This is a genomic window from Candidatus Nitrospira neuquenensis (assembly GCF_979578155.1).
In genome coordinates this window covers 1-56,856 of sequence record NZ_CEFZDU010000004.1, presented here as the reverse complement: position 1 = coordinate 56,856, position 56,856 = coordinate 1, and the positions used below count along the sequence as shown (strand labels likewise).

The following is a 56,856-nucleotide window of genomic DNA, read 5'->3' as shown; positions in this document are numbered from 1 at the left end:
AGCACGCCGACCAGCATGAGCAACACGGCCACGGTTCGCATACCTCGTCTCTCCTTAGATGGGCGGCGGCCGATCGGCCGCCGCCCGCAGGACCCGATAAGGGAGGCAGGCCGGCCAGCCTACCGGGTCCCGATTCGCCGCTCGGAGCCGCCAGGTCCCTCCACGTGCACGCCCGCAGCGCGAAGGACTCCTCATGCCGGTGCACGACATCCCTCGCAGACCGCCTCCCGCCTTCTCCCCGGTTGATCCCCACAGCGCCTGATCACTTCATGGGCTCGGCCGTGCAGAACCACTCCACCCCCATCTTCGTCCCTTTCACACCCTTGACCGCGCCGAGGAGTGCGTCAACGTTCACCCTGCCGTCGTGGTCGACGAGGCATGCCCCTTGAGGCTCCTGAGGTCCACCCCCTTGACTCCCTTGACCTTCATCAACGGCTCGGTCAGCTCCCCCTCGATCCACCCAGACCTTGCAGCCCCACCCCATCGCCAGCGCCCGTTCGACGGCACCCGCCGACTGCTCCGGCTCCTCGGCGCCAGACCGGTACCGAACCAGCACGGTCCCGTGTTGGTTAACCTGCCACACCGAGGTGAACTGCCGCCCGCAATGAGCGAGACAACAACGCGGCTCGCGATCACGAGGGGCGCGGCCTGCTCGACGAGCGCAGGATGAGACGTTGTTCAGACCGAGGCGGTGGCGAAGAGAAGCGGCGGGGCGCGGGAGCGAAGCCGGGCGACGGTGCGAGCGAACAAGAGACAGGAGGCGACGACGCGGAGCCCGACGGCGACCAACGAGAAGGAGACCTCCGGAACCGATGGGGCCAGTCCTGGCTCAGAACTGGCCTGGCAGGCCCAGGCGCAGAGAGCCGAGTGGCCGGCGGGGATCGGATGGTTATGCCCGGCGGAGAAAGGCGCGCCGTGGCCGGCCGAGCACGCAAGGGCCAGGACGGCGAGGCCCAGATAGGCCCCCGCCACCAAGCCGATGATCAGTGGCAGCGTCCGTTTCATCCTCTCGACCGGCTGGCGACTCCGAAGGCAGCAAGAAACCCCATGGCAGCCCGACTCGGACCACTGTACATGGGGCACACCGGTCCGGTCTACCGATGGCTGCCCACCGCTGCTACGGACGGCCCAGCGGAATTCCCGAGGAGTCGGGCCCCGCCGGGCCGGCCCGCCCGACAGGCCGCGGTCCCCATGCAGCAATCCGCCGGGATTCGACGAGGTCCAGGACCGACCGGCGGAACACGCGCAGACTGCTCCGGCCGATCTTGGTCGCCTCCAGCCGGCCCTCCTCGATCCAGCGATAGATGGTCCAGCGGCTGACATTCAGCAATTCGGCGGCTTCCGTCACTCGGAGCAAAGGCCCCATCAGAACTTCCACTCCACCCCCGCGAACCCGCTCAGGCCCCAGGAGGGGTTGGCGTAGCGCAGGAAGGGGTCGTTGACGACCACGGCCCCGGCGTAGGTCTTGTTCGTCAGGTTCCGGCCCTCGGCGAAGAACCGGAGCTTCTCGTTCACGTCCCAGCCGGCCTTCGCGTGCATGACGTAGTAGGCCGGCGCCTTCGCCGTGTTGAGGTAATTGACGTAAGTGCCCTCCGGCACCCATTCGAAGTTGGGCGCCACCCACCAGCCCTTGGGGTGGTCGTAGCGGATCTCCCCGGCGAGGCTGTACTGGGGCATGCCCGCGACCCAGTTGCCGCTCGCCGCGATCAACTGGAGAGGGCCGCCGGCCGTCGTGGCCGCGAAGACGTCCTGCGTGAACACGAACCGCGACCAGGTGAACATGGCCCGCGTCGTGATCTGGTCGTTGTCCCGGCCCGGCCCCTTGGCGAAGATGCCCCGGCCGGCCACCATCGCCCCGCCCATCTCGATTCCCGTGTGGCGGGTGTTGTTCGCGTTCATGAACGTGTTGCTGTTGTTGACGATGTTCGTGAGGATCTCCTTCCGCATTTCCAGGTCATAGACCGTGAAGTCCCACTGGTAGCGGCCGTCCGCCGTCTTGCCCCGGTGCCCCAGCTCGAACTGCCAGGCCCATTGCGCGTCCAGGTTCAGGAAGCCGGTGTTCGCCGTCCCGTTGGGGTTGAAGGCCGAGGTCAGCTCCACGTTGATCGGCGCCTCGTAGGCCTGGCTCGCGTTGAAGTAGAGCTGCGAGGTCGGGGTCGTCCGGTACACGATCCCGAACTTGGGGTTGATCCGGTTGAAGTGGGCCAGGGGGTTCTGCGTGCTCGTCAAGGTGGAGGGTGCGTTCTGCGTGGGAGCGCCCACCGGGCTGTAGTTTTGCAGGACGCCCTGCCGACCCATGTAGTCCCAGCGCCCGCCAACGAGGATGGTCAGGTCCTCGTGGATATCCAGGGCGTTCTCCAGGTAGGTGCCGAAATAGGTGCTGCGCAGGAAGGCGTTCTGCGTCAGGGCGCCGTTGCTGCCGTTGATGTTCACGAACCGGCGCTGGTGCTGGTTCTCGTAGCGGGACTGCTGGCCGATGACGAAGCTGTTGTTCATCCCGAACAGGCGATTCCGGTTGTTGTACCGGACCTCGCCGCCGACGTTGGCGTTTTCCTGCCGGATCACCTGGAAAATGGGATGGTTCAGGTACTGGTACTGGTAGTAGGGGATCAGCTCGATGAACTGGTTGGCCCCCATCTCGTAGCGGTAGGCCATGCCGATGCGCTCCAGGGCGTAGTACCGCCCGTACTTGCAGGCCTCGTTGTTCAGGTTGCAGGAGAAGAAGGTGCCCCCGCTGGGGTTGGCGCCGGGGGTCTGACCGCCGGCCTGCCGGCGGTCGGCGAAGAGCTGTCCGGTGGTGAGCGCGCCGGGGATGCGCTCTGCGATGTTCGCCTGCAGGATGTAGAACCGCGCCTCCTGGTGCTCGCCCAGTTTCAGGCCGATGTTGGCGTTGAGGCGCTCGCGGGCCTGCTGGCTGTTGTTCTGGAAGCCGTCCATGTGGTAGCCGGACAGGCTCACGTAGTAGTCGGCCGTCGTGTTCAGGTTGCCGACCTTGAAGGGCTGGGTCACCTTGCCGCTGGAGACCTGCCCCTTGTAGAGCCCCCAGCTTCCCCCCTCGGCCCTCGCCTGGAAGAAGGAGGAGGAGTAGCCGGTCCTCGGCACGAAGTTGATCGCGCCGCCGATCGTGTCCGCCCCGAACCGGAGCGCGTTGGCCCCCTTGTAGACCTCGATCCGCTCGTAGGCCATGAGGTCGATGGACTCAAAGTCGGAGAACCCATCCGCGTCGCCGAAATAGATGCCGTTGATCAGGATGTTGAGCCCGCGGTTGTGAAAATTGTTCCGCAGCGTCGTCCCGCGGATCAGGAACTGCCCCTCGTCCGCCCCGAATCGCGACTGGAAGCGGACGCCGGGGGCGAACTGGAGGACGTCCTGCAGGTTCAGCGTGCGCGATTCCGTGATCTCCTTCTCCTCGATCATGATGGTGCTCGTGCCCCGACGCGCCATCTCGGCCTTCACGTCCTCGACGTTCTCAATCTTCTTGCCCTGGACGTCGACCGGCTCCATCGCCACCACGACATCCTCGCCCGGAGGCGTCTGCGCCCCCTCCTCAGCCGTCGCCGCCGCGCCCTCCGCGATCATCCCCGCCAGGACGAGCCACCCCAGCAGGAAGACACGGAGCCGGGGCGGCCTGACACATGGCACACCCATGGCCCCCTCCGTACCATTGTCGGTTAATCCGCAATATGACGGTGGCTTAGACGACCGGACGGAGGGGAGGGCCGCGGGTCAGGGCCGCTCCCGAGGGGCGTACCACGGGCGTGGTCGCGGCGAGGATGGCCAGCAGGAGATGAACGAGGATGAGCGGCAGGGAGAGCGTGCCGGCGATCAGCGTGCCGGCGGAGTTCGCCTGGCAGGCCCAGGCGCAGAGGGCGGAGTGCAGGGCGGTCGCGGCATGGTGATGGTGGCCCGCGTGGTCGCCCGGACAGAGGGCCGAGGCGGTCATCAGGCCGAGATAGAGGGCCAGGGCCAGGAGGCTTGCGGTGGTCCGTCCTCGTCTCACGGCGCGCCCTCCGCCAGGCTCCGGATCAGCGCCACCGCCTCGGGGCTGTCCCAGTCGCGCGGGCCCACCGCCCGTCCGATCACCCGCCCGTCCTTGCCGATCAGCACGGTGGTCGGAAGCCCCCGCACCCGGTAGGCGTCCGACACGTCCCGGTCCCGATCCAGGAGGACGGGCACGTGGAGCGCCAGGTCGTCCAGGAAGGTCCGGATCTCCTTGGGCCGGATGTCCGCGGTCACGGTCAGGAGGTCGAACCCCGTCTGGCCGAGCCGGGACCGAAGTCGGTCCAGCGACGGCATCTCTTCCTTGCAGGGCCCGCACCAAGCGGCCCAGAAATTCACCAGCACCACCTTGCCGGTCATGGCGTCCAAGCGGATGTCCCGCCCATCCAGCGTCTTGAGGGTGAACGCCGGCGCCGGCTCACCGGCGCCCGCCCGGCTCAGCTTGAGGGGAAGCAGGGGGTCGGACGCGGCGGCCCCCTCCGCGTCGAAGGAGGCAAGCAGGGCCCCGGCCAACAGGACGCAGGCCCGGAGCCGGGTCCCTCCGATATGCTGCCGCCCCTTCATGTCACCGCCCCCGCCCCGCGGCGGCCATACGGGCTTCTCCCGCCAGGCGCGCGGTCTGCACGAGGGTCTTGCGGCCGAGGAGCCCCTGCTCGGTCCAGGCCAGCACCGCCTCGCCGCTCGCACTGACGGCGACCGCCGGGCTGTGGGCCTTGCCTTCGCTGACGCGCTGCGGGCGGCTGAAGGTCTTTCCGCGGTCGCGGGAATAGCTGACCACGACCTCGCGGCGCACGGGGGACTGCTCCTCCCAGGCGACCACGACCAGTCCGTCCTGGTTCACCGCCATCTGCGGGTGGTCCGGGAAGGTCCCCTTGGAGGTGTTCAGCGCGCGCTTCGGCGAGAAGGTCTTGCCCCGATCGTCCGACCAGGCCAGGTACACGGCCGGGGTTTCATCGGCGCCCTCGGTGTACCAGACGACGTACAGCCGCCCCTCGCGATCCACCCCGAGAGACGCGGGCCGGTGCGGGCAGGCCGGAAAGGCCCAGCGGTCGTGCCCGACGATGACCGCCTCGGAGAAGGTGCGGCCTCCGTCGGTGGACCGGGCGACGACGGTTTCCCGAATGTCGCCCGCGAACACCTTCCGCCAGGCTACGTAGACCGTGCCGTCCGGCCCGGTCGCCACCGCGGTCCGGCAGCAGACGCAAGTCTCGTCGTCCACCTTCAGGTTCTTCGCGACATGACGGCCCGAGTCGGCGGAACGGGCGACGAAGGTGGCCGGCTCCTTCTTGCCCTCGCGGCCGTCGATCCAGGCCAGGTGCACCGTCCCGTCCGGAGCCACGGCGAGGTGGTCGAAGGAGTGGCCGGTCACGACCGGATCGTCGTTGACCGGCACCGGGGGGTCGAACGACCGTCCGCGATCCGTCGAACGACTCAGCTTCAGGAGGCTGGCGAAGGGCTGGCCGTCCGCCTTCGGATGGGAAGCGGACCAGGACACGAACAGCTCGCCGCCCCGCCCGAGGGCCAGGGCCGGGGCCAGGTGAAGCCCGGCCACGGGCATGTCCGCCGGGTTGACCTGCGCGGGCGTCGCCTCCGGGGCCGCGCCCCGGTCGAGCGGCAGGTAATAGAGGTTGCGGGCGCCGCCGGCCTCCTCCTGGATCCAGGCCAGGTGCACCGTGCCCCCGTCATCCACCAGCACGGAGGGCGCGGACACGGCCCTCGCCCCGTGGTCGATCGTCCGCCGCAGCTCCAGGCGCAGCAGGCCGTCGGATCCGGTCGGGTCGGCCGCCACCGCCGGCCCCCCGCACATGGCGAGCGCGAGCGCCGCCAACAGGGCACGAACCATGGGCGTCCCCCTACTTGAAGACCACCTTCGCCACGGCGGCGGCCGGCAGGTCCACCTGGCCGAAGTCCGACTCGCCCCGAAAGCTGCCGGCGATCGCGAGGGTGAACTCGCCCGTCTTGCCGTTCACCAGGGTCACGACGTAGGTCGGACCGGCCTTGTCGGCCCCCGGCTTCACGTCGATCTGCTTGATGGTCTCGAAGCGCACGTGGATGGTCGCGGTGCCCCGCTTGACGGGAAGCTGGCGCACCTCGTGGGGGACGAAGGCGGTCTCGCTCACCCGCTCCTCCCAGTAGAACACGAGGTTCTTGACCTCGGTCTCCACGTTCTGCGCATCCGTCACGACCGCGGTGAACTGCCTCTCGCCCTTGTGCTGCGCCAGGGCCCCCTCGCCCACCGCCCCCCAGAACCAGAGGAACGTGCCGAGCGCCGCGACCAGCACGGCCACCCGCAGTCCTCCCTCACCACGTCCTTCACGAACCCCGCATCCCGCCATCTTCGTCGCCCCCCTCCGGTCTCCACCACGGCTTGGCCCGCGCCGGCGTCGCCGCGACGCCGGCGCGCCCTTCACCGATCCAGCCGGTAATTGATCGGCACCTGCACGACGACCTGCGGTCGTCCCAACGGATGCTTGAGCTTCAAGGGGCACGCCTGCCGGATGATCTCCAGCGCATCGCGATCCAGCACCTCGTGGCCCGAGCTCTCCACCACGTCCAATGCCTTGAGATGTCCCTCGTCGTTGATCACCACCCGGAGGACGACGCGGCCCTCCATCCGCTTCACCCGCGCCTCATGCGGGTATCGCTTCAGCTCATGGACCCTGTGCCAGAGCGACTCGGCCAGCCAGCCGTAGTCCGCCTTGGGCGTCGGGCGAGCCATGGCCACCCGATCGCCGGCCGGCGCCGGCTCCGCCGCCGGCGTGGCCGGGGAGGGGCTCGGCGCGACGGCCGGTCGCTCCTGCGGCGCCGGCGACACCGGCGCGGCCGCCCTCTCGACCACCGGCTTCGTCACGGGCACCGGCTCGGCATGCCGGACCGGCGCCGCGGAAGCCACGACCGGGGGCGCCGGGGCCGTGACGGGCTGGGGGATCTCCACCGGCTTGGGAGCGGGTGCGGCCTGGGGCGCGGCGGCCGGGGCGGGTTTCGCCGCCTCGACCGGTTGGACGGACGCCTCGTGGCGGGTCGGGGCCGCAACAGGCTCGGTCCGGACCGGCTGGGCCTCGTGCACCTCCGTCGCCGCGTGGCGGTGGACCGCGGCGGACTCCACCGGCCGACTCACCTCCACCCGCTGCTCCGGCTGCACGGTCGCCTGCACGAGCGGCTCGACCGCCTTGACTTCCCGGCGAACGACCTGCTCGACGGGCTTGACCGCCTCCACCGTCCGCAGCGGCTCGGCGGCCCGCACGACCGGCCGGGTTTCGGCCGGCGTCGGCGGCGGAGTCGGCGCGGGCCGCACGGGCGCCGGCTCGGCGGGCGCCGCCGCCTCCGCCTGCGTCTCCGCGGGCGGCTGCACCAGCGCGACGTTCCACCGGAAGGGCTCCGGCTGCGGCACGAGCCTCAGGTCCGAGACGAGCGCGAAGGCGGCGGAGATGGCCATCCCATGGATGAACGCCGAGACGCCCCACCCGCTCCAGTAGGGCCTGGACCCGTACACCGAATCCAAGGGCAGCCGGTTCATGACCGTTCCACCTCCAGGCTCACCTGCTTGAAGCCAAGCCCCCGCACCTGGTCCACCACGTTCACGAACCGCTCCAGCAGCGTCACGCGGTCCGCGCGGACGACCACGAGCGACTCCCGCGGGTGCGGCGCGAGGTCGGCCTTCAGGCTCTCCTCGCTGACCGGCCGCTCGTTTAAGAAGAGACGGCCGTCGCTGGTGATCGTGATGACCAGGGGCACGTCCTGCCGGTCGCCGGCCTCGCTCGCCTTCGCCAGGTCCACCGGAATCTGGCCCGTCGTGATGAAGGTGGCCGTGGTCAGGACGATGACCAGGAGCACCAGCATCACGTCCACGAGCGGAATGACGTTGATCTGGTCCAGTTCACGCTCCATGGCGCACCTTGTAGAGGGTCAACAGCTCGTTCACCCGGCGGCGCAGGACGTTGTTCAGCACCACGCAGGGAATCGCCACCAGCAGCCCGACCGCCGTGGCCTTGAGCGCGAGGCTCAGCCCCACCATGATCGTGCTCACCGCCATGGTCCCCGAGGTCCCCATCGTGTGGAACGTCAGCATGATCCCCAGCACCGTCCCCAGCAGGCCGATATAGGGCGCGTTCGCCGCGACCGTTCCGATCACGACGAGCCGCTTGGTCAGCGCGATCTCGAACAGCTGCGGGCTGGTGAACTGCGCCATGTCCACGCGGCGGTAGAAGGCCCACCGCTCCGCCGCCACCGCGACCGCCCAGAGGCTGAGGGCGAGCAGCAGCCCGATCACCCCGTAATCCACGAGTACCTTCACACCTTCCATGACTTCTTCCCCCACTCCTTAACTGTCCCAAGACCTATTCCCCGGCTCCGGGAACCCGGCCCCTCTGCAGGGGGCGCGAGGCCGCGAGGCCTCCCGCGACGCCTAGGCCCCGAGGCGGCCGGCCTCAGACGATCCCGGGCCGAGGAGGAGAACGGGAGCAGCGGGGAGACGACAGGACGATCGGCAGGGGATGAGCCGGAGCGAGCTCGGCCGCCGACACGACCACGAACCGCCGGGGCGAGCTGTCCTCCAAGGCCTCCAGCGATTCGCCCGCCACGTGGAACCAGGCGCAGGCGGCCGGGGCATGGGCCGTCGCCTCGTGGCGCAGATGCTCCATGGCGTGACCCACGGCCTGCAGGGACACGAAGACCTGCAGCAGCGCGAAGCAGCCGGCGAGGCACCACGCCGTCATCGAGCGCCCGATGGGAGTCATGGTGATCGAAGGGCCGCCGTCCGCGGCGCCGACTGGCCCTGGATGCGGCCGACGACTTCCTGGATCTTCTCCTCGGTCAGCAGACCGCCCTTAATGTACTCCTGCACCACGCCTTTTTCATCCACAAACACGCTCACTGGAAGGCCGTAGACGCCGTACTGGTTGGCTACCCGATTGTCCCGGTCCAGGAGCACCGTGAACGTATGGCGGTACGCCTGAATGTGCTCCCGGACCTTGGCCTCGTCCTCGAGCTCGTTGACGGCCAGGACGACGAAGTTCCGATCCTTGAGCCGGTCGTACACGGCCTGCATGGCGGGCATCTCCGTCGTGCAGGGTTTACACCAGGTCGCCCAGAAATTCAGGAGCACGACCTTGCCCCGGTATCCGCTCAGGCTCTGCGTCCACCCCTGCAGGTCGGTCAGGGTGAACTCCGGCGCCGGCATGCCGACCACGGGTACCCGCTCCCCCATCCCCCAGAGCATCCCCTGCGTCGGCCCGAGCAGGACCAGCGCCAGTACCGCCGACCCCACCGCCCCCTTGATGATCCGTCCGTTCATGGCCCGACCCTCCCGTGGCGGGGACGCGTCACGCCCCCGGAACCTGGAAGTAGTGCGTCATCCCGAAGGTGTAGCTGACGCCCTGCGCCAGGTTGTTGTTGAAGTCCTGCGCGATCGGAATCTGCGAGTAGAAGTAGAGCTGCGTACGATCCCAGACATTCACCATGAACCCCGGCGTGAAGGCCAGGAACGTGGAGCCGGTGTTCGGCACCGCCCGGTTTCGGATCGCGGGATCGAGCACGATCGGGTCGCCGGGAAAGCCGGGGCTGCCGGGCGTCTGGGACTGCAGGAGCGAGGCGCTCATGTTGCTGTGGACCATGTAGCGGTAGTTGAACTGGCCGGTCAGCACGAGCCAGGGCACCGTCACCAGGTTCAGGCCCCCGTTGAGCAGGTACTCGTCGCCGAACTGGTATCCCACGTTGTTCCGGAACGTATGCCGGTAGGACGCGAACGAAAACTGATTCAACCGGTGGGGGATCAGCTCGTAGGTCTGGTAGATCGAGCCGATCAGCCCCACCTGGCCGCGGCCGAGCTGGGTCGACGCCTCCATGACGCCGCCGCCGGAGTCGAGGGCGTTCCAGGTCCCGGTGGGCAGCTCCACGCCGAACCCCGCGACGACCATGCTGCGCAGCGTCGGCAGCAGGTTGTACTTGGCGGTCAGGCGCAGGTCGCCGATCCCCGTCCGCGAGAAATCCACGTCGTTGCCCGCCCCGCCGTTCGTCTCGCCCAGGCCGTCGATATGGTGGTGGATGCGGCTCAACAACGGGAGGGTGATCTCGAAGCCGAACCGGTCCGTCACTCCGTAATTCAGGTCGAACGTCGCGGTCTGGGTGATCGTGTTGACCTCCAGATGGTGGTCCAGGATCATCTGGCGCTGGTTCTGATCCACGGCCGGAATGACGCCGGTGCTCCCCTTGGGAAGCCCCATCGGCGTGTAGGTATAGAACAGGTTCATCGTCAGCAGCCCCTTCTGCGGGATCTGCTGTTGCGAGCCGATGACGATGAAACAGGTCACGCTGCCGCAGGCGGCTTCTGCCCGAAACGGAAACGCGACCAGCCAGACGAGCGCGCACAGAAACCATCCCAGCCCCGGCCGCGGGGCCGTTCCCCGACATCTCATGGTCCCTCCCCCTTCCGAAGCCGCCGAGTCGCGGCCGGCGCGACCGGCTTCGCTCGAATCCGTCGGCGTCTGAGGTTGCCGATCCTGCCGATTCCACCGGCCCGAACCGGCGGAGCGTCGGCCTCGCCCCTCAGGCGAGCAACGCATCGCAGGGCCCGGAGCGGCAACCGCGCGTTGGAGATATTAGAGGGAGAGGGCGGGAGGCCCGCGTGAAGGGGCGACGACCCGGACGGCATCAACCCACTCGTCGCTCCGGGGAACGGAGAGGACCTCCAGCGGGGCGAGGGTGACCGGCAAGGCAACCGTCAGGCCCTCGAGCACCTGTCCGGCGGAGCAGACCCACGTACACACGGCCGTCGCGTGAGTCGCCGCCTTGTGATGGGCGTGCTCAAGCTCGTGCTGGACCAGCAGTCCGTTGGCGGCCCCGCCGACGGCCAGCAGGCAGAGCACCAAGCTGAAGGCGATGAGACGTTGCGGCTTGAGCACCATGAGCAATCGAACCCCTCGACCGGAGCGATCCTAGCCCGGTAAAACCCTCTATGTCAACCGGTTCTCCCGTGTTCCGGTTTCGTCACTTCCGGGGCCCCGCCTTCGTCGAGTGACCCGCCGTCCCCGGCGATGCTGTTGTTTCCGGGCCGGTTTACGGTATACTGCGCTGGGTCAAGGACCATCACCGGAATCCGGACCAGGCACACCGACCATGCTCGTTCGTCTCCTCAACATCCTCTTCGGCAGCAAAAACGATCGGGAAATCAAGAAAATCAGACCCCTGGTCGAGCAGATCGGCGCCCTGGAGCCGTCGCTCGTCGGCCTGACCGACGCCCAGCTTACGGAGAAATCGGAGGGCTTCCGCAAGCGACTGGCCGAGGGGGAGCCGCTGGATGACCTCCTCCCCGAGGCCTTCGCCGTTTGCCGGGAGGTGTCCAAGCGCCGCCTCGGCATGCGCCACTTCGACGTCCAGCTCCTCGGCGGCATCGTCCTGCACAGGGGCCGCATCGCCGAGATGAAGACCGGCGAGGGCAAGACCCTCGTCGCCACGCTGCCGCTGTACCTGAACGCGCTGACCGGCAAGGGCGCCCACCTGGTCACGGTCAACGACTACCTGGCCAAGCGCGACGCCCAGTGGATGGGGCCGCTCTACCATGCGCTCGGCCTCTCGGTCGGCGTGATCCAGCACGACGCCTCGTTCCTGTTCGACCCGGCCTACGACGCCGCCGACAAGCGGCTCCAGCACCTGCGGCCCTGCACGAGGCAGGAGGCCTACCGGGCGGACATCACCTACGGGACCAACAACGAGTTCGGGTTCGACTACCTGCGCGACAACCTCATCGTCACCGACATCGGCCAGTGCGTCCAGCGCGAGCTGCACTACGCGATCGTGGACGAGGTGGACAGCATCCTGATCGACGAGGCGCGCACGCCGCTCATCATCTCGGGCCCGACGAACGAGTCCACGGACCTCTATTACCGGATCAACGCGATCATCCCCTCGCTCAAGCGCGACCGGGACTACACGATCGAGGAGAAGACCAAGACCGCCGCGCTGACCGAGGAGGGCAACGCCCGTGTCGAGAAGCTGCTGGGCGTGGACAACCTCTACGACCTCGCCCACATGAACCTGGTCCACCACGTCATCAAGGCGCTGCAGGCCCACGCGCTGTACCGGCGGGACGTGGACTACGTCGTCAAGGACGGCGAGGTCATCATCGTGGACGAGTTCACCGGCCGGCTCATGCCGGGGCGGCGGTGGAGCGACGGCCTGCACCAGGCCGTGGAGGCGAAGGAAGGCGTCAAGATCGCCAACGAGAACCAGACCCTCGCCTCGATCACCTTCCAGAATTACTTCCGGATGTACCGGAAGCTGGCCGGCATGACCGGCACGGCGGACACCGAGGCCGGCGAGTTCGCCAAGATCTACAACCTCGACGTCAACGTCATCCCGACCAACCGCCCGATGATCCGGAAGGACTTCGCGGACGTCGTCTACCGGACCGAGCGGGAGAAGTTCGACGCCATCGTCGAGGAGATCAAGGACTGCTACGAGCGCGGCCAGCCGGTCCTGGTCGGCACGATCTCGATCGAGAAGTCCGAGCGCCTGTCGGGCCACCTGAGCCGCCACGGCGTCAAGCACCACGTCCTGAACGCCAAGTACCACGAGAAGGAGGCGGAGGTCATCGCCCAGGCCGGCCGCAAGGGCGCGGTCACGATCGCCACCAACATGGCCGGCCGCGGCACGGACATTCTCTTGGGCGGCAACCCGGACTTCCTGTTCAAGCGGGTCCTCTACCAGGACGAGGCGGGTACGTTGACCGAGGAACAGAAGAGGAAGATCTTCGACGAGATCAAGGCCGACTGCGACGCGAACAAGCGCGAGGTTCTGGAGCTGGGCGGCCTGCACATCCTCGGCACGGAGCGGCACGAGAGCCGCCGCATCGACAACCAGCTCCGCGGCCGGGCCGGGCGCCAGGGCGACCCCGGCTCTTCCCGCTTCTACCTCTCGCTCGAAGACGACCTCATGCGCATCTTCGCCTCCGAGCGCGTCTCGCAGCTCATGCTCAAGCTCGGCATGGAGGAGGGGGTGCCCATCGAGCACGGCATGGTCACCCGCGCCATCGCCAACGCGCAGAAGAAGGTCGAGGCCCACAACTTCGAGATCCGAAAGCAGCTCCTCGAGTACGACGACGTGATGAACAAGCAGCGCGAGGTGATCTACCAGCACCGCCGCGCCATCCTCACGGGCGAGGACCTCTCCGAGGAAATTCAGGGGATGATGGCCGACTTGGTGGACGCGCTCGTGACCGTGTACTGCCCGGCGGACCAGTACCCCGAGGAGTGGGACACGCCGGGGATGATCGAGGCGCTGCAGACCCAGTTCGGGCCGGAGCTCCTGGCGATCGAGCCGGTGACCGCCGAGGACCTCCGCAACCTCGGCCGGGACGCGCTCCGCGAGGACCTGCTGGACCGCGTGAAGCGCCTCTACCGCCGCAAGGAGGAGGAGCTGGGCGCCGACCTTCTCCGGTACCTGGAGAAGGCCGTGCTGCTCCAGGTCATCGACCACCACTGGAAGGACCACCTGCTGGCCATGGACCAGCTCCGCGACGGAATCGGGCTGCGCGGCTACGGCCAGAAGGACCCGCTGATCGAGTACAAGCGGGAGGGGTTCGACCTGTTCGCGGCCATGATGGAGCGGATCAAGGCCGACGCCGTGGACCGGCTCTTCCGCGTCCAGGCCGTCCGCGGCGAAGCCCCGCCCCCGACGGTGCAGCCCCCGCCGGCCGTCCGCATCAGCCTCAACCGCGGCGAAGAGCCGGCCGCCCCGCAGGCCGCCCACCGCCCCCAGGACAAGGTCGGCCGCAACGATCCCTGCCCCTGCGGCTCCGGCAAGAAGTACAAGAAGTGCCACGGGCGGTAAGCCCGCACCCGCCGGGCAATGGGGCGCTCACCGCAGCCTGGCCCGCTTCAGCGGCGCGTTCATCCCCTGCGGGCGCACGCGCCATCGAGACGGACCGCCCTCCTGCCCCCTTCCGCGGGCAGAATCCTCTCCAGGACGATGTCGTGCTCCCGCCCGCCTGGCCGCGCCGAGGCGTGCGGCCAGGCCCCTTTCAGCCGCGAATCCGCCTGCCTGTGCGGACACGCAGACAGGCGATTGCAGCAGAAGCGTTCATGAATCATGCGGGCTAGCGCCCGCCTCCGCTCGGATCCACGTCGTCCGGCAGGCATTCGTAGCGCAGGCCCTTCATGACCGGTCGCCCGCCCCGGCCCTTCTCGGTGTAGAAGACCGCCTCGCCCCCTTTGTCCACGCTCGCGCCGAGGGGCGCCAGCGCGTTGAGCAGGGCCTGGACCTGCTCGCGCAGCTTCCGCTCGCAGGCCGCTTCGGAGTCGGCCGTGGAGAGCCTGCTCCACATCCCGGTCATCCGGCGGCCGTCCACGCTCTCGGAGGCATAGACCCACAGCGTCCACGCGACGGCCACGCCGAGCAGGGACGCCAGCGGTTGCCGGGCCGCGCCCATCGGCTCTCCCTTTACGGCTCCTCCGGCAGGGCGATCGGTCCAGCCCACTCGCCCTTGGCCAGCGCCACCTCCTGGAAGCCGCCGTCCGGCCACTGGAAGTAGCCCGCCTCGTCCACCTGGACGATGAGGGGGTCGGCCTCGGCGGCCTCGCCGCGATACCAGTACCATCCGGCTTTCAAGGGTTTTTCGGCGGTCCACGCAAGCGTACCCATGGCCGTGCGCCTCCCGTTCCAATCGACTCCTGGCCTATCCGCCTCCTCTCCGTCAAGGAAAAAAATCGGCCGGCGGCGCCGGCCCGGCCGATCGTGCCGATCTATCGGTCTTTTCAAGGTCTTTCGGCTTGACTTGCCGCGGGAGCGGAGGCTAATGTAACTCCTCTTTTGCCCGGGTCGGGCGGCCATGAGGGCCTCCGGGACGGAGCAATGTGCGGTGTGGAGGTCGCCCCGTGACCATCGGCCACCCGGATCTCGTCCGCGCCATCATGGAGGAAATTCGCTCGACCGGGCCGATCCCCTTCGTCCGTTTCATGGAGCTGGCCCTCTACCACCCGCAGTACGGGTATTACATGCGCGCGCCCGAGGATCCCGCGGGTGAGCGGATCGGCCGGCAGGGCGACTTCTACACGAGTTCCGACGTGCATCCCATCCTGGGTCGGGCGATCGCGCGCCAGATCCGGCAGGTGGATGAGCGTCTCGGCCATCCCGATCCCTTCACGCTCGTGGAGATGGGGCCGGGCAAGGGCCTGCTGGCCCGGGACATCCTGGCCGACTGCGAGGCGCAGGCCCCGTCCTTTTCCCGCAGGCTCCGCTACCTCCTGATCGAGCGCAGCCCCGCCATGCGCGCCGAACAGCAAGCCGCGCTCGCGCCCTGGCTCGACCGGCCGGGCGCCGCGGCCTGGGTCGAGGGGCTGGAGGCGCTGGGGACCGGCGGCATCGTCGGGGCCCTCCTCTCCAACGAGCTGGTGGACGCCTTCCCCGTGCATCGGGTCGTCGTCCAGGGCGGAACCCTGCGAGAAATCTACGTGGATGCCAGGGACGGCCGCTTCCTGGAGCGGGTCGGCCCGCTCTCCACGCCGGGGCTCTTAGAGTTGTGGCGGCGAGTCGCCGATACGGACAGGGGGCCGCTCGACGGCCACCGGGCGGAGCTCAACTTGGCCGCGCTCGACTGGATGAAGGAGGTCGGCCGCGTCCTGGGCCGCGGCATCGTCCTGACGATCGACTACGGCCACACGGCGCAGGACCTCTACGGCCCCGAGCGCCGCCGCGGCACCCTGCTCTGCTACCACGCCCAGACGGTCAACGAGGATCCCTATTCCCGCGTGGGGCTCCAGGACATCACGGCGCACGTGGACTTCAGCAGCCTCGCCGAGGCCGGGGAGTCGGCGGGCCTCGCCGTGGCGGGCTTCACCAACCAGATGAGCTTCTTGATGGGCCTGGGCGTCGAGCGGATGCTGGAGGCGCTGGAGCCGGAGTCCCCGGAGTATCGATCCGCCGTGCACCTCCTGCGACCGGACGGCATGGGCCGCACGTTCAAGGTCCTGGTCCAGCAGCGCGGGCTCGATGGGGCGGCGCTCGACGGGCTCCGGTACAAGCCGTTTTTCGGGACCGCGCTGGCGGCGAGGGCATAGATGTCGAGCGACCTCGTTCCCTTGAACTACCTGCCGATCCTCCTCTTCATCGCCGTCGCGCTCGGCTTCGGCGCGGTGTCGCTGCTCGCGGGCTGGGTCGTGCGGCCGAGCCGCCCGTACAAGGCGAAGCTCCGGCCCTACGAGAGCGGGAGCCCCCTATTCATGGACGCCCGCGTCCAGTTCCCGATGCGGTACTACATCATCGCGATGCTCTTCGTGATCTTCGACATCGAGATCGTGTTCCTGTTCCCCTGGGCCGTGGCCTTCCGGAAGCTCGGCCTCGTCGGCCTGGTGGAGATGGCCCTGTTCATCGGCATCCTGGTGGTGGGTTTCTGGTACGCGTGGAAAAAGGGCGCGCTGGAGTGGGACTAGCGCCGGAGGCGCGTGTTTCGTGAAGCGTATCTCGTTCTCCGATTCGGACGCTTCACGTTGCACGCTTCACGCTTCACGAGGCTTTCATGGGACTGTTCGACCGACAACTGGACGCCAACGTCGTCACGACGAACCTCGACGCGCTGGTCAACTGGGCGCGCAAGTCGGCGCTCTGGCCGATGACCTTCGGCCTGGCCTGCTGCGCCATCGAGATGATCGCGTCCGTCTCCTCTCGCTACGACATCGACCGTTTCGGCGCGGGCGTCTTCCGGGCCTCCCCCCGCCAGTCCGACCTGATGATCGTCGCCGGCACGGTCACCCGGAAGATGGCCGAGGTCATCCGCCGCATCTACGACCAGATGCCCGAGCCCCGGTACGTGATCTCGATGGGCTCCTGCGCGACCTCCGGCAACCACTACAACAGCTACAGCGTGGTCCAGGGCGTGGACCAGATCGTGCCGGTGGACGTCTACATCCCCGGCTGCCCGCCCCGGCCGGAAGCCCTGCTGGACGGGTTGCTCAAGCTGCAGGAGAAGATCCAGCGGGAGAAGGTCTTCGTGAAGTAGGCTGGAGGGGGACGTGTTGAGTTTGTCGTCCTGAGCGGTGCGTTGTCTCGTCCGACTCAACACTCGCAACTCGACGTGCACCCATTACTGAACACGCTGAAGAGCAAGTTTCCCGACGCCGTGCTGGCCGTGCACGAGGACCGGACGCGCGGCGAGCTGTCCGCGCAGGTCGCGGCCGGGCGCATCCGGGACGTCGCCGCCTTCCTGCACGACGACCCGGCCGCGGCCTTCGACCACATCACGGACATCTGCTCCGTGGACTATCCCGACGCCCCGGAGCGGTTCGAGGTGGTCTACCAGCTCCTTTCGCTGCCGCACCGGACCCGCATCCGCCTCAAGGCCCGGGTCCCGGAAGACGCCCCCGTCATCGACTCGGTCGCCGGCATCTGGCGGGGCGCCAATTTCATGGAGCGCGAGGTCTACGACCTCATGGGGATCCGGTTCACGGGCCACCCCGACCTCCGGCGCATCCTCATGCCCGAGACCTACGAGGAGGGGCACCCCCTGCGGAAGGACTTTCCCACCGAGGGCCGTGGCTGGCGGAGCCGCTTCGACTTCATCCCCCGGCTGGACGAGCCCGCCGTCGAGCGGGTGGACGTGGATGTGCCGGAGGCCGAGAAGAAAACCTATTTGGCCGACAGCGGCACCTCCGCCGCCTACCGGACCGAGGAGCTGCTCCTCAACATGGGCCCGCAGCACCCGAGCACCCACGGCGTCCTGCGCGTCGTCCTGGAGCTGGACGGCGAGCGGATCGTCAAGGCGACCCCCGACCTCGGCTATCTGCACCGCGGGGTCGAGAAGCTGGCCGAGGGGCTGGCCTACATGCAGATCATCCCCCACACCGACCGTCTCGACTACGTCTGCTCGATGACCAACAACTACGCCTACGTCCGCGCCGTCGAGAAGCTCGTGGGCGTCACCGTGCCCGAGCGGGCCGAGTACATCCGCACGATCGTCGCCGAGATGCAGCGCATCATCGGCCACCTTTTCTGGCTCGGCACCCAAGCCCTGGACATCGGCGCGATGACGGTCTTCTTCTGGACCTTCCGCGAGCGGGAGGTCCTGCTCGACCTGTTCGAGAAGCTCTGCGGTGCGCGGCTCACGCTCAACTACTTCCGGATCGGCGGCGTGGACGGCGACTTCACCCCCGACCTGGTCGCGCGGCTGAAGACCTTCCTGGACGAGTTCCCGGCCCACATCGACGAGTACAACGAGCTGCTGCAGAGCAACCGCATCTGGCTGGGACGGACCAAGGACGTCGCCGTCATCTCCGCCGAGGACGCCGTCAACTTCGGCCTCACCGGCCCCACCCTCCGCGGGTCCGGCGTGGCCTACGACGTGCGGAAGCTGGAGCCCTACGGGGTCTACGACCGGGTGGAGTGGGAGGTGCCGATCGGCAAGAACGGCGACACCTACGACCGGTACTGGATCAGGATCGAGGAGATGCGCCAGAGCGCGCGCATCATCCGGCAGTGCCTCGATCAGATGCCGCCCGGCCCCATCATCGCGGACATGCCCCAGGTGATCCCGCCGCCCAAGCAGAAGGTCATGCGGGATATGGAGAGCCTGATCCACCACTTCATCATCTTCACGCAGGGCTTCAAGCCGCCCAAGGCCGAAACCTACTGCGCGACCGAGGCCCCGAAGGGGGAGTTGGGCTTCTTCATCGTCAGCGACGGCAGCCCGCGGCCCTACCGGCTGAAGATCCGCGCCCCCTCGTTCGTCCACATGGGCGCCTTCGACCACATGGCCCGCGGCTACCTGATCTCGGACATCATCACGATCTTCGGCACCTACGACATCGTGATGGGGGAATGCGACCGATAGGCGTGAGACGTGAACCGTTCAAGGTGGCTCCGTAGACATCCCCCGACCGTTCACGTTGCACCGTTCACGTTGCGCCGGAGACCGAAGACGGGGCCGTCGTGTTGAGAGAGAAATACCAAACGGAAATAGACGACATCCTGAGCCGCTATCCCGTGAAGCGATCGGCCATGCTGCCCCTGCTCTCCCTGGCGCAGCGGGAGGAGGGCTACGTCAGCGAGGCGGCGATGAAGGAGATCGCCGCCATCCTGCGGCTCACGCCGCCCCAGGTCTACGAGGTCGTGACCTTCTACACCATGCTCCGGCTCAAGCCGGCGGGGAAGTTCCACCTCCAGGTCTGCAAGTCGCTCATGTGCGCGCTGGTCGGCTCGGACGCGCTGCTGGGATGGCTGAAGGCGCGGCTGGGCATCGGCCCGGGCGAAACCACGAAGGACGGGCTCTTCACCCTCAGCACGGTGGAGTGCCTCGCCTCCTGCGGCACCGGCCCGATGATGCAGGTCAACGAGGACTACTACGAGCGGATCACCGAGGAGAAGCTGGACCGGATCCTGGCCGACCTGAAGCGGGACGGGACCTCGCCCTTGAAGAGCGGGCCGTTCATCCTGCCGGAAACGGTGAACGGGACGGGGTAACGGGTGAGGGGCGGAAGAGCCGGGGCCGGCGGCGTTTCGCCGCCCGCCTCAGGGAAACGACGACCATGCCGCGCTACGAACCGATCTTGACGAAAAACATGCTGACGCCGGGCTACACCGGCTCGCTGGCCGACTACGAGCGCGCGGGCGGGTACCAGGCCCTGCGCAAGGTCCTGGGCAAGGTCGCGCCCGCCGAGGTGACCGAGATCGTCAAGAAGTCCGGCCTGCGCGGGCGGGGCGGCGCAGGCTTTCCCACCGGCGTGAAATGGGGCTTCCTCCCCAAGGACCACCGGGGCCCCACGTACCTCTGCTGCAACGCGGACGAGAGCGAGCCCGGCACCTTCAAGGACCGCCAGCTCATCGAGCGCGACCCGCACCAATTGCTGGAGGGCATCCTGCTCGCCGCCTATGCCATCGGCGCCGAGACTTCCTACATCTACATCAGGGGCGAGTTCGCGCTCGGCGCGCGGATCCTGGAGCAGGCCCTGGCCGACGCCCGGCGGGCCGGTTACGTCGGCGCGAACATCCTGGGCACCGGCGTGCGCGCCGACATCTGGGTGCACCGGGGCGCCGGCGCCTACATCTGCGGGGAGGAGACGGCCTTGCTGGAATCGCTGGAGGGCAAGCGCGGGCTGCCGCGGGTCAAGCCGCCCTTTCCGGCGACCCACGGCCTCTACAACCAGCCGACCGTCGTGAACAACGTCGAGACCCTGGCCAACCTGCCCCACATCATCACCCGGGGGCCGGAGTGGTTCGCCGCGATCGGCTCGCCCCCCAAGAGCACGGGCACCCGGATCTTCTGCGTGAGCGGGCACGTGAAGCGGCCGGGCAACTACGAGGTCCCGATGGGCGTGACCTTCCGCGAGCTGATCTTCGAGCACGCGGGCGGCATGCGGTCGGACAAGCCGCTCAAGGCGATCATCCCCGGCGGCGCCTCCGCGGCCTTCTTCACCGCCGAGCACCTGGACGTGAAGCTGGACTTCGAGTCGGTGGCCCAGGCGGGCTCGATGCTCGGATCGGGCGGCGTGACCGTGATGGAAGAGGGCACCAGCATGGTCTGGGCCGCGCTGCGGTTGATGGAGTTCTTCTACCACGAGTCCTGCGGCAAGTGCAGTCCCTGCCGCGAGGGCAGCTCCTGGCTCGTGCAGACGCTGCGCCGCATCCTGGCCAAGCGGGGGCGCAAGGAGGACCTTGAAACCCTGGTCGATCTGTGCCAGAACATTGCCGGCCGCACCGTCTGCGCCTTCGGCGACGCCGAGGTCGCGCCGGTCATGAGCACGCTGAAGCACTGGCGGTCCGAGTACGAGGCGCTGATCCGCGAGGCGGAGGCCCTGGGCCTCGCCGGCGCGCCCGAGCTCGTGATGCCGGCCAGACATTGAAGGCCGTCAAGCGCAAGGGGTGAGGGGGCAGGCGTCGAAGCTCGGGACACTCGGGGGTTCGCTTCACGCCTCACGGAAACCATGCCGACGACCGTTGACACCATCCGCCTGACGATCGACGGGCAGACGATCGCCGTCCCGAAGGGCACGCTCGTCATCGAGGCGGCGCGCCAGGCCGGCGTGATGGTGCCGCATTTCTGCTATCACCCGAAGCTCAAGCCCGACGCCAACTGCCGCATGTGCCTGGTGGAGATCGAGAAGGTGCCCAAGCTCCAGACCGCCTGCAGCACCCCGGTCGCCGAGGGCATGGTCGTCCGTACCGCCACGACGGTCGTCACCCAGGCGCACAAGTCGGTCCTCGAGTTCATCCTCGCCAACCACCCGCTGGACTGTCCGGTCTGCGACCAGGGCGGCCGCTGCGACCTCCAGGACTTCTCGCACCAGTACACCCCCACCACCAGCCGTTTCATCGAGGTCAAGCGCGTCTTCCCGAAGGAGTACTTCAGCCCGCTGATCGAGACCCAGATGAACCGCTGCGTCCAGTGCCTGCGCTGCGTCCGGTACTGCGACGAGGTGATGGACGTCAAGGCGCTCGCGCCCTCCGGCCGCGGCACCATGACCGAGATCAAGCACTTCGCCGCCCACGAGCTGGACTGCGAGTTCTGCGGCGGCTGCGTGCAGATCTGCCCCGTGGGCGCCATCACCAGCCGGCTCTCCATGTACGAGTACCGCCCCTGGATGCTCAAGCGCGCGGACAGCCTCTGCGCCTACTGCGGGGACGGCTGCCGCATCACGATCCAGACCAAGTTCAACGAGCCGGTCGAGGTCATGTCCGCCCACGGCGCGGGCCGCAACAACGGCGACCTCTGCGCCCGCGGCTTCTTCGGCTACCATGCGGTCACCAACCCCGAGCGCCTGCGCACGCCCCTCGTCCGCCGGAACGGCGCGCTCGTCGAGGCCACGTGGGAGGAGGCGCTGGAGCACGTCGCCGCCGAGCTCACGCGGATCAAGATGGCGCACGGGTCGGACGCGATCGCCGGGCTGATCTCCTCCCGCTGCACGAACGAGGACCTCTACGTCTTCCAGAAGGTCCTCCGGCTCGCGCTGGGCACGAACAGGCTCGACAGCGGCGCCCGTTACGGCCAGGTGAACGCGGTCCGCGCGCTGCGCCGCGTCCAGGGCACGCATCGCTGGACCGTGACCTTCGAGGACCTCGTGGCCGCCGATTGCCTGCTCCTCGTCGGCACGAACATCACCGAGACCAACCCGATCGCCGGCCTCAAAGTGAAGGAGGCCGTCAAGAAGCGCGGCGCGACGCTCGTGACGATCGAGGCCCTGGAGCCCGCCATCGGCACGATCAGCAACATCGCCACCCTCTCCGCGCACCACTTCGGCATGAAACCGGACCGCATCGGCCACGCCGTCCTGGGGCTCATCAAGGCGACGGTCGAGGAGGGGCTCGTGGACGCGGCCCTCTCGCCGCGCGCGCCGGGGTACGTGACGGCCGTCGCCGAGGCCGTCGCCGCGGTCGGCTGGCCGGAGATCGAATCGGCGACGGGAGGGGGCCGCGCGGCGATCGCGGCGGCCGCCCGCGCCTTCGCCGGCGCGAGCCGCGCGGTCATCGTCGTCGGCCAGGGCGTCCTGCGGCAGCCGGGGGGGTACGGCACCTGCGTCACCCTGCTGGACCTGCTCCTGCTCACGGGCCGGCACGGCCGGCCCGGTTGCGGGCTGGCGCCCCTGGCCGAGGAGAACAACGACCAGGGCGCGGTCGAGATGGGCGCCCTGCCGGAGTTCCTCCCCGGCCCGGCCGACCGGACGGACCGGACGGCCGCCGAGCGGCTCGCCTCCCTGTGGAAGGAGGAGCTGCCCCAGGGCGCGGGCCGCCCCCTCCTGGACATCCTGGAAGAAGCGCGGGCCGGCCGGGTCAAGGCCCTGCTGGTCGTGGGGGAAAACCCCGCGGGCTCGCTCCCGCCCTCCTCCGGCGTCCGGGAGGCGCTCCGGAACCTGGACCTGCTCGTCTGCCAGGAGCTGTTCCCGACCGAGACCGCCGCGCTGGCCCATGTCGTGCTGCCGGCCTGTTCCTTCGCGGAGAAGGACGGCACCTTCACGAACGAAGAAGGCCATGTCCAGGCGATCCGGCAGGCCATCGAGCCGATCGGCGAGAGCCGGCCGGACTGGGAGATCCTCTCGGCCCTGTCCGTCCTCCTCGGCTATCCGATCGAATACGGCGACGCGCGGGAGATCCTCAAGGAAATCCGCACGCTCATCCCCGGCTACGGCCTCCTCGGCCCGGCGCCGACCCCGCTGCGCCCCGATCAGGCCGCGGTGGACCGGTATCTGACGGAGGGCTTCCGGGAGGACCTGGCCGCCCGCTACCGCCCGGCGAAACCGGCGGAGCCGCAGCCCGGCCACCTGATGCTGGTAGCCGCGCAGAGCCTGTTCCACTCGGGCAAGTTCTCGACCCGCGCCAAGGGCCTGCTGCAGGTCCAGGCGGCCGGCGCCCTGAGCCTCAACCCGGTGGACGCCGAGCGGCTCGGGCTCGCCGAGGGCCGGCCCGCGCGGCTCTCGAACGCACGGGGGACGCTGACCGCGCCGGTGAAGCTCTCGGAGCGCGTGCCGGCGGGCCTGGCGGTGTTTCCCGAGCATTTCGACGGGGAGGCGCTGGCGCTGTTCGAGGTCTCCGCCGACCCGCGGACCGGCGTGCCCTATTACAAGACCGCCTGGGTGAAGGTGGAGCGGGCGTAACACGACGCCATTCGGCACAGCCGCCACCCCGGACGGCGTGAATCCGGGGATGGCTCCGGATAGCGTCGACCCGGGGTCCGGAGTCTGTCATTCCGGCGAACGCCGGAATCCAGAATGAGACCTGGGCCCCGGCCTTCGCCGGGGTGACAACCGTTCGCCGGACCGACGAGGCTGAACGCCGACGGCGCTATTCGCGTGGAGGGGACCGTGACTGAAGTGGGAGTGAGGCTGGCCCTGTCGCTCGCCCAGATTGCCGCCGTGATGGGCGTGGTGATGCTGACCGTGATGATCCTGACCCTGGCGGAGCGCAAGGTGCTCGGCTGGATGCAGGACCGCATGGGCCCGATGGAAGTCGGCCCCTACGGCATCCTGCAGCCGATCGCCGACGGGCTCAAGCTCTTCTTCAAGGAGGACATCGTCCCCGCGGGGGCCAACAAGTTCCTCTTCAGCCTCGCGCCGATCCTCGCGCTGGTCCCGGCGCTCATCGGCTTCGCGGTCATCCCCTTCGGCCCGGCGATCCGCGTCGAGCTGTTCGGCGTCACCTTCACGCCCTTCGTCATCAGCGACATCAACATCGGCATCCTGTACATCCTGGCCTTCGCCTCGATCGGCGCCTACGGCGTGATCCTGGGCGGCTGGGCCTCCAACAGCAAGTACTCGCTCCTGGGCGGGCTGCGGTCCGCGGCGCAGGTCATCAGCTACGAGCTGAACATCGGGCTCGCCATCGTCGGCGTGCTGCTCCTGGCCGGTTCCCTGAGCCTCGTGAAGATCACCGAGGCCCAGAGCGGGTGGTTCTGGAACTGGTTCGCCTTCGCCCCGCCCTTCCCGCAGATCTTCGCCTTCGTGGTGTACGTGATCTCGGCGGTGGCCGAGACCAACCGCGTGCCCTTCGACCTGCCCGAGGCAGAGAGCGAGCTGGTGGCCGGGTTCTTCACCGAGTACAGCGGGATGCGGTTCGCCTTCTTCTTCATCGCGGAGTACGCGAACATGATCATGGTGTCCTGCCTGGCCGCCGCCCTGTTCCTGGGCGGCTGGAACGCCCCGGCCCCCTTCCTACAGTTCAACGGGTCGCTGGCGCACCTGGCCTGGCTGTCGGGCATCTTCTGGTTCACGATCAAGGTGTATTTCTTCCTGTTCCTGTTCTTCTGGCTGCGCGCGACGCTGCCGCGGCTGCGGTACGATCAGCTCATGCGGTTCGGCTGGAAGGTGCTGCTCCCGATCGCGCTGGGGAACATCCTGATCACCGCGATCGCGGCGTACCTGTTCCCGCGATGAGGCATCGCCGATTGATTCAGTGACGGATTCGTCGTTGCCGATGGGGACGCATGCTTCTTTCGATGACTCCTTGATGCAATGATCCAATGAGACCCTTTCACCTCAAGGCCTGGCTCAAGACCATCACCTTCTACGAGATCCTCGTGGGCATGAAGGCCACGCTCGGCCACCTGCTGCGCTACCGGCCGATCACGCTCCAGTATCCGCACGAGAAGCGCACGCTGCCCGACGGCTACCGGGGCATGCTGGCCCTCCTGCGGTACGACGACGGGACCGAGAAGTGCGTCGGCTGCGACCTCTGCGAGGCCGCCTGCCCCTCGCGGGTCATCAAGGTGTTCAGCGACGAGGTGCCGGGCGAGCCGACGAAGCGCTACGCCCGCGAATACTACATGGACATGACCCGCTGCCTGTTCTGCGGCCTCTGCGTGGACGCCTGCCCCGTGGACGCCCTGGGCATGACGCGGGAGTTCGAGTGGGCCGTGTACGACAAGCGGCAGCTCCTGCTGAACAAGCAGCAACTGCTCGCCATCGGCGACCGCTCGTACCCGGTGCGCGAGAAGCGCTTGGAGCTGCAGCATCCGAACGTCGCCTTCTTCAACGTCGCCTTCAAGCACCTGCCGCCGAAGGAGAGCTGAAACGCCCGTGGCCCAGCTCTTCTTTTTCTACTTTGCCGGAGTCATCGTCGCGACCGCGGTGCTGGTCGTAGCGCTGCGCAACCCCATCTACAGCGCGCTCTCGCTGCTCATCCTGTTCTTCCACGTGGCGGGCCTCTACGTGACCCTGCACGCCGAGTTCCTCGCGGCGGTCCAGGTCATCGTCTACGCCGGCGCCATCCTGGTCCTCTACCTGTTCGTCGTGATGCTGCTGAACCTCAAGCGGGAGGACCGGTACCACGCCCAGTTCCCCGCGGCGCTCCTGCTGGGCCTCACCCTCGCCACCGAGGTGGTGATGCTCCTCGTCCAGCGGGGGCTGGAGGAGCGGCCGTCGGTGCCGCCCGCCGGCGGGATGGACCAGGTCCCGGCGGCCGCGGGCAACACCGAGACCATCGGCGAGGTGCTCTACTCGACCTACCTCTTCCCCTTCGAGGTGGCCTCGCTGATCCTCCTGGTGGCGATGATCGGCGCGATCGTGCTGGCCAAGAGGGACATCGGAGGGCGTGAAGCGTGAGGCGTCTCCGGTCCGAGCTCCCGGCGAGCGACGCGTCTCGATCGACGGTTCGCGAGAGATAGCCCATGGTGCCCCTCTCCTATTACGTGACGCTGAGCGCGATCGTGTTCGCCACCGGCCTGGTCGGCGTGCTGATCCGCCGGAACATCATCATCATCCTGCTCTCGGTGGAGCTGATGCTGAACGCGACGAACATCAACTTCGTCGCCTTCTCCCACTACTATCAGAACGTCGCGGGCCAGGTCTTCGTGTTCTTCGCCCTGACCGTGGCGGCGGCCGAGGTGGCCGTGGGGCTCGCGATCATCATCGCGCTGCACCGCAGCAAGGCCAGCATCAACGTGGACGAGTTCAAGTTGTTGAAGTGGTAGGGGGAGACCGTTGCCCGCTCGGCCTGCCGGGGCTCGGAGCCGACTTCGCCGGAGGAGCGGTCGCTCCCGGAGGGGGGAGCGGTTGAGCCCCGGCAGGCCTCGCAGTTGATCGACGAGAGCGGTTACCGATGCTGTACGCCTTGATCCCATTGCTCCCCTTCTTCGCCTTCCTGATCCTCGGCCTGGCCGGCCGCTGGATCAAGGACCGGGCGCACCTCGTCGCCGTCCCGGCGGTCACGGGCTCGTTCGTCCTGTCGGTCCTGGCCTTCGTCGAGGTCGCGCGCGGCGGGCCCGTCGCCGTCCCGCTCTACACCTGGCTACAGTCCGGCGACCTGACCATCGCGTTCGGCCTGGCCATCGACCGCCTGACCGCCTGCATGCTCCTGCTCGTCACGATCGTCAGCTCGCTCGTCCACGTCTACACGATCGGCTACATGCACGGGGAGAAGGGTTACGCCCGCTTCTTCGGCTACATCGCGCTCTTCACCTTCTCCATGCTGATGCTCGTCATGGCCGACAACTTCCTCCAGCTCTTCGTCTTCTGGGAAGCCGTCGGCCTCTGCTCCTACCTGCTGATCGGCCACTGGTACGAGCGGCCGGCCGCCTGCGCGGCGGCCACCAAGGCCTTCGTCGTGAACCGGGTCGGCGACTTCGGGTTCCTCCTCGGCATCCTGCTGATCCTCTACAACTTCGGCTCCCTGGAGTACCGCCACGTCTTCGCCCAGGCCGGCGACTTCGTCGGGGACACGGTGAACCTGCTCCGGCCCCTGGGGGGGACCTGGGAGGTCTCCACGCTGACGCTGATCTGCCTGCTCCTGTTCCTCGGGGCGATCGGCAAATCCGCCCAGGTGCCCCTGCACGTCTGGCTGCCCGACGCGATGGAGGGCCCCACGCCGATCTCGGCCCTCATCCACGCCGCGACGATGGTCACGGCCGGCGTCTTCATGGTCGCGCGGCTCTCGCCGCTCTACAACCTGTCGCCCGTCGCCCTCGACGTCGTCGCCCTGACCGGCGCCGCCACCATGGTGCTCGGCGCCACCATCGCGCTCACCCAGCACGACATCAAGCGCGTCGTCGCCTACTCGACCGTCAGCCAGCTCGGCTACATGATGATGGCCTGCGGCGCCGGCGCCTACGCGGCCGGCATCTACCACCTGCTCACCCACGGCGCCTTCAAGGCCCTGCTCTTTCTCGGCTGCGGGTCCGTCATCCTGGCTCTCCATCACGAGCAGGACATGCGGCGCATGGGCGGGCTCAAGGACCGGCTGCCGGTCACCTACCGGACCTTCGTCGTCGGCTCGCTCGCCCTGGCCGGCTTCCCGCTCACCGCCGGCTTCTTCAGCAAGGACGACCTGCTGCTGGGCGTCTGGTCGTCGGGACCGTTGGGGCAGGCCTTGACGCTCCTCGGCATCGCCACCGCCGGCCTCACGGCCTTCTACAGCTTCCGGCTCGTCTTCGTCGCCTTCTGGGGCGAGCCGCGCCGGCAGGCCCACGGACACGGCGCGGACTCCCACCACGCGGCGGAGGTCCACGAGCCCGGACGCGTCGTCACTGCGCCGCTGATCGTCCTGGCCGTCCTCTCGATCGTCACGGGCTACCTGGGCCTGCCGGGCTTCCTGGAGCCGGCGATCCCCGGCCCGGCGGGGCCCGGGGCGGCGCACGGCGGGCCGGCGGCCTGGGGGATCATGGCGCTCGCGACGCTGGCCGGCCTCGGCGGGATCGCGTCCGCCTACCTGGTCTACGTCAAGTCGCCGGGCCTGGCGGACCGGCTGGCCGAGCGCTGGGCGGCGGTCTATCGCGGCTCGCTCAACAAGTGGTACGTGGACGAGGCCTACGACCGCGCGCTGGTGCGGCCGACCTTCACCGCCGCCGACCGCCTGTGGCGGCGGGTGGACGTGGGCGTGATCGACGCGACCGTCAACGGCGTGGCCCGCGCCGTCGCGGTCGGGGGATGGATCCTGCGCCTGGCGCAGAGCGGGCAGACCCAGCACTACGCCCTGGGCATGACCCTGGGCGCCGCGCTGATCCTGACGATGTTCCTCCTCTTCTGACATGAGCGACCTGAGCCAACAGAGCGGCGGGTTCCCCTGGCTGACGCTGATCGTCTTCCTGCCCCTGGTCGGGGCGATCGCGCTCTTCTTCGTCAAGGAGGCCTCCGTGCGCGCGGCCGCGCTCGGGGTCGCGCTGGTGGAGCTCCTGCTCTCGCTCCCCCTCTGGTGGCTCTTCGACCCGACCACGCCGCGGATGCAGTTCGCCGAGCAGACGCAGTGGATCGCCTCCCCGCCCATCTCCTACCACCTCGGCCTCGACGGCATCAGCCTGCCCCTCGTCCTGCTGACCACGCTCCTGACGCCCTTCTGCGTGCTCGTCTCCTGGAACGCGATCGAGACCCGCGTCAAGGAGTTCATGGCCAGCCTGCTCGTCATGGAGACGGCCATGCTCGGCGTCTTCGCGGCGCTCGACTTCGTGCTCTTTTACATTTTCTGGGAGGCGATGCTGATCCCGATGTACCTGATCATCGGGGTCTGGGGCGGACCCGACCGGATCTACGCGGCCATCAAGTTCTTCCTCTACACCCTCGTCGGCAGCGTCCTGCTCCTGGTCGCGATCATCGTCCTGTACGTCAACGGCGGGCAGACCTTCGACATCCTCCTGCTGAGCCGGGTGGAGTACCCGTCCGGGCTGCAGCACTGGCTCTTCTGGGCGCTGTTTTTGGCCTTCGCCGTGAAGGTCCCGATGTTCCCCTTCCACACCTGGTTGCCCGACGCGCACGTCGAGGCGCCGACGGCCGGCAGCGTCGTGCTGGCGAGCGTGCTCCTGAAGATGGGCGCCTACGGCTTCCTGCGGTTCACGCTCCCGATGCTGCCCGAGGCGGTCGAAACCTTCACGCCGGTCGTCGTGGGCCTCTCGCTGGTCGCGATCATTTACGGCGCCTACATGGCGCTGGCCCAGGCCGACCTCAAGAAACTGATCGCCTACTCGAGCGTCAGCCACATGGGCTTCGTCACGCTCGGCATCTTCGCGCTGAACGCCCAGGGCATCGAGGGCGCCGTGATGCAGATGATCAACCACGGCATCACGACGGGCGCGCTCTTCCTCTGCGTCGGCCTCATCTACGAGCGGACGCACAGCCGCTTGATCGCCGACAACCGGGGGCTCGCCGGGCCGATGCCGCGCTACGCGACCTGCCTGGTGATCTTTGCGCTCTCCTCGTTGGGGCTGCCGGGGACCAACAGCTTCGTCGGCGAGTTCCTGGTCCTCGTCGGGGCCTTCGAGTGGAGCCGGACCGCCGCCGCCGTCGCCGCGCTCGGCGTGATCCTGGCCGCCGCCTACCTGCTCTGGATGGTCCAGCGCGTGGCCTTCGGCGAGGCCGGACGCCGGACGGCGCGCCTGACCGACCTGAACCTTCGGGAGATGGCGCTCCTCGTCCCGCTGGTCGCGCTCGTGTTCTGGATCGGCCTGTTCCCGAACCCGCTCCTCTCGCGCATGCACGCGAGCGTGGACCACCTGATCGCGCACAGCGAGCCGCCCGTCGTCCGGGCCGCCGGCGCCCGGCTCACCGCTTCGGCTCCCGCTTCCGACCATCCCACGCTCAACGGTCAGCAATGACATGACCCTCCCCCTCTCGGATATCGCCGCCGTCCTGCCCGAGCTGATCGTCGTGGCCGCGGCCTGCCTCGTGCTGGCCCTGGACCCGGTCATGCCCCGGGAGCGGAAGGGCTGGCTCGCCTGGCTGAGCGTGGCCGCCCTGGGCCTCTGCGCCCTCGCCACCGCCTCGCAGGCGGCCGGACGGACCGAGGCCTTCGGCGGGCTGATCCTCGTGGACCCCTACGCCGCCTTCTTCAAGCTGCTGCTCTACGGCGTGACGGCGCTGACCATCCTCCTCTCGCTCGCCTACCTGAAGGCCGAGAAGATCCACCTCGCCGAGTACTACGGCTTCCTGCTCCTGTCGCTGTCCGGCATGATGATCATGGTCTCCGCGGCCGACCTGCTGACGATCTACCTGGGCTTGGAGCTGATGTCGCTGTCGCTGTACGTCCTGGCGGGCTTCAAGCGGGCCGAGCCCCGCTCGCTGGAGGCCTCGGCCAAGTACTTCGTGCTCGGGGCCTTCTCCTCCGGCATCCTCCTCTACGGCGTCTCGCTGCTGTTCGGCCTCGCCGGCAGCACGCGCCTCTCGGCCATCGCCGCGGCCGCGGGGGCGCGCGGCCTGGACGACCCCGTGCTGCTGCTGGCCATGATCCTGCTCACGGTCGGCTTCGGGTTCAAGATCGCCGTCGTGCCCTTCCACATGTGGACCCCCGACGTGTACGAGGGGGCCCCGACCTCGGTCACCGCCTTCATGGCCGTGGCCGCCAAGGCCGCGAGCTTCGGCGCCTTCCTCCGGGTGTTCCTGGAGGGATTGGGCGGCCGCACCGCCGACTGGTACGCGCTGTTCCTGGTCCTCTGCGTCGCCACCCTGATCCTCGGCAACGTCGTCGCGGTCGTCCAGACGAACATCAAGCGGATGCTGGCCTACTCCAGCATCGCGCACGCGGGCTACGCGCTGATCGGGCTCGTCGCGGCCGGCCAGGCGGGCGCGACGGCGGAGGCGCGCACGCTCGGCGTCGCGAGCATCCTGCTCTACCTGGCGATCTACGCCTTCATGACCCTGGGGGCCTTCGCCGTGGTCGCGATGCTGCGGAAGAGCGGCGTCGAGAGCGACGAGATCGAGGACTATACCGGCCTGGCGAAGCGCCAGCCGGTCCCCGCCTTCCTGATGCTGGTCTTCATGGTGTCGCTGGCGGGCCTGCCGCCGACGGCGGGCTTCATCGGGAAGTTCTACCTGTTCATGGCCGCGGTGAAGGCCGGCCTCGCCTGGCTGGCGGTCGTGGCCCTGCTCTTCGCCGCCGTCTCGGCCTACTACTACCTGCGGGTCGTGATGGTCATGTACATGCGGGAGCCCCACGGGCCTCCGCAGTTCGCTCCGGCGGTCGCCGGCTCGCCGGTCCTGGCCGTCGTGCTGGCCTGCGCCCTGGCCGGCGTCCTGCTGCTCGGCCTCTTCCCCGGACCGCTCGTGGACGTCGCGACGACCGCCGCGATCGGCGCGAGGTAGTCTCCGCGCGATCGCGCTTGACCGGCCGCGCGAATTCCCTCATCCTGGCGTCCAGTATCCCCCGGAGCGGACGAGGCGCGTGCGGGAGATCCTGCGACTACTCCGCGGCACCATCGTGGACTTCTTCCACCGGGGTGGCCTGACCCTGGCCGCCTCCGTCGCCTTCTTTTCCCTCCTCTCGTTCTTCCCCCTGATCTTCCTCCTGCTCTACTTCGTGAGCTTCGTCGTCAGCAGCGACCGCATCGGCTACGAGTTCCTCCTGGGCTTCCTCCAGGGCTTCCTGCCCGACCTCGGCGCCAACCTGGCCGAGGAGATCCGCCGGGTCTCCTCCGAGGAGGGACTGCGGTGGGGGGCCTTCTTCACCTTCACCTGGTTCGGTCTGCTCGTGTTCTACGAGATGCAGTACGCGATCAACGTCATCTTCGACGGGCACCGGCGGCGGTCGCTGATCGTGTCCATGGGGCTGGCCGTCGCGCTCCTGGGGCTCGCCGAGGTGCTGATGCTGCTCTCCTACGCCGTCACCAAGACCATGCGCCTGCTGGTCGTCCACGCCCCGCACTTCGCCGGGATGGACATGGTCGCCCTGGCCGCCCACGACTTCATGGTGCCCTACGTCCTCCCCTTCGTCCTCGTCTTCCTGTCCACCACCTGCCTCTACCGCTTCCTCCCCGTGGAGCCGCCGACCTGGCTCCATGCGGCCGCGGGAGCGCTGGTGCTCACGATCCTGTGGGAATCGGCGAAATTCGTCTTCAAGAACTACCTGGAGGGCCTGAGCGTCTACGGCCGCATGTACGGCTCCCTGATGACCGTGGTGCTGTTCCTCCTGTGGGTGTACTACGCCTCCGCGCTGCTGCTGCTGGGGGCGACGCTGGTGCGGAGGCTGCAGCAGGAGGGGGAGCGCGCCGTTCGCCGTTCGTGAAGCCTACCTCGCACGCCCAGCACTCACGAATCACGCTTCACGAGGAACGAGCGACGCGAGAACGACGCCGGCGGCCCGTTTCACCATCCGGCTGGTGCGGGGTCCCACAAGCGCGAGGCATCGTCATGCCGGCGGACGCCGGCATCCAGGCTCGGGCCCCATCCCTCGTCATGCCGGCGGACGCCGGCATCCAGGCTCGGGCCCCGTTCTAGATTCCTCCTCGCGGCCGCTTCGCGGCCTTGGCCGGACGACGAACGGCATGACGGGACGCCACACGAGCCCGCATGATGCGTGGGGGCTAGCGACCGAGGCCGCGGAGGCGGAGGAACTGCGCGATCGCCGAGCGGGTCACGAACCCGACGAGCCGGCCGTCCTCGACCACGGCCAGGCGGGTCCGGCCGTCCCGGATCATGCGCTCGAAGACGGTGAGCACCGCCGAGTCGGGGGCCACCTCCATCAGGGGCGTCCAGGTCTGCATCAGCTCCCCCACCCGACGCGAGGGCCAGAGCCCCTGGGGGAGCGCCTGCACGTCCCGGACGGCGATCATCCCGAGCAGCCGCCCGTCCGCGCCCACCGGAAACTCCTCGGCGCCGTGCCGGAGGACGTGCTGGGCCACCGCCTCCTCCACGGTCAGGTCGGGGGAGAGGATCGGAACGTCGCTCACCATGAGATCGCGCACCCCCACGGACGCGAGGGAGGCGCGGATGACCGCCTGGCGCCGGCTCCCCGCCGCGGCCGCGTAGAGGAAGACGCCGACGAGGATGATCCAGCCGCCGTTGGCGGCGAACGGGCCGGGGATCGTGCCGCTCGCGGCCCCCAGGAGCAGCACGGCGCCCAGGCCGCCGAAGGCCAACCCGAACCCCTGGCCGGCGAGCGAGGCGTGCCGCGTCGCGCGGTCGAAGTCGCGCAGCCAGGCCCAGAGCCCGGCCCGCAGCACGCGGCCGCCGTCGAGCGGGAACCCGGGGATCAGGTTGAACAGGCCGAGCTGGACGTTGACGGACCCCAGGAGCAAGCCCAGGACCATCAGCCCGTGGAAGCTCCGGGCCGACTCCGCCGCGAAGGTCAGCCCGAGCAGCGCCCCCCCGAGGGCGAAGCTCACGATCGGCCCGGCGATCGCGATCAGGAACTCGGCGCGCGGGCCCGGCGGCTCACGGTGCATCTGGGCCATGCCGCCGAAGACGAAGAGCGTGATCTGGCCGATGGGAATCCGGTAGCGCAGGGCCACGAAGGAATGCCCCAGCTCGTGCAGGAGCACGGAGGCGAAGAGCAGCAGGGCCGCGACGCCGCCCATGCCCCAGTACCGCGCCGCCGAGAGGCCCGGCAGGGCCTCGGGCAGATAGCCGGTCGCCAGGCTCCAGGTGACGAAGGCGAAGACCGGGAACCACGAGGCGTGGACCTTGATCGGAATGCCCAGGATCCTGCCGATTTGCCAGTCGGGTCCCTGCATGACTCCGCTCGACACGGGGGAAGACGACCTATCCTGACCCAGCCGGCGGGCCTTCGTCAATGCGGCGCCGGCGCCGCGAAAATCCTGTATACTCCGGCCCCGGGCCCCCGAGGCCCGCGCACCGCACCGGAAAAGGAGAGGCGCCCATGGCCCGCATCGCCGCCCCCGCCCTGATCGCCGGTCTCTCGTGGCTGTTGTCCGCCTGCAGCGGCCTGCCGGAGACCACCCGCACGGGCACCGTCGCCGAGATCGTCATCGCGGACCAGGTGGCCCCGCGCAACGTCCGGGTCCACGTCGGCGACGAGGTCCGCTGGGTCAACCGGCGGGCCACGCCCGTCTGGGTCAATTTCCTGGAGGACGACCTGGACGAGCTCGCCTGCCAGCGCGGCTTCCACTACGTCTGGGGCATCGAGGAGACGGCCAAGCTCAAGCCCGGCGAGTCGGTCAGCGCCTGCTTCGCCAAGCCGGGGCTCATCGGATTCGAGGTCGAGAAGGAGGCCCTCGACAAGGGCAGCGGGCCGGAAGGCGGCATCAACATCCCGGAGGCGATCCCCGGCTCCATCCAGGTGATCGCGCCGGCGGCCGGGAACGCCCCCGCCGCGCACTGACTCCCGGCGCCCGTTCTTGTATACTGCCCCCATGCGCGCGCGTACCCCGCAGGCCGTCGGCGCGGTCCTCGCCCTGCTGGCGACGCTCGGGCCGGGCGGCGGGGCCGACGCCCAGGTCATCCGGGCCGGACCCAAGGCCTGCCGGGGCGTCGCCCTCACCTTCGACATGTGTCCGGTGCGCGGGGGCGGAGGGTATGACGCGGCGCTCGTCGCCTCGCTCGTCGCCGAACGGACGCCGGCCACCTTTTTCCTGTCCGGCCGTTGGATGGCGACGCACGACGAGGAGGTCCGCGCGCTCCTGGCCGCGCCCTTCTTCGAGGTCGGCACGCACGGGCAGGCCCACGCGCACCTGCCCCAGCTCGACGCCGCGGCGCAGCGGGCCGAGATCGAGGGGCCGATCGTGCGGCTGCGGACGACGTACGGCCGCGAGACGGTCCTCTTCCGCCCGCCCTACGGCGAGTACGACGAGACGACCGTGGACCTGGCCGCGCGGCTGGGCCTGCGGTTCATCCTCTGGAACGCCGTCTCGGGGGACCCGGACCCCTCGCTCAGCGCCGAGGCGATCGTCCGGCACTTGAGCGAGGTCGTGCGCCCCGGCGGCATCATCGTCTTCCACGCCAACGGCAAGGGGCGGCACACCCGCGAGGTGGTGGAGGCCCTGCGGGCGGACCTGCTGGCCCGACGAGGCTTGGAGCCCATGACGGTGACGGACCTGCTGGACCGCTGCGGAGAGGGACGGACCCATGGCGACCACCATTAGGGAGCGGATCAGGTCCTTCGAGGTCTCGGACCGTGAGGCGGTGGTCCGGATGCTGGGCGAGTCCGACCCCTGGAAACGGCTCGGCTACCGGGCCGCCGACTGGGAGCGGCTCTTCGCGGCGCCGCCGCAGGACCGCGACGGCTACGTCATCGAGGCGGAGGGCGCGGTCGCGGGGCTCGCGCTGCTGCGGCCCCGCTTCCTGTTCGGCGACTACCTGGAGCTGCTGGCCGTCGCCCCCGGCCGCCAGGGCCGGGGGCTCGGCGGCGCGCTGCTGGACCATGTCGAGGCGCACGCCTTCGCGCGGGGGCAGAACCTCTTCGTCTGCGTGTCCGACTTCAACGAGGGCGCGCGGCGCTTCTACCGGCGGCACGGCTACGCGGAGATCGGGCCGATCCCGAACCTGCTCATCCCCGGCACCGCCGAAATCCTGATGAGGAAAACGATCGGCCCGGCGAGGTGCTAAGAAGCCATGAGCGAAAGGCCGTCGCCCCGCGGACGGCGGACCGCAAGGCCGTCACCCCGGCGAAAGCCTGGGCCCAGTCCCGTGTCCGTGGGAATCGGACCTGGATTCCGGCTTCCGCCGGAATGACGGACGATAAGAAATGACCGGGGCCCAGGACCGTCGCCCCGGCGGACGGCGGACCGCAGACCGTCGCCCCGGCGAAAGTCGGGGTCCAGTCCCGTGTCCGTGGGAGCTGGACCTGGATTCCGGCCCCGGATTAAAAATGTCCGGGGTGACGACCGTCCGCCGGCATGACGGCCCTGCTGAAAGCTGACGGCGGGTAGCCCTTCACGGAGTCCTGCATGAAGGTGACCAGGCTCCTACATACCAGGATGCGGGTGAGCGACATGGACCGGACGATCGCCTTCTACACCGGCGTCCTCGGCCTGGAGGTCGTCGAGCGGAAGACCTCGCCGCGGGGCTCGCGCCTGGCGTTCCTCGCCGTGCCCAACAGCCAGGAGCTGATCGAGCTGTGCAGCTTTCCGGCGAGCGGTCCGGTGACCGTCCAGCCCGACCTGGTGCACCTGGCCTTCGAGGTGGCGAACCTCGACGAGGCGATCGCGGACCTGACCGCCAAGGGCGTGCCGATCACCGACGGGCCGACCCGCACCGCCTCCGGCGGCCGGTTCCTGTTCATCGACGCCCCGGACGGCTACGAGGTCGAGCTGATCGAGCGCCCGCCCGGCGTGACGCCGGTCTGAGGTCCTCATGGCGCAGTGGCCGCTGTCCCTGCTCATCCTCGCTGTGACCGCCGGCATCTTCGTGGCGGATTCGCTGACCCCCATCGGCATGGCGGTGTGCATCCTCTACGCCTGTCCCGTGTACCTGTCCGGCTGGTGGCCGCGGCACTGGCAGACGTTCCTGCTCGCCGCCCTCTGCATGGTCCTGACGATCGCGGGCTACTTCACCTCGCCCCCCGGCGGCATCCCCTTCGTGGACCACGTGAACCGGGCCCTGGTGATCGTCCTGCTCGGCGTCGCCGCCGGACTCACGCTGGTCTCCAAGCAGGCCCGCCTCGTCATCGAGGAGCACGAGCGGGTGCTGGAGCGCCGCGTCGTCGAACGGACCGAGCAGCTTCGCACGACCACCGCCGAAAAGGAGCGCATCGGCAGCGAGCTGAAGATCGCCAGCGACATCCAGCGGTCCATCCTGCCGCGCACCTTCCCCCCCTTCCCCGACCGCAAGGAATTCGACATCTACGCGGAGACCATCCCGGCGCGGGAGATGGGCGGGGACTTCTACGATTTCTTCCTCGTGGACCCGGCGCGGCTCGGCTTCGTCATCGCCGACGTCTCCGACAAGGGGGTGCCGGCCGCGATCTTCATGGCGATCACCCGCTCGCTGATCAAGGCGACCGCGACCAAGGAACAGGACCCGGGCGCCTGCCTCTCGCACGTGAACCGGCTCCTCTACCCGGACAACGAGTCCGCCATGTTCGTCACGGTCTTCTACGGAGTCCTGGACCTGCGCACGGGCGAGGTGCGCTACTGCAACGCCGGCCACAACCCGCCCTACGTCGTCCGCGAGACGGGTCTCGTGGAGGCGGTGCCGAAGACCGGCGGCACGGCCCTGGCCGTGATGGACGGCCTCGCCTTCGAGACCGGCACGCTGCGGCTCCAGCCGGACGAAAGTCTCTTCCTCTACACCGACGGCATCACCGAGGCGATGGACCGGGAAGGCCGCCTGTTCAGCGACGCCCGGCTCTCGGCCCTCCTGGCGCGGACCGCCGGACGGCTCGGTCCGCAGGAGGTCATCCGCGCGGCCGTGACGGCCGTCCAGGAGTTCGCGAGCGGGGCCGCCCAGTCCGACGACATCACCGCCCTCGCGCTGCGCTACCGGGGTCCGGCCTGATGACACGACCGCGCCCGGCCCAGACCGCCGGGGGCGGGCCGCCCCCGGCGCAGACCGATCAGGCGACCCTGGAGGCGACGCTCGCCCACCTCCCCGAGCGGCCCGGCGTCTACCTGATGAAGGACCGGCGCGGGGAGATCCTCTACATCGGCAAGGCGCGCGTGCTGGCGGACCGCGTCCGCTCCTACTTCCAGAAGGGCGCGGACCACACCCCCAAGACCGCCCTCATGGTCGGCCAGGTGGCGGCGATCGAGACGATCGTCACCCGCTCCGACCTGGAGGCGCTGATCCTCGAGAGCACCCTCGTCAAGCGCCACAAGCCGCGGTTCAACGTCGTGCTGCGGGACGACAAGCAGTATCCCTACCTGCGGCTGCCGATCAAGGAGGCCTTCCCCCGCCTGAGCATCGTCCGCCGGGTCCAGAAGGACGGCGCCCTCTACTACGGGCCCTACGTGCCGACCAACGCCCTGCGCGAGACGCTCAAGGTCATCAAGCGGGTCTTTCCGCTGGCCACCTGCTCGATCGAGATCGACGGCACGGCCGAGCGGGCCTGCATCGAGTTCGAGATCAAGCGCTGCATGGCCCCCTGCATCGGCAACCAGACGAGCGAGGAGTACCACCGGATCGTCCGCCAGGTGCGGCAGTTCCTGGAAGGCCGGGACCGCGAGCTGCTGGACGGCCTGCGCGACGCCATGCGGGCGGCGGCCGACCGGGAGGCCTTCGAGGAGGCGGCGCGGCTGCGGGACCGCATCGCCAAGATCGAGCGCACGCTGGAGAAGCAGCGGGTCGCCCAGACCACGGCGGCGGAGCAGGACGTGATCGGGCTCGCCCGCCTGGGTAAGGCCGTGGACCTGCAGATGCTCTTCGTCCGCGGCGGGCTGCTCATCGGCCGGCGGGACTTCTTCTGGCCGGAGGCCGGGGACGCGGACGACGAGGAGCTGGTCCGCTCGGCCGTCGAGCAGTTCTACAGCCGGGAGGGGCTGCCGCCGCCCCGTGAGCTGCTCGTCCCGACGCAACCGGCCGACGCCGAGCTGATCCAGGCCTGGCTCTCGCAGAGGCGGGGCGAGCCGGTCCGCCTCGTCGCCCCCGAGCGCGGGGCCAAGCACCAGCTCCTCCTGCTCGCCGAGGAGAACGCGGCGGCCGCCGTCGCCGACCACCTTCGCGACCAGGCGACGGAGCGGCGGGCGGTCCTGGAGCTGGCGCGGCTGCTCAAGCTCGATCGCCCGCCGCGCCGGATCGAGGGCTTCGACGTCTCCCACACGATGGGCGACCGGTCCGTCGCCTCGATGGTCGTCTGGGAGGAGGGCGGGGCCAAGAAGGCGGACTACCGACGCTTCCGCATCCGGACCGTCGCGGGCGCCGACGACTTCGCCAGCATGACGGAGGCGGTCCTCCGGCGCTACGGGCCAGCCGACGGGCCCGATCGGGCCGCCGAGGGGCTGCCGCTGCCGGACCTCATCCTGATCGACGGCGGCCCCGGCCAGCTCTCCGCCGCCCGGCAAGGGCTCAAAGCGGCGGGCCGGCCGGACCTCCCGGCCGTCGGCCTCGCCAAGGCGAAGGACGGCAAGGAGGAGCGCGTCTTCCTCCCCGGCCGCAAGAACCCGATCATCCTCCACCCGACCTCCCCGGCCACCCACCTGCTCCAGCGCATCCGCGACGAGGCCCACCGCTTCGCCCTCGCCTACCACCGGAAACTGCGCGGGCGGGCCATGAAGGCCTCCGCGCTGGACCGCATCATCGGCGTCGGAGCGATCAGGCGGAATCGGCTGCTGCGGACCTTCGGGAGCCTGGAGCGGGTCGCCGCGGCCACGGACGAGGAGCTGAAGCGGGCCGGCGTGGACGCGGCGACCGCCGCGGAGATCAAGCGGGCGCTGACCCGGCGCGCCACCGACTGAGTCCCCGCAGGGCGGGGCCATTCGGCCCTCCGCATGAGGGCCGAAATTCTCCCCCCGCGGCCGGACAAACCCTGTATCCTACATACGGGAAGAGCGAGTCCACGCGGCGGACATCGGGCGGAGATCGGCGAGACGGTCCGCCGAGCGCTCCCTTGCATGGAGGCTCACGGATGAGCCAGCCCGAGCAGCCGGGCTTCGGCATCCCCGGTCGGGGGCGCCAGCCCTTCCTGCCCCGGTCGGAGGCCGAACTACAGGGACTGGTCGAGGACCTCCGCGGCCGGCTCGCCGAGGCCGAGCGCGCACTGGATGCCCTGCGCCGCCGGCCGGCGCCGGCCGGCACGGATCGCCCCGGCGCCGCCCCGAGCCGGGAGCCTCCCGCCTGCGTGCAGACGGAAGCCGGGCAGCGCGCCCAGGCGCTGCAGGACAACCTGATTCAAACGCTCTTCGGGATCGGCATGGGGCTGGAGGAATGCAAGCACCTGATCGAGGAGGACCGGCCCGCCGCCATCACGACCGTGGACCGGGCCATCGCCGGCTTGAACGCCCTGATCCGCGACGTCCGGACGCGCATGCTGGCCGGCCCGGCGGAGGAGAACCCGCGTGAGTAGCCAGTCCGAGCAGCCGATCAGAGTTCTCCTGGTGGACGACCATGAGATCGTGCGGCTGGGCCTCCGCACGCTCCTCGGCCGCCGGCAGGGGTTGGAGGTGGTCGGAGAAGCGGCCACGGCCGCCGAAGCCGTCGCCGAAGCGGACCGCCTGGCGCCGGATGTCGTCCTCCTGGACGTCCGTCTGCCGGACGGGAGCGGCGTGGAGGTCTGCCGGGAGATCCTGGCCCGGACGCCGACCGCGCGCGTGCTCTTTCTCTCGTCCTATGCCGACCAGGAGGCCGTGCTGGCTACCATCTTCGCCGGGGCCGCCGGGTACGTCCTCAAGGAAATCGCCAGCGACTCCCTCCTCCGGGCGATCCGGGCCGTGGTGGCCGGGCAGTCCATCCTGGACCCCGCCGTGACCCAGCCCGTGCTCGCGCGGATGCAGGCCCTGGCGCAGCAGGGCCCGCAGCAGGACGAGCACGGGCTCTCGCCCCAGGAATCGCGCGTGCTCGCCCTGGTCGCCGAGGGCAAGACCAACAAGGAAATCGCCGCCGCGCTCGACCTCGGCGAAAAAACCGTCAAAAACTACCTCGGCCACATCTTCCAGAAACTCAAGGTGACGCGCCGCTCCCAGGCGGCGGCGATCTACAGCCGCCAGGGCCCCCACCGGTAGGCCGCCGGTCCTCGGCCACCGCGGGCCGGCGAGCCGACCCTGCGCGGCGGCCGAAGGGCGTTGACTCCGACCCGCCTCTCCTGCCATAAGTACGTATCGCTCGCTCCCGCGCGCCGGAGGGTGCGGCGGCTGGATGCACAGCCTCCCCGGACCCCCAGGACAAGACGCCGCCACGATGCCCAACGCTCTTCTGAGCCGGTTCCGCGCACGGCTCCGCCTCCTCGCGGCCCGGGGTGCCGCACAGCTCGCCGGGCCGCTCGTGCGCCGGACCGGCCCGGACCCCGGGACGCAAGCGGATGCGACCTTCCGGACGCTCCTGGACATCGCGGGGGAAGGACTCTGCGGGCTCGACCGCGAGGGCCGGTGCACGTTCATCAACACAGCGGGGGCGGCGCAGTTGGGCTATGCGCCGGAGGAGCTCCTGGGCCGCCGCTTCCACCCGGTCCACCACCATTCGCGGGCGGACGGCGCCCCCTACCCGGAAGAGGCCTGTCCGATCTCCCAGACCCTCGGGAGCGGCCGGAGCTGCCGCGTCGAGGACGAGGTCTTCTGGCGCCGCGACGGCAGTTGCTTTCCCGTCGCCTACGCCGCCCACCCGATCCTCAAGGGAGGGACCGTCGTGGGCGCGGTCGTGGCCTACACCGACATCACCGCCCGGCGATGGCTTGAGACGACCCTGCGGGAAAGCGAGGCCCGGTTCAAGAGCGCGTTTGACCACGCAGCCGTCGGCATGGCCCTCATCGAACCCTCGGGCCGCCTGCTCCGGGTGAACCGCGCCTTCGGCGCCATGCTGGGCTATGCCCCCCAGACGTTAGAGGGCCTGACTTGGCAAGAGCTCACCCACCCCGAGGACCGCGACGGCAACCTGCGCGAGTTCCACCGCCTGCTGGCCGGCGAGATCCCCTCGCTCCATCTCGAGAAGCGCTACCTGCACCGGGACGGGCGGGTGGTCTGGGGGCTCGTCAACGCCTCCCCGGTCCGGGACGAGAGCGGGCCCCCCCTCTATTGCGTCTCCCATGTCCTGGACCTCACGGACCGCAAGCGGGCGTTGGAGGCTCTGGAGGAGAGCGAACGGCGGTTCGCCGCCTTCATGAACAACACCACCGTCGTCGCCTGGATGAAGGACGTGCACTTCCGCTACGTGTACGTCAGCGAGCCCTACGAGCGCCTGATCGGCATCCGCCGGGAACAGATTGCCGGCCGGACGGACCTCGAGGTCTTCCCCGAAGAGACGGCACGGCAGCTCCGGCAGAACGACGCGGAAGTCCTGCGGACGGGACTGCCCCTGGAGACCCATGAGACCGCGCCCGATCGGGAAGGCCGGCTTCGGACCTGGTGGGTGTACAAGTTCCCGTTCCGAGACGCCGCCGGCCGGGTCTTCGTGGGCGGGATGGCCTTCGATATCACCGAGCGCGACCGCATCGAGCGGGCCCTCCGGGACCGCGAGCAGGAGCTGCTCCGGTTGTTGGACGAGCGGGAGCAGCTCATCCAGGACCTCCACGACGGCATCATCCAGGAGATCTACGCCATCGGTCTGGGTCTGCTGGAGACCCGTCGCGTGCTGCGGGAAGACCCCGCGCAGGGGGAGCGGCGGCTCGACGACGCCGTCGCCGACTTAAACCAGGTCATCCGCGAACTCCGGACCCACCTCGACGATCAGGAAGCGGGGACACTGACCGGCGCCGAGCTGCCCGAGGCCTTGGCCCGCTGGCTCAGGACGTTGGCGGATATCCCGGCGCCGGCGTTCACCGTGAACGTGGATCCCGCGGCCGCGGCGCGCCTGACACCGGAGCAGGCCAGGCAGCTCTTCTCCATCGCCCGCGAGCTCATGAGCAACAGCCAACGGCACGCCCGGGCGACCGCCGGACAGGTCTCCCTCTGCATGGAGGACGACCGGTTGCGGCTGGTCGTGGAGGACGACGGCGTCGGCTTTGACCCACAGACGCCGGGGGGCTCCGGCTACGGGTTACGCAACCTGCGGGCGCGGGCCGGACGCCTCGGGGCCACCGTGGCGATCCAGTCCCGACCCGGAGCCGGCACCCGCATCACCCTGGAGCTGCCGCTTCGACGACCCGACTGAGGGGTCCGCCGGGCAGGCCATTCGGCCCCGACCTCAGGGCCATAAATCCGGCGCGCCGCCCCGAACGACTCTCTTTCCCCTCTCCGCCCCATCGCGTATAACCCGGACCAGAGCTGGGTTGCCCGTCCGCGGAGCCCCCGCAGGCGGGCGACCTCCCGTCACCCGGGGTCGAACGCCATGGCCGTGAGCGATGCGCCTCCCAGCCCCCGTTTCTCCCTGGTCCTGTTCGTGGTCGAAGACCGGCGCTGCGCGCTCCACCTTTCCGCAGTCGAAGCCGTCGTCCACATGGTCGAGTGCTCACCCCTACCGAAGGCGCCCGCCATCGTGCTCGGCGTCATCAACCTGCACGGCCGGATCGTGCCGGTCCTGGACCTCCCGCGCCGCTTGGGCCTCCCCACCCGGAGACCGGACCTGACGACCCGGCTCCTCATCGCACGAACCAGCCGGCGGACCGTGGCCCTGCCGGTCACCGAGGTCCTGGGAGTCTCGGAGGTCCCAGCGGGGGCGGTCGCGGCGCCGGACACCGTGTTTCCGGGCATCGGGCTGGCGGCCGGATTGGCGACCCTGCCGGACGGCGTCCTCTTCATCCATGACCCGGACGCGTTCCTCACGCCGGCCGAGGAGCGGCGCGTGGCCGAGACGCTCGCGGAGGCGGGCCCATGAGGCTCTCGGAGGAGGTGCTCGCCCGGGCGCGGACCGTGATCGCCGCCCGCCTCGGCCTGGATTTTCCGGAAACCCGGCAAGCCGACTTGGAGCGAGGACTCCGACAGGTCATCGAGCGCGCCGCGGCCGGCTCGCCCGAGCGCTGGGTGGCCTCGCTCGCCACGCTGCCCGACGAGAGCCCGCAGTGGCGGCGGCTCGCCGCCGCCCTGACGGTGGGCGAGACGTATTTCTTCCGGGATCGCGCCTGCATGGAGGCGCTCGAGCGGCAGGTCCTCCCCGCCCTCATCGAGGCCCGGCGCGCGGCCGGCCACCCGCGGCTCAGGCTCTGGAGCGCCGGCTGCGCGACGGGTGCGGAGCCCTACAGCCTGGCCATCCTCCTGGACCGCCTGCTGCCGGACCGCGACACATGGGCGGTGACCATTCTGGCGACGGATATCAACGAGGCCGCCCTGGATCAGGCCCACCGGGGGCTCTATAGCGAGTGGGCCCTCCGCGAGACCCCCGCCGCGATCAGGGCCCGCTACTTCCACCGCAGGGGCAAAGACACCCTCGAACTGGATCCCGTGATCCGGCGGATGGTCACGTTCGCCCCGCTGAACCTGGCCACGGGCGGGTTTCCGTCGCTGCTCACCAACACCGGCGCCATGGACCTCATCGTCTGCCGGAACGTCCTGATGTACTTCTCCGGGGAACGGCAGCGGGCCGTAGCGGCCCGGCTCGCCGAGGCCCTGGTGGCCGGCGGTTGGCTGGTCGTCGCTCCAGCCGAGACTTCCATCGAGCTGTTCCACCCGCTGCTCCCCGTCCACCTCTCCGACGCCATCTTCTACCGGAAGGCCCCGGACGCGGCCGGCCCCTCTCCGCGCCCTGCGCCCGCACTCCCGCAGGCGGTCTCGGTCGCGGCCCGGTGCCCGACCGACGACTCGACCGGCCCCCCCGCGCTCGCACCGGAGGGGCCACCGTTTCCGGAACAGCCTCGTGCCGAGCCGGCCGACGTCTTGCGGCGGATTCGCCGCTGGGCGGACCAGGGGCGCCTCGAGGAGGCCCGGCGCGCCTGCGAGGGCTTGCTCGCCCAAGACCCGCTGAACGCGGAGGGCTCGCTGCTGCTTGCCGCCATCTGCCAGGAGCAGGGCGAGACCCAGAGGGCCCTGGAGGCCCTCCGCCGGACGATCTACCTGTCGCCGCACTCGGCGGCCGCCCACTTCATGGCCGGGTGCCTGTGCTTCCGGCAGGGCGACCGTCGGCGCGGCCGGCAGTTCCTGGAAACGGTGCTGGCCCTGTTACAGTCCGCCGCCCCCGAGGGCCTGGTGCCCGGCGGCGACGGCCTGACGGTCGGACGCGTGCGGGAGACCGCGCGGGCCTACCTGGAGATACAGTCATGAGCCGCCCCGCGCCCGCGCTGGACTGGCAGGAGGCGCAGGCCCGGCTGGAGCGGGTCCGGCGCGCGCTGGAGGCCGGCGGGGCGCGCGCCCCGGAGGAGGCGGCCAGGATCCTACGGGACCGGGCCCGGGCGCTGGCGGAGCCCCCCGAGCCGGCCGCACCGGACGAGGAGACGCTCGCGCTCCTCGTCTTCTCGCTCGCGGGCGAGCGCTTCGGCCTCGCCGCGGCGCTCGTGCGCGAGGTCGTCCTCCTGCGGGAACTGATCCCCGTGCCCGGCACACCGGCCCCGGTCCTCGGCCTCCTCCCCCATCGGGGCCGGATCCCGGCTGTCGTGGACCTCCGTCGCCTCCTGGAGCTCTCCGGCGACCACGGGCAACCCCTCCGCCACTGCGTCTGGGTGGAGTCGGGCCCCCTGACGTTCGGGGTCGCCGCCGACCGGATCGAGGGGATCAGGGCAGTCCCGGTCCGCGCCATCGCGGCCGCGGCGGGCGTCGCCGGGCGCCGCCAGGCCGTCACCCGCGGGGTCACCGACGACCTCACCACGGTGCTCGACCCGGACGCCCTGGCCCGGTCGCCGGAGGTCCTGGTCAACGACGAGGGCGGTTTGCAGAGGGAGGCTTGACCATGAGGACTTGGCCCATCGGCCGGCAGATTGCTACGGGATTCGTCGTGGTGCTGGTGCTGCTCTTGGTCACGGCGGGCCTGGGCATGTACGGACTGGCCCGGACCGCCGGAAGCACCGAGACGACCGTGCGCTACGCCGTGACCATGCAGAAGAACCGGCTCGGGGCGCCCGGCGCCCTGATCCTGGCGAACGCCGGATTGCTGCGGGCCCTGCTGGCGCAGGACCGAAAGCCCCTCGGCGACTGGGACCGGTGGCGCGCCGACGCGAGGCGGATGCTCGTCGAGGCTCGCGAGACCACGAGCGTGGCGGAGACCCGATCGCTGTGGGACGACATCCTCCGCCAGTTTGCACTGTATGAAGACGCGGGGCGGTTCGTCGCCGAGGCCGAGACCGCCGGCCGGCACGCCGAGGCGCTCAAGCTCCATGCCGAGCGGGTGCAGCCGCTCCAGGAACAGGTGCTCGAGCTCATTGACCGGGTCATGGACACGGAGAAGAAGGCCGTGACGGCGGTCACGGAGTCCACCCTGGCCGGCGCCGCCCAGGCCTTCTGGCTCATGGCGACCGTGGCCGGGCTGGCGCTCGCCTGCGGCGTCGGCATCGGCCTGGTCGTGACGCGGTCCATCACCGGCTCGTTGCGGGAGGCCACCAACGCGCTGGCCTCCGCCTCCTCCGAGATCGTGGCGGCCACGACCCAACAAGCCGCCGGCACGGCGGAGACCGCGACGGCGGTCCAGCAGACCTCCACGACCGCCGACGAGGTCAAGCAGACGGCTCAGGTTTCGGCCCAGAAGGCGCGGGCGGTGGCCGAGGCCGCGCAGAAAACCGCGCAGGTGTCGCAGGAGGGCCGGCGGGCCGTCGAGGAAAGCGTCAAGAGCTCCCAGGAGGCCAAGCTGCGGATGGAGACCCTGGCCGAGCGCATCCTCACGTTGAGCGAGCAGGCCCAGGCCATCGGCGAGATTATCGCCGCGGTGAACGACTTGGCCGAGCAATCCAACCTGCTCGCCGTGAACGCGGCGATCGAGGCGGCCAAGGCGGGGGAGGCGGGCAAGGGCTTCGCGGTGGTAGCGGCCGAGGTGAGGAGCCTGGCCGAGCAATCCAAGCAGGCTACGGCCCGGGTCCGGGGGATCCTCAACGAGATTCATCGGGCCACCCAGGCCGCGGTCATGGCGGCCGAACAGGGCGTCAAGGCCTCGGAAGCCGGGGAGGCCGTCGCGCGCCAGGCGGGCGAGACCATCCGCCTGCTGGCCGACAGCCTGAGCGAGTCCGCGCAGGCCGCCCAGCAGATCCTGGCCTCCGCGCAGCAGCAGGTCGCGGGCATGGACCAGATGACCCTCGCCATGCAGAACATCAAGCAGGCGACGACCCAGAACATGGCGGCGACGCGCCAGGTGGAAGAGTCGGCCCAGCACCTTAAGGAGCTGGCGCGGCGACTCATGGCCCTCGTCGCCCTGACGGGCAACGGACATCCGGCGCGGCCGCGGCCGGCTGAGCCGGCCCGCACGACCGGCTGACGGACATCGACGGACACGGGCATGGCCGCGCGAGACGACGCCCTGAAAGCCCGGCTGCTTGCGACCTTCCGGGTCGAGGCCGAGGAGCACATCCAGACCGTGACCGCGCACCTCCTCGCGCTGGACCGCGGACTGCCCGAGACCGAGGCCCGGACGGCGATCGAGGAGTCGTTCCGAGCCATGCACACGCTCAAGGGGGCGGCCCGGTCCGTCGGCTTCATGGAGGCGGAGACCCTCGGCCAGGCCTGCGAGGGCATCCTGAGCCGGCTGGCCCGCGGCCACCTGGAGCCGGCGCCGCCGATCCTGGCCCTGCTCCATGAGGCGCTCGCCCAGTTCACCCGGCTGCTGGCCGACCCTCAGCCCTCTGCGGGATCCGGCGACCTGCTCGCGCGGCTGGCGCAAGCGTCCGCCGGGCCAGTCTCCCGAGCGGAGCAGCCGGTCGCCGCGCCATCGCCGACCGCGGCCCCGCCTCCGGCTGGGGCGGCGGCGGGCGGGCGGGCGCCGGCCAGGGTGCTCCGGCTCGACCCGGGGCAGCTCGACGCGCTGCTCCTCCAGGCCGAGCATCTGCTGCTCCCCAAGCTCGCCGCGGGGGAGCGGGTCCGGGAGGCGCGCGCCTTGGGGGAGACCGTCGCCCGCTGCCGCACGGCCGTCACCGGTGTCGGCGCCGCGCCCCGGGGGCCTCGCCGCGGCGTCCCGGCCGCCGCGCCCGAAGAGGCCCCCGCCGCGGCCTTCCACGCGCTCGAGGCGCAGGCAACGGCGCTCGCGGCGCACCTGGCACAGGATCAGCGGACGATCATCGCCGCGGTGGACGGCCTGCAGGAACGTTTGCGGGGGTTAAGGATGACGCCCGCCGCCGAGGTGCTGGACCTCTTCCCGGGCATGGTCCGCAGCCTGGCCGACACGCTCGGCAAGCAGGCGGAGTGCCTCGTTCAGGGGGCCGACCTGGAGGTGGACCGCAAGGGGCTCGAGGCGATGAAGGATCCCCTCATCCATCTCGTGCGCAACGCCGTGGACCACGGCATCGAACCGCCCGAGGCGCGCCGGCGCGCGGGCAAACCCCCGCAGGGACGGATCGCCGTGACGGTCGCAGCCCTCGAGGGGAACCGCGTCGAGTTCTGCGTCGAGGACGACGGGCGGGGGATTGACGTGGCCCAGGTCCGCGCGGCGGCCGTCCGGGGCCGGTACCTGACCGAGGAGGAGGCGCAGGCCCTGTCCGATGAGGCGGCCGTGGAGCTGGTGTTCCGGTCCGGCCTGAGCACGACTCCCCTCGTCAGCCGCGTCTCGGGCCACGGCTTGGGGCTCGCGATCGTCCGCGAGCGGGTGGACCGGCTGGACGGCCGCCTCCAGGTCCGGACCAGGCCCGGCGCCGGCACGGCGGTGCGGATCGAGCTCCCCGTCACCATCGCCAGCTTCCGGGGCCTGCTCGTGCGCGCCGGCGGCCGGCCGTTCCTGCTGCCCATCGAAGCCGTCGAGCGGACGGTCCGCCTGCGTCCGGAGGAGACGAGACAGGCGGAGGGGCGGCCGATGATCCTCTGGGACGGCCGGCCGCTCCCCGTGGCGCCGCTGGGCGCGCTGCTCGACCTTCCGGAGAACGGAGACCGCCCCGAGCCGGACGGCCCGACTCCCCACGTGCTCCTCCGGGTGGGCGAAGACCGGTTCGGCCTGGCGGTCGAGGACATCCTCGGCGAGGAGGAGGTGCTGGTCAAGGAGCTGGAGGCGCCGCTGCTCCATGTCCGCCACGTGGCCGGGGCCGGTCTCCTGGGCACCGGGCGGGTGGCTTTGATCCTGCGCCCCAGGGACCTGCTCGCGTCGCTGCGGGCCCGGCCGCGCGCGACCGACGCGCCGCGCCCGCCCGCGGAGCGGCCGCGCCCGCCGGTCATCCTGGTCGTGGACGACTCCATCACCACCCGGACCATGGAGCGCCATCTCCTGGAGGCGGCCGGCTATGGGGTGCGGGTGGCCGTGGACGGGGTCGAGGCCTGGGCGACGCTCGCGAGCGAGCCGGTGGACCTGGTGGTCTCGGACGTGGACATGCCCCGGATGAACGGGTTGGAGCTCACCGAGAAGATCCGGGCTCACCCGAACCTGGCCCGGCTCCCGATCATCCTGGTGACCGCCCTCGAGTCGCGGGAGGACAAGGAAGAGGGACTCCGGCTCGGGGCGAACGCGTACATCGTCAAGTCGAGCTTCGATCAGTCGAGCTTGCTGGAGTTCATCCGGCGACTGTTGTGACGCGCCGCCGGCTGCGCGCCGCCGGCTGGAGGTGGAGATGGTTCGCGTGCTGGTGGCGGAGGACTCGGCGGTCACCACCCAGTACCTGGTGCACCTGCTGAGCCAGGACCCGGGGCTCCACGTCGTAGGCACGGTCCGGAACGGGCAGGAAGCCGTGGCCCAGGCCGAGCGGCTGCGGCCGGACGTGATCCTGATGGACATCCACATGCCGGTCATGAACGGCTACGAGGCGACCCGCCGGATCATGGAGCGGGTCCCCACGCCGATCGTCATGATCAGCACCAGCCTGGCGCGCCGAGAGGTCGCCATGGCGTTCGAGGCGCTCAAGGCCGGGGCCGTCACGGTGCTGGACAAGCCCCCGGGCCCGGATCACCCGCACAGGGCCGAGGCCGCCCGGCAGCTCCAGGAGACCGTGCGGTTGATGGCGGAGGTCAAGGTCGTACGCCGGTGGACGCGCAGGGAACGAGTGGCGCCGGGTCCGCCCGCCACCCCCCCGAGGGCCCCTATCCGGATCGTCGCCATCGGCGCGTCCACGGGCGGGCCGACGGTGCTCGCCGAGATTCTCGGCGCACTCCCGGCGGACTTCCCGGTTCCGATCCTCGTCGTCCAACACATCGCGCCGGGCTTCACGGCCGGGTTCGCCGACTGGGTCGAGCGGGAGACCGCGCTCCGCGTGAAGCTGGCCGAGCCGGGCGAGCCGGTGCAGCCAGGCACCGTGTACCTGGCGTCCCACGGCTCCCAAATGGGCATCGGGCCGGACGGGCGGATCCGCCTGACCTGGAACGAGCCGGCCGAGACGGAGAACGGGTTCCGTCCCTCCGTCTCCTCCCTGTTCCACGCCGTGGCCCGCGCGTTCGGGCAAGCCGCGCTCGGCATCCTGCTCACGGGGATGGGCCGGGACGGCGCCGCCGGCCTGCTGGCCCTCCGGCAGGCGGGGGGCGTCACGATCGCCCAGGATGAAGCCTCCAGCGTGGTCTTCGGCATGCCGGGCGAGGCCGTCCGGCTGGGCGCAGCCCAGTACGTGTTGGCCCCCGGGCAGATCGCGGACCTGCTCCGCGGCCTGGGACGATAGCGGGGGAATGGCTCATGGCGACTGCCGACCAGGCGCAGAACCGGGCCATCGAGGTCCTCATCGTCGAGGACAGCCCGACGCAGGCGGCGCATCTCACCTACCTGCTCGAGGAACAGGGCTATCGGGTCACGGCGGCGACGAACGGCCGGCAGGCTCTGGCCGCCGCCCGCGCCCGGCAACCGACGCTCGTCATCAGCGACATCCTCATGCCGGAGATGGACGGCTACGCCCTGTGCACGGCGATCAAGTCCGACGCCGAGCTGAAGCACATCCCCGTGATCCTGGTGACCGACCTGAACAGCCCGCAGGACGTGATCATGGGCCTCCAGTGCTGCGCGGACAACTTCGTCACGAAACCCTACGCCCCGCAGTTCCTGCTCGCCCGGATCACCCAGAGCCTGAAGAACCGAGGCCGGCGGGCGCCCGCCCAGCCCGGCGCCGCCATCGAGGTCGAGCTGGCCGACCGCCGCTACCGCATCACCGCCGAGCGGCACCAGATCCTGGACCTGCTGGTCCCGACCTACGAGGAAGCGGTCCGGCTGAACCAGAAGCTCCGGGAACAGCAGCAGGAGCTCGCCCGGCAGGTACAGGAACGGACCGCCGCCAACGAGCGGTTGCGCGCGGAGGCGGCCGAGCGGCAGCGCCTGCAGGAGGAGCTGGACCGCTTCTTCACGCTTTCGCGGGACCTGCTGTGCATCGCGGGGTTCGACGGCCGCTTCAAACGGCTGAACCCGGCCTGGGAACGTGTCCTCGGCTATCGGACCGACGAGCTGGCGGCGGAGCCCTACCTGGACTTCGTCCATCCGGACGACCGGGAGACGACGCTGGCGGAGGCGGCCAAGCTGGCGGCCGGCCGCGAGACGGTCTCGTTCGAGAACCGCTACCGGTGCAAGGACGGCTCCTACCGATGGCTGGTCTGGACCTCTGCACCGGACCATCCGCGGCAACTCATCTACGCCACCGCCCGCGACGTGACCGAGCAGAAATACGCCGAGCAGGAACTCCACCGCCGCTCGGCGCTCCTGGAGGCCGCCAATAAGGAGCTCGAAGCCTTCTCCTACTCGGTCTCCCACGACCTGCGGGCTCCGCTGCGCCACATCGACGGCTTCGCCGACCTGCTGCGCAAGCGCGCCGCCCCGTCGCTGGACGACAAGAGCCGGCACTATCTCGAGACGATCTCCCAGGCGGCGAAACAGATGGGCACCTTGATCGACGACCTCCTGGTCTTCTCCCGGATCGGGCGGGCCGAGCTGCGCCTGACCCAGGTCAGCCTGGACCAGGTGCTCCACGAGGCCCTGGAAGCGGTGCGGCCCCTCACGCAGGGGCGGGCGATCGTGTGGCGGCTCGCGACGCTCCCCCGCGTCCCGGGCGACCCGGCCATGCTGCGGCAGGTGCTGGTGAATCTGCTCGATAACGCGGTGAAGTACACCCAACCGTGCGAACCGGCGGTGATCGAGGTCGGCGTGCTAGAGGATGAGGCCGGCCGGGAAACCCGGGGCCAGGGAGCGGAGAGCGGCGGGGAGCAGGGGAACGACGTGGTGATCTACGTGAAGGACAACGGCGTGGGGTTCGACATGCGGTACGCCCACAAGCTGTTCGGGGTCTTCCAGCGCTTGCACAGCGCGAGCGAGTTCGACGGCACGGGGATCGGCCTGGCCAACGTCCGGCGCATCATCGCCCGCCACGGCGGCCGGACTTGGGCCGAAGGGGAAGTGGGCAAGGGCGCGATCTTCTATTTCTCGCTGCCCGTTCAGACGGAGGCTCGGGGATGATGTCCTCACTCAAGCGCATCCTGCTCGCCGAAGACAATGCACGGGACGTGGAGCTGACGCTCGCCGCCCTGGAGGAGCACCATCTCGCCAACGAGGTGGTGGTCGTGAACGACGGGGTGGAGGCGCTCGACTATCTGTACGGACGGGGCAAGTACAAGCTCCGGACCCCCGACAACCCGGCGGTCGTGTTGCTGGACCTGAAAATGCCCAAGCTGGACGGGCTGGAGGTCCTCAAGACCGTCAAGGGCGACCCGCACCTGAAAACGATCCCCGTGGTCATGCTCACCTCCTCCCGCGAGGAGCAGGACCTGGTCGAGAGCTACAAGTTGGGGGTCAACGCCTACGTCGTCAAACCGGTGGACTTCCAGCAGTTCATCGACGCGGTCAAGAACCTGGGCGGGTTCTGGGCGCTCATTAACGAGCCGCCGCCCGGCAGCGCCAAACGGTCGGGGTAGGCGCCGTGTCCCGTCCGCTTCGCATTCTGCATCTGGAAGACAGTGTCGCCGACGCCGCGCTCGTCCTGGCCATCCTGGAGCAGGAGGGGCTGGCCGTCGAGGCCCTCCGCGTGGACTCGCGGGACGCGTTCGTTCAGGCCCTGCGCGGATGTGCCCTCGACGTCATTCTCTCCGACAACACGTTGCCCGCCTTCGACGGCCTGACGGCCCTGGCCCTCGCCCACGAGCACTGCCCGGACGTCCCGTTTATCTTCGTCTCGGGAACCCTCGGCGAGGAGGTCGCCATCGAGTCCTTGAAGCGCGGCGCGGCGGATTACATCCTGAAGGAACGGCCGGCGCGGCTGGTCGCGGCCATCACGCGGGCGGTCGAGGGCAGCAAGGCGCGGGCGGAGCGGCGGCGGATCGAAGAGGCCCTGCGGGAAGCCCAGGAGCGGCTCCGGGGAATCTACGAATCGTCCAAGGACGCGATCGGCTACGCGGCGCTCGACGGCCGCCTCCAGGACGTCAACGGCGCCTTCATGCGGCTCACGGGCCGGTCCCGCGAGGAGTTGCTCGGGACCCCGTACCCGGAGCTCGCGGCTCCGGACCACCGGAGCGTGACGGCGGACACCTGGGCGCGGGTCCTCCAGACGGGAAACCCGGCCGAGCACGACATGGACCTCCTGCACCGGGATGGCGCCCGCGTGCCCATCTCGCTCACCGTCTTTGCGGTCATGGACCAGGACGGCCGCCCCGTCGGGACGGCGATGATCTGCAAGGACATGACCGAGCGGAAACAGCTCGAGGCGCAGCTCCGCCAGGCGCAGAAGATGGAGGCGATCGGCCGACTGGCCGGCGGGATCGCCCATGACTTCAACAACCTGCTGACGATCATCAACGGGTATAGCGATCTCCTCCTCCTCTCCCTGCCGGCGGAGCAGGCCTGGCGGGGCCCGCTCGAGGAGATCAAGAAAGCCGGCATGCGGGCGGCGGCCCTGACCCAGCAGCTCCTGGCCTTCAGCCGCAAACAGCCGATCTCGCCGACGGTCCTGGACCTCAACGAGGTCGTGGAGGACTCGGTGAAGATGCTGGCCCGCCTCCTGGGGCCGTCCATCGAGCTCGACGTGGACCTCGTGCCGGGGCCGGCCCGGATCAAGGCGGACCGCGACCAGCTCGCCCAGGTGCTCATGAACCTGACGGTCAACGCGCGCGATGCGATGCCGGAAGGCGGGCGGGTGCGGATCGCGACCGCCGACGTCGTCCTCGGGGAAGCGGAGGCGGCGCGGATGCCCGACGCCAGGCCGGGCGCCTACGTCCTGCTCACCTTCTCGGACAGCGGTTGCGGGATGGACGAGGCGTGCAGGGCACGGATCTTCGAACCCTTCTTCACGACCAAGGAGCCCGGCAAGGGCACGGGCTTGGGGCTGGCCACCGTGTACGGCATCGTCAAGCAGAGCGGGGGCGCCATCGCCGTGGAGAGCGCCCCCGGCCAGGGGACGACTTTCCGGGTCTTTCTTCCGCCGACCCTGGAGCGCAGGGAGGCCGCGCAGTCGGCAGCGCGGACACAGGACTTGCCGAGGGGCCACGAGACGATCCTGCTGGCGGACGACGAGCCGGGCATCCGCGCTCTCATCGCGCACACGTTGAGCGCCGCCGGGTACAGGGTCCTGGAGGCCGGGGACGGCGAGGCGGCGTTCGACTTGGCCGGCCGGTGGGAGGGCCCGATCCACCTCCTCCTCACCGACGTGGCCATGCCGAAGCTGGACGGCGGCAGGCTGGCCGCGCGCCTGATCCCGCTCCGGCCGGAGATGAAGGTGCTGTTCATGACCGGCTACACGGACTCGCCGCTCGTCCTGCAGCGGACGGTGCAACCCGACATGCCCCTGCTCCAGAAACCCTTCATGCCGGAGCGGCTCATCCGCCTCATCCGGGAGGTTTTGGATCGGCAGGTTCCGCCTTGCAGGACGACCGACTGACGATGGAGGGCCCCGACCCATGGACCGCCCCCTGACCATCCTGCACATCGAGGACAACCCGAACGACGCGGAGATGGTCCGCGCGACGCTGGAGGCGGAAGGGCTCGCCGTCGCCGTCACGCGGGTCGAGACGAGGGAAGCCGCGCTGGCCGCGTTGGAGCGCGACGGCTGGGACCTGATCCTCTGCGACTTCTCGCTCCCCGCCTTCGACGGGCCGTCCGCCCTCGCCCTGGCGCGGGCGCGGCGGCCGGAGGTCCCCTTCCTGTTCGTCTCCGGGACGATCGGGGAGGAGCGGGCCATCGAGTCGCTCACGAGCGGGGCCACCGACTACGTGTTGAAGACCGGGCTCGCGCGCCTCGTCCCGGCGGTGCGTCGGGCGTTGCGCGAGGCCGAGGAGCGCCGCCGCACTCGCCGACGCGATGCTGGGGGCCCTGCACGAGCCGATCGTGCTCGACGGGTTCACGCTGGAGGTCGGCGCGAGCATCGGCGCGGCCTTCTGCCCGGAGCACAGCCGGGACTTCGTGCCGCTCCTAGAGCGGGCGGACAGGGCCAAGCACCGGGTGAAAACCAGCGGGGGCGGCTTCGCGGTCTATTCTCCCGAACTGGACCCGACCAGCCCCGACCGGCTCGCGTTGATGGGCGAGCTCCGGCAGGCGATCCTCGCCAGCGAGATGGTCCTGCACTACCAGCCGAAGGTGAGCCTGACGACCGGGCAGGTGGTGGCCGCCGAGGCCCTGGTCCGCTGGGAGCACCCCGCCCGGGGGCTCCTGGCGCCGGGCCGGTTCATCGGCCTGGCGGAGCAGACCGGGCTCATCAAGCCCCTGACCTACTGGGTCGTCGGCGAGGCGCTCCGGGAGGCCGCCGCCTGGCGCCGGGCCGGCTTCGACGTGCCCGTCGCCGTGAACCTGTCGGCGAAGAACCTCCTGGACCCGGCGCTCGCCGAGCGCATCGCCAAGCTGCTCGACGGGGCGGACGGGGCCGCGGGCGCCCTGGCCCTGGAGCTGACGGAGAGCGCCATCATGGCGGACCCGGCCCAGGCGCGGCAGCAGCTCGCACGGCTCAACCGCATGGGCATCCGGCTCGCCGTGGACGACTTCGGGACCGGCTACTCGTCGCTCGCCTACCTCAAGCAGCTTCCCGTCCAGGAGCTGAAGATCGACAAGGTCTTCGTGCAGGGGCTGATGAAGGACCGCCACGACGCGGCGCTGGTCCGGGCCTCGCTCGACCTCGGCCATATCCTGGGGCTGACGGTCGTGGCCGAGGGCGCCGAGGACCGCCAGAGCTGGCTCGGGCTGGTGGCGGTCGGCTGCGACGCGGTCCAGGGCTACGTCGTCAGCCATCCCCTCCCCTCGGCCGACTTCCTCGCCTGGCTGAAAGCGCGCGGCGGCGCGGCCGAGCCGGCCGGCTTCGAGTGATCGCGCCGCCCGCGTCCCTCCCCTCCGCGATTGACAGCCCGCGAGGCCCTCTCCTAGGATAGCGCGGCTCGCGCAGAGCCGGACCCGCCCGCCCCGAGGCTTCAGACCAACATCCGTTCACCCGCGCAGCGAGCCGGGCCCCGCCCGGAGGGGGCCGCCGGTGCGTCTGCCAACCAGAAGGAGGCTTCCATGTCCGACGGAACCCACTCCACCGCCACGCTTCCCGGCCCGGCCGGCACCGGTCGCGGCGACATCAGCCGGGTCGAGCACCTCTTCGAGGTCGCCGTCTTCGCCAGCCGCTGGATCCAGGCGCCGCTCTACGCCGGCCTGATCGTCGCCGAGCTGCTCTACGCCTACAAGTTCCTGGTCGAGCTCTGGGAGATGGTCCACCATCTCCGGGAGCTGCCGGAGGTCGTGTTCATGCTCGGGATCCTGTCCCTCGTGGACATCACGATGGTCGCCAATCTCCTGACGATGGTCGTGATCGGCGGCTACGCCACGTTCGTCAGCAAGCTCGACCTGGAGGGGCACCGCGACCGGCCCGACTGGCTCAGCCACGTGGACCCGGGCACGATCAAGGTCAAGCTGGCCGCCTCGCTGATCGGCATCTCGAGCATCCACCTGCTCAAGGCCTTCGTGAACGTGGGCAACGAAGACCCCGAGCACATCAAGTGGAAGATCCTGATCCACCTGACCTTCCTGGGCTCGGCGATCCTGCTGGCCTGGACGGACAAGCTCATGTTCAAGAACAAAAAGCATTGAAGGGGCGCCCGCGCCACCATCCCGCGGCCGTCCGCCGCCACGGCACGCGGGGGCCGGGCGCTTCTCCCCAATTTCGGGGATAATGGGGGAAGGGAGTTGACAGTCGCGGAATTCCCTGATAGGGAATACCCCGTAAGTGTGACGGGCCTTCGGGGGGGGGGGGGGGGAGCGCGGGGACCGGCGAGACGGCGCAGCCGGTCGAGCGGGAGCGAGGAGGGAGGCG

At 69.9% G+C, this 56,856-nt stretch carries 54 protein-coding genes and 2 pseudogenes (1 of these 56 only partly in view); 38 read left to right on the top strand and 18 right to left on the bottom strand.

Annotated features, from left to right (window positions below):
* The 15 genes from AC1U7O_RS02220 to AC1U7O_RS02150 all read right to left on the bottom strand — a co-directional run.
* Positions 1-41, bottom strand: the 5' portion of a protein-coding gene (locus AC1U7O_RS02220) for a hypothetical protein (RefSeq protein ID WP_479892936.1). The gene continues 304 nt to the left of window position 1, outside the view; 41 of the gene's 345 nt are visible here — the first part of the coding sequence; its start codon is at positions 39-41; its stop codon lies beyond the left edge, outside the window.
* A gap of 637 nt (positions 42-678) precedes the next feature.
* Complete coding sequence (locus AC1U7O_RS02215) at positions 679-1,005, bottom strand: hypothetical protein (protein ID WP_479892935.1); 327 nt, start codon at positions 1,003-1,005, stop codon at positions 679-681.
* 112 nt (positions 1,006-1,117) lie between these two features.
* A complete protein-coding gene (locus AC1U7O_RS02210; protein ID WP_479892934.1) occupies positions 1,118-1,366 on the bottom strand; it encodes a helix-turn-helix domain-containing protein in 249 nt (82 codons plus the stop codon).
* The gene (locus tag AC1U7O_RS02205; RefSeq protein ID WP_479892933.1) at positions 1,366-3,648 is read right to left on the bottom strand and encodes a TonB-dependent receptor family protein; all 2,283 of its coding nucleotides are present in this window, start codon (positions 3,646-3,648) and stop codon (positions 1,366-1,368) included. The genes AC1U7O_RS02210 and AC1U7O_RS02205 overlap by 1 nt, the downstream gene beginning before the upstream one ends.
* Before the next feature lie 46 nt (positions 3,649-3,694).
* Positions 3,695-4,000, bottom strand: a complete 306-nt coding sequence (locus tag AC1U7O_RS02200; protein WP_479892932.1) for a hypothetical protein — start codon at positions 3,998-4,000, stop codon at positions 3,695-3,697.
* Positions 3,997-4,563 carry a TlpA family protein disulfide reductase gene (locus AC1U7O_RS02195; RefSeq protein ID WP_479892931.1) on the bottom strand — a complete coding sequence of 189 codons (567 nt, stop codon included), beginning with the start codon at positions 4,561-4,563 and terminating at the stop codon, positions 3,997-3,999. The genes AC1U7O_RS02200 and AC1U7O_RS02195 overlap by 4 nt, the downstream gene beginning before the upstream one ends.
* 1 nt (position 4,564) lies before the next feature.
* Positions 4,565-5,842 carry a sialidase family protein gene (locus AC1U7O_RS02190; RefSeq protein ID WP_479892930.1) on the bottom strand — a complete coding sequence of 426 codons (1,278 nt, stop codon included), beginning with the start codon at positions 5,840-5,842 and terminating at the stop codon, positions 4,565-4,567.
* A gap of 10 nt (positions 5,843-5,852) precedes the next feature.
* Positions 5,853-6,287 (bottom strand): hypothetical protein, encoded by a 435-nt coding sequence (locus AC1U7O_RS02185; RefSeq protein ID WP_479892929.1) that lies wholly within the window; start codon positions 6,285-6,287, stop codon positions 5,853-5,855.
* Positions 6,288-6,406: 119 nt separating this feature from the next.
* Positions 6,407-7,516, bottom strand: coding sequence for an energy transducer TonB (locus tag AC1U7O_RS02180; RefSeq protein WP_479892928.1), 1,110 nt, complete (start codon positions 7,514-7,516; stop codon positions 6,407-6,409).
* Positions 7,513-7,887 (bottom strand): biopolymer transporter ExbD, encoded by a 375-nt coding sequence (locus AC1U7O_RS02175; RefSeq protein WP_479892927.1) that lies wholly within the window; start codon positions 7,885-7,887, stop codon positions 7,513-7,515. The genes AC1U7O_RS02180 and AC1U7O_RS02175 overlap by 4 nt, the downstream gene beginning before the upstream one ends.
* Entirely contained in the window at positions 7,877-8,302 is a 426-nt protein-coding gene (exbB, locus tag AC1U7O_RS02170; protein WP_479892926.1) for a TonB-system energizer ExbB, read from the bottom strand. The genes AC1U7O_RS02175 and exbB overlap by 11 nt, the downstream gene beginning before the upstream one ends.
* Before the next feature lie 124 nt (positions 8,303-8,426).
* Entirely contained in the window at positions 8,427-8,714 is a 288-nt protein-coding gene (locus AC1U7O_RS02165) for a hypothetical protein (RefSeq protein ID WP_479892925.1), read from the bottom strand.
* A 17-nt stretch (positions 8,715-8,731) separates the two neighbouring features.
* A complete protein-coding gene (locus tag AC1U7O_RS02160) occupies positions 8,732-9,292 on the bottom strand; it encodes a peroxiredoxin family protein (RefSeq protein ID WP_479892924.1) in 561 nt (186 codons plus the stop codon).
* Positions 9,293-9,320: 28 nt separating this feature from the next.
* On the bottom strand, positions 9,321-10,412 hold the full coding sequence (locus tag AC1U7O_RS02155) for a transporter (RefSeq protein ID WP_479892923.1): 1,092 nt from the start codon (positions 10,410-10,412) through the stop codon (positions 9,321-9,323).
* Positions 10,413-10,595: 183 nt separating this feature from the next.
* Positions 10,596-10,901 (bottom strand): hypothetical protein, encoded by a 306-nt coding sequence (locus tag AC1U7O_RS02150; RefSeq protein WP_479892922.1) that lies wholly within the window; start codon positions 10,899-10,901, stop codon positions 10,596-10,598.
* A gap of 211 nt (positions 10,902-11,112) precedes the next feature.
* On the opposite strand from AC1U7O_RS02150, the gene secA reads away from it, so the two are divergent.
* Positions 11,113-13,824 (top strand): preprotein translocase subunit SecA, encoded by a 2,712-nt coding sequence (gene secA / locus AC1U7O_RS02145; protein ID WP_479892921.1) that lies wholly within the window; start codon positions 11,113-11,115, stop codon positions 13,822-13,824.
* Positions 13,825-14,089: 265 nt separating this feature from the next.
* Here secA and AC1U7O_RS02140 read toward each other — a convergent pair whose 3' ends face one another.
* On the bottom strand, positions 14,090-14,422 hold the full coding sequence (locus AC1U7O_RS02140; protein ID WP_479892920.1) for a hypothetical protein: 333 nt from the start codon (positions 14,420-14,422) through the stop codon (positions 14,090-14,092).
* Between the two features lie 11 nt (positions 14,423-14,433).
* Complete coding sequence (locus AC1U7O_RS02135; RefSeq protein WP_479892919.1) at positions 14,434-14,634, bottom strand: hypothetical protein; 201 nt, start codon at positions 14,632-14,634, stop codon at positions 14,434-14,436.
* A gap of 233 nt (positions 14,635-14,867) precedes the next feature.
* Between AC1U7O_RS02135 and AC1U7O_RS02130 the strand changes: the two genes are divergently transcribed.
* The 16 genes and pseudogenes from AC1U7O_RS02130 to AC1U7O_RS02055 all read left to right on the top strand — a co-directional run bounded on the left by AC1U7O_RS02130 (position 14,868) and on the right by AC1U7O_RS02055 (position 32,388).
* Positions 14,868-16,049, top strand: coding sequence for a class I SAM-dependent methyltransferase (locus tag AC1U7O_RS02130; RefSeq protein WP_479892918.1), 1,182 nt, complete (start codon positions 14,868-14,870; stop codon positions 16,047-16,049).
* Positions 16,050-16,421 carry an NADH-quinone oxidoreductase subunit A gene (locus AC1U7O_RS02125; protein ID WP_479892917.1) on the top strand — a complete coding sequence of 124 codons (372 nt, stop codon included), beginning with the start codon at positions 16,050-16,052 and terminating at the stop codon, positions 16,419-16,421.
* A gap of 86 nt (positions 16,422-16,507) precedes the next feature.
* Entirely contained in the window at positions 16,508-16,987 is a 480-nt protein-coding gene (locus AC1U7O_RS02120; protein ID WP_479892916.1) for an NADH-quinone oxidoreductase subunit B, read from the top strand.
* Between the two features lie 75 nt (positions 16,988-17,062).
* Positions 17,063-17,461 (top strand): annotated as a pseudogene (locus tag AC1U7O_RS02115) (NADH-quinone oxidoreductase subunit C); the annotation flags it as partial.
* A gap of 156 nt (positions 17,462-17,617) precedes the next feature.
* Positions 17,618-18,814 (top strand): NADH dehydrogenase (quinone) subunit D, encoded by a 1,197-nt coding sequence (gene nuoD, locus AC1U7O_RS02110; RefSeq protein WP_479892998.1) that lies wholly within the window; start codon positions 17,618-17,620, stop codon positions 18,812-18,814.
* A gap of 98 nt (positions 18,815-18,912) precedes the next feature.
* Positions 18,913-19,443 carry an NADH-quinone oxidoreductase subunit NuoE gene (nuoE, locus tag AC1U7O_RS02105; protein ID WP_479892915.1) on the top strand — a complete coding sequence of 177 codons (531 nt, stop codon included), beginning with the start codon at positions 18,913-18,915 and terminating at the stop codon, positions 19,441-19,443.
* Between the two features lie 65 nt (positions 19,444-19,508).
* Positions 19,509-20,822: an NADH-quinone oxidoreductase subunit NuoF gene (nuoF, locus tag AC1U7O_RS02100; RefSeq protein WP_479892914.1), complete on the top strand. Its 1,314-nt coding sequence runs from the start codon at positions 19,509-19,511 to the stop codon at positions 20,820-20,822.
* 81 nt (positions 20,823-20,903) lie between these two features.
* Complete coding sequence (nuoG, locus tag AC1U7O_RS02095) at positions 20,904-23,567, top strand: NADH-quinone oxidoreductase subunit NuoG (RefSeq protein WP_479892913.1); 2,664 nt, start codon at positions 20,904-20,906, stop codon at positions 23,565-23,567.
* A 207-nt stretch (positions 23,568-23,774) separates the two neighbouring features.
* Complete coding sequence (gene nuoH / locus AC1U7O_RS02090) at positions 23,775-24,842, top strand: NADH-quinone oxidoreductase subunit NuoH (RefSeq protein ID WP_479892912.1); 1,068 nt, start codon at positions 23,775-23,777, stop codon at positions 24,840-24,842.
* 86 nt (positions 24,843-24,928) lie between these two features.
* Positions 24,929-25,477, top strand: a complete 549-nt coding sequence (gene nuoI, locus AC1U7O_RS02085) for an NADH-quinone oxidoreductase subunit NuoI (RefSeq protein WP_479892911.1) — start codon at positions 24,929-24,931, stop codon at positions 25,475-25,477.
* 7 nt (positions 25,478-25,484) lie between these two features.
* Positions 25,485-26,009, top strand: coding sequence for an NADH-quinone oxidoreductase subunit J family protein (locus AC1U7O_RS02080; RefSeq protein ID WP_479892910.1), 525 nt, complete (start codon positions 25,485-25,487; stop codon positions 26,007-26,009).
* Positions 26,010-26,074: 65 nt separating this feature from the next.
* Entirely contained in the window at positions 26,075-26,377 is a 303-nt protein-coding gene (nuoK, locus tag AC1U7O_RS02075; RefSeq protein ID WP_479892909.1) for an NADH-quinone oxidoreductase subunit NuoK, read from the top strand.
* Between the two features lie 128 nt (positions 26,378-26,505).
* Positions 26,506-28,428: an NADH-quinone oxidoreductase subunit L gene (nuoL, locus tag AC1U7O_RS02070; RefSeq protein ID WP_479892908.1), complete on the top strand. Its 1,923-nt coding sequence runs from the start codon at positions 26,506-26,508 to the stop codon at positions 28,426-28,428.
* Position 28,429: 1 nt separating this feature from the next.
* A complete protein-coding gene (locus AC1U7O_RS02065; RefSeq protein WP_479892907.1) occupies positions 28,430-29,986 on the top strand; it encodes an NADH-quinone oxidoreductase subunit M in 1,557 nt (518 codons plus the stop codon).
* Position 29,987: 1 nt separating this feature from the next.
* Positions 29,988-31,469, top strand: coding sequence for an NADH-quinone oxidoreductase subunit N (locus AC1U7O_RS02060; protein WP_479892906.1), 1,482 nt, complete (start codon positions 29,988-29,990; stop codon positions 31,467-31,469).
* Positions 31,470-31,548: 79 nt separating this feature from the next.
* The gene (locus AC1U7O_RS02055; RefSeq protein ID WP_479892905.1) at positions 31,549-32,388 is read left to right on the top strand and encodes a YihY/virulence factor BrkB family protein; all 840 of its coding nucleotides are present in this window, start codon (positions 31,549-31,551) and stop codon (positions 32,386-32,388) included.
* A gap of 298 nt (positions 32,389-32,686) precedes the next feature.
* On the opposite strand, the gene AC1U7O_RS02050 is transcribed toward AC1U7O_RS02055, so the two are convergent.
* On the bottom strand, positions 32,687-33,835 hold the full coding sequence (locus AC1U7O_RS02050; protein ID WP_479892904.1) for a site-2 protease family protein: 1,149 nt from the start codon (positions 33,833-33,835) through the stop codon (positions 32,687-32,689).
* A gap of 146 nt (positions 33,836-33,981) precedes the next feature.
* Between AC1U7O_RS02050 and AC1U7O_RS02045 the strand changes: the two genes are divergently transcribed.
* From AC1U7O_RS02045 to AC1U7O_RS01945, 21 genes and pseudogenes are all read left to right on the top strand, one after another.
* Positions 33,982-34,443 carry a cupredoxin domain-containing protein gene (locus tag AC1U7O_RS02045; protein ID WP_479892903.1) on the top strand — a complete coding sequence of 154 codons (462 nt, stop codon included), beginning with the start codon at positions 33,982-33,984 and terminating at the stop codon, positions 34,441-34,443.
* A 31-nt stretch (positions 34,444-34,474) separates the two neighbouring features.
* Positions 34,475-35,203: a polysaccharide deacetylase family protein gene (locus tag AC1U7O_RS02040; RefSeq protein WP_479892902.1), complete on the top strand. Its 729-nt coding sequence runs from the start codon at positions 34,475-34,477 to the stop codon at positions 35,201-35,203.
* Positions 35,187-35,666 carry an N-acetyltransferase family protein gene (locus tag AC1U7O_RS02035; protein WP_479892901.1) on the top strand — a complete coding sequence of 160 codons (480 nt, stop codon included), beginning with the start codon at positions 35,187-35,189 and terminating at the stop codon, positions 35,664-35,666. The genes AC1U7O_RS02040 and AC1U7O_RS02035 overlap by 17 nt, the downstream gene beginning before the upstream one ends.
* Before the next feature lie 341 nt (positions 35,667-36,007).
* A complete protein-coding gene (locus tag AC1U7O_RS02030) occupies positions 36,008-36,406 on the top strand; it encodes a VOC family protein (protein ID WP_479892900.1) in 399 nt (132 codons plus the stop codon).
* 7 nt (positions 36,407-36,413) lie between these two features.
* Positions 36,414-37,556: a PP2C family protein-serine/threonine phosphatase gene (locus AC1U7O_RS02025; RefSeq protein ID WP_479892899.1), complete on the top strand. Its 1,143-nt coding sequence runs from the start codon at positions 36,414-36,416 to the stop codon at positions 37,554-37,556.
* Positions 37,556-39,451 (top strand): excinuclease ABC subunit UvrC, encoded by a 1,896-nt coding sequence (gene uvrC, locus AC1U7O_RS02020; RefSeq protein ID WP_479892898.1) that lies wholly within the window; start codon positions 37,556-37,558, stop codon positions 39,449-39,451. Before AC1U7O_RS02025 ends, uvrC begins: the two co-directional genes overlap by 1 nt.
* 170 nt (positions 39,452-39,621) lie before the next feature.
* The gene (locus AC1U7O_RS02015) at positions 39,622-40,059 is read left to right on the top strand and encodes a MerR family transcriptional regulator (RefSeq protein WP_479892897.1); all 438 of its coding nucleotides are present in this window, start codon (positions 39,622-39,624) and stop codon (positions 40,057-40,059) included.
* The gene (locus AC1U7O_RS02010; protein WP_479892896.1) at positions 40,052-40,714 is read left to right on the top strand and encodes a response regulator; all 663 of its coding nucleotides are present in this window, start codon (positions 40,052-40,054) and stop codon (positions 40,712-40,714) included. Before AC1U7O_RS02015 ends, AC1U7O_RS02010 begins: the two co-directional genes overlap by 8 nt.
* Before the next feature lie 175 nt (positions 40,715-40,889).
* A complete protein-coding gene (locus AC1U7O_RS02005) occupies positions 40,890-42,794 on the top strand; it encodes a PAS domain-containing sensor histidine kinase (RefSeq protein ID WP_479892895.1) in 1,905 nt (634 codons plus the stop codon).
* Positions 42,795-42,977: 183 nt separating this feature from the next.
* Positions 42,978-43,457 (top strand): chemotaxis protein CheW, encoded by a 480-nt coding sequence (locus AC1U7O_RS02000; protein WP_479892894.1) that lies wholly within the window; start codon positions 42,978-42,980, stop codon positions 43,455-43,457.
* Entirely contained in the window at positions 43,454-44,836 is a 1,383-nt protein-coding gene (locus AC1U7O_RS01995; RefSeq protein ID WP_479892893.1) for a CheR family methyltransferase, read from the top strand. Before AC1U7O_RS02000 ends, AC1U7O_RS01995 begins: the two co-directional genes overlap by 4 nt.
* On the top strand, positions 44,833-45,456 hold the full coding sequence (locus AC1U7O_RS01990) for a chemotaxis protein CheW (RefSeq protein ID WP_479892892.1): 624 nt from the start codon (positions 44,833-44,835) through the stop codon (positions 45,454-45,456). The genes AC1U7O_RS01995 and AC1U7O_RS01990 overlap by 4 nt, the downstream gene beginning before the upstream one ends.
* Positions 45,457-45,458: 2 nt before the next feature.
* Positions 45,459-46,970 carry a methyl-accepting chemotaxis protein gene (locus tag AC1U7O_RS01985; RefSeq protein WP_479892891.1) on the top strand — a complete coding sequence of 504 codons (1,512 nt, stop codon included), beginning with the start codon at positions 45,459-45,461 and terminating at the stop codon, positions 46,968-46,970.
* A 21-nt stretch (positions 46,971-46,991) separates the two neighbouring features.
* Positions 46,992-49,202: a hybrid sensor histidine kinase/response regulator gene (locus AC1U7O_RS01980; protein ID WP_479892890.1), complete on the top strand. Its 2,211-nt coding sequence runs from the start codon at positions 46,992-46,994 to the stop codon at positions 49,200-49,202.
* 37 nt (positions 49,203-49,239) lie between these two features.
* The gene (gene cheB, locus AC1U7O_RS01975; protein WP_479892889.1) at positions 49,240-50,274 is read left to right on the top strand and encodes a chemotaxis-specific protein-glutamate methyltransferase CheB; all 1,035 of its coding nucleotides are present in this window, start codon (positions 49,240-49,242) and stop codon (positions 50,272-50,274) included.
* 14 nt (positions 50,275-50,288) lie between these two features.
* On the top strand, positions 50,289-52,046 hold the full coding sequence (locus AC1U7O_RS01970) for a response regulator (protein WP_479892888.1): 1,758 nt from the start codon (positions 50,289-50,291) through the stop codon (positions 52,044-52,046).
* On the top strand, positions 52,046-52,501 hold the full coding sequence (locus AC1U7O_RS01965) for a response regulator (protein WP_479892997.1): 456 nt from the start codon (positions 52,046-52,048) through the stop codon (positions 52,499-52,501). Before AC1U7O_RS01970 ends, AC1U7O_RS01965 begins: the two co-directional genes overlap by 1 nt.
* A 5-nt stretch (positions 52,502-52,506) precedes the next feature.
* A complete protein-coding gene (locus AC1U7O_RS01960; RefSeq protein WP_479892887.1) occupies positions 52,507-54,456 on the top strand; it encodes a response regulator in 1,950 nt (649 codons plus the stop codon).
* Between the two features lie 19 nt (positions 54,457-54,475).
* Positions 54,476-54,805: pseudogene (locus tag AC1U7O_RS01955) on the top strand (response regulator); the annotation flags it as partial.
* Positions 54,806-54,875: 70 nt separating this feature from the next.
* Positions 54,876-55,871, top strand: a complete 996-nt coding sequence (locus AC1U7O_RS01950; protein ID WP_479892886.1) for a putative bifunctional diguanylate cyclase/phosphodiesterase — start codon at positions 54,876-54,878, stop codon at positions 55,869-55,871.
* 189 nt (positions 55,872-56,060) lie between these two features.
* Positions 56,061-56,633 carry a TIGR00645 family protein gene (locus AC1U7O_RS01945; protein WP_479892885.1) on the top strand — a complete coding sequence of 191 codons (573 nt, stop codon included), beginning with the start codon at positions 56,061-56,063 and terminating at the stop codon, positions 56,631-56,633.
* Positions 56,634-56,856 lie beyond the last annotated feature (223 nt).

Coding starts and splice junctions, on each gene's coding strand:
- AC1U7O_RS02125 (WP_479892917.1), top strand. CDS start 16,050: ATGTCGAGCGACCTCGTTCCCTTGAACTACCTGCCGATCCTCCTCTTC.
- AC1U7O_RS01990 (WP_479892892.1), top strand. CDS start 44,833: ATGAGCCGCCCCGCGCCCGCGCTGGACTGGCAGGAGGCGCAGGCCCGG.
- AC1U7O_RS02155 (WP_479892923.1), bottom strand. CDS start 10,412: ATGAGATGTCGGGGAACGGCCCCGCGGCCGGGGCTGGGATGGTTTCTG.
- AC1U7O_RS02160 (WP_479892924.1), bottom strand. CDS start 9,292: ATGAACGGACGGATCATCAAGGGGGCGGTGGGGTCGGCGGTACTGGCG.
- AC1U7O_RS02150 (WP_479892922.1), bottom strand. CDS start 10,901: ATGGTGCTCAAGCCGCAACGTCTCATCGCCTTCAGCTTGGTGCTCTGC.
- AC1U7O_RS01980 (WP_479892890.1), top strand. CDS start 46,992: ATGGCCGCGCGAGACGACGCCCTGAAAGCCCGGCTGCTTGCGACCTTC.
- AC1U7O_RS02135 (WP_479892919.1), bottom strand. CDS start 14,634: ATGGGTACGCTTGCGTGGACCGCCGAAAAACCCTTGAAAGCCGGATGG.
- exbB (WP_479892926.1), bottom strand. CDS start 8,302: ATGGAAGGTGTGAAGGTACTCGTGGATTACGGGGTGATCGGGCTGCTG.
- AC1U7O_RS02025 (WP_479892899.1), top strand. CDS start 36,414: ATGGCGCAGTGGCCGCTGTCCCTGCTCATCCTCGCTGTGACCGCCGGC.
- AC1U7O_RS01985 (WP_479892891.1), top strand. CDS start 45,459: ATGAGGACTTGGCCCATCGGCCGGCAGATTGCTACGGGATTCGTCGTG.
- secA (WP_479892921.1), top strand. CDS start 11,113: ATGCTCGTTCGTCTCCTCAACATCCTCTTCGGCAGCAAAAACGATCGG.
- nuoL (WP_479892908.1), top strand. CDS start 26,506: ATGCTGTACGCCTTGATCCCATTGCTCCCCTTCTTCGCCTTCCTGATC.
- nuoG (WP_479892913.1), top strand. CDS start 20,904: ATGCCGACGACCGTTGACACCATCCGCCTGACGATCGACGGGCAGACG.
- AC1U7O_RS02045 (WP_479892903.1), top strand. CDS start 33,982: ATGGCCCGCATCGCCGCCCCCGCCCTGATCGCCGGTCTCTCGTGGCTG.
- AC1U7O_RS02040 (WP_479892902.1), top strand. CDS start 34,475: ATGCGCGCGCGTACCCCGCAGGCCGTCGGCGCGGTCCTCGCCCTGCTG.
- AC1U7O_RS02140 (WP_479892920.1), bottom strand. CDS start 14,422: ATGGGCGCGGCCCGGCAACCGCTGGCGTCCCTGCTCGGCGTGGCCGTC.
- AC1U7O_RS02180 (WP_479892928.1), bottom strand. CDS start 7,516: ATGAACCGGCTGCCCTTGGATTCGGTGTACGGGTCCAGGCCCTACTGG.
- AC1U7O_RS02060 (WP_479892906.1), top strand. CDS start 29,988: ATGACCCTCCCCCTCTCGGATATCGCCGCCGTCCTGCCCGAGCTGATC.
- AC1U7O_RS02005 (WP_479892895.1), top strand. CDS start 40,890: ATGCCCAACGCTCTTCTGAGCCGGTTCCGCGCACGGCTCCGCCTCCTC.
- AC1U7O_RS02120 (WP_479892916.1), top strand. CDS start 16,508: ATGGGACTGTTCGACCGACAACTGGACGCCAACGTCGTCACGACGAAC.
- AC1U7O_RS01950 (WP_479892886.1), top strand. CDS start 54,876: ATGCTGGGGGCCCTGCACGAGCCGATCGTGCTCGACGGGTTCACGCTG.
- AC1U7O_RS02050 (WP_479892904.1), bottom strand. CDS start 33,835: ATGCAGGGACCCGACTGGCAAATCGGCAGGATCCTGGGCATTCCGATC.
- AC1U7O_RS02165 (WP_479892925.1), bottom strand. CDS start 8,714: ATGACGGCGTGGTGCCTCGCCGGCTGCTTCGCGCTGCTGCAGGTCTTC.
- AC1U7O_RS02035 (WP_479892901.1), top strand. CDS start 35,187: ATGGCGACCACCATTAGGGAGCGGATCAGGTCCTTCGAGGTCTCGGAC.
- AC1U7O_RS02065 (WP_479892907.1), top strand. CDS start 28,430: ATGAGCGACCTGAGCCAACAGAGCGGCGGGTTCCCCTGGCTGACGCTG.
- cheB (WP_479892889.1), top strand. CDS start 49,240: ATGGTTCGCGTGCTGGTGGCGGAGGACTCGGCGGTCACCACCCAGTAC.
- uvrC (WP_479892898.1), top strand. CDS start 37,556: ATGACACGACCGCGCCCGGCCCAGACCGCCGGGGGCGGGCCGCCCCCG.
- AC1U7O_RS02015 (WP_479892897.1), top strand. CDS start 39,622: ATGAGCCAGCCCGAGCAGCCGGGCTTCGGCATCCCCGGTCGGGGGCGC.
- AC1U7O_RS01995 (WP_479892893.1), top strand. CDS start 43,454: ATGAGGCTCTCGGAGGAGGTGCTCGCCCGGGCGCGGACCGTGATCGCC.
- AC1U7O_RS02190 (WP_479892930.1), bottom strand. CDS start 5,842: ATGGTTCGTGCCCTGTTGGCGGCGCTCGCGCTCGCCATGTGCGGGGGG.
- nuoI (WP_479892911.1), top strand. CDS start 24,929: ATGAGACCCTTTCACCTCAAGGCCTGGCTCAAGACCATCACCTTCTAC.
- AC1U7O_RS02030 (WP_479892900.1), top strand. CDS start 36,008: ATGAAGGTGACCAGGCTCCTACATACCAGGATGCGGGTGAGCGACATG.
- AC1U7O_RS01970 (WP_479892888.1), top strand. CDS start 50,289: ATGGCGACTGCCGACCAGGCGCAGAACCGGGCCATCGAGGTCCTCATC.
- AC1U7O_RS01965 (WP_479892997.1), top strand. CDS start 52,046: ATGTCCTCACTCAAGCGCATCCTGCTCGCCGAAGACAATGCACGGGAC.
- AC1U7O_RS02195 (WP_479892931.1), bottom strand. CDS start 4,563: ATGAAGGGGCGGCAGCATATCGGAGGGACCCGGCTCCGGGCCTGCGTC.
- AC1U7O_RS02215 (WP_479892935.1), bottom strand. CDS start 1,005: ATGAAACGGACGCTGCCACTGATCATCGGCTTGGTGGCGGGGGCCTAT.
- AC1U7O_RS02210 (WP_479892934.1), bottom strand. CDS start 1,366: ATGGGGCCTTTGCTCCGAGTGACGGAAGCCGCCGAATTGCTGAATGTC.
- nuoF (WP_479892914.1), top strand. CDS start 19,509: ATGCCGCGCTACGAACCGATCTTGACGAAAAACATGCTGACGCCGGGC.
- AC1U7O_RS02205 (WP_479892933.1), bottom strand. CDS start 3,648: ATGGGTGTGCCATGTGTCAGGCCGCCCCGGCTCCGTGTCTTCCTGCTG.
- nuoK (WP_479892909.1), top strand. CDS start 26,075: ATGGTGCCCCTCTCCTATTACGTGACGCTGAGCGCGATCGTGTTCGCC.
- AC1U7O_RS02175 (WP_479892927.1), bottom strand. CDS start 7,887: ATGGAGCGTGAACTGGACCAGATCAACGTCATTCCGCTCGTGGACGTG.
- AC1U7O_RS01945 (WP_479892885.1), top strand. CDS start 56,061: ATGTCCGACGGAACCCACTCCACCGCCACGCTTCCCGGCCCGGCCGGC.